54 protein-coding genes (1 of these 54 running past the window's edge) are annotated in these 57671 nt (G+C 61.0%); 32 read left to right on the top strand and 22 right to left on the bottom strand.

Translation table 11 applies throughout. From position 1 onward, the window contains the following. The 6 genes from etfB to AC07T0_RS26785 form a co-directional block, all read right to left on the bottom strand. On the bottom strand, window positions 1-548 hold the 5' portion of the coding sequence (etfB, locus tag AC07T0_RS26810; RefSeq protein WP_495004023.1) for an electron transfer flavoprotein subunit beta. It extends 223 nt beyond the left edge of the window; only the first 548 of its 771 coding nucleotides appear in the window; the start codon lies at window positions 546-548; the stop codon falls past the left edge of the window. Window positions 549-563: 15 nt separating this feature from the next. Beyond that, on the bottom strand, window positions 564-1784 hold the full coding sequence (gene etfA, locus AC07T0_RS26805) for an electron transfer flavoprotein subunit alpha (protein WP_495004022.1): 1221 nt from the start codon (window positions 1782-1784) through the stop codon (window positions 564-566). Continuing rightward, window positions 1784-3727, bottom strand: a complete 1944-nt coding sequence (gene dgcB, locus AC07T0_RS26800; RefSeq protein WP_495004021.1) for a dimethylglycine demethylation protein DgcB — start codon at window positions 3725-3727, stop codon at window positions 1784-1786. The genes etfA and dgcB overlap by 1 nt, the downstream gene beginning before the upstream one ends. 275 nt (window positions 3728-4002) lie before the next feature. Further along, window positions 4003-6063, bottom strand: coding sequence for a dimethylglycine demethylation protein DgcA (gene dgcA / locus AC07T0_RS26795; protein WP_495004020.1), 2061 nt, complete (start codon window positions 6061-6063; stop codon window positions 4003-4005). Between the two features lie 15 nt (window positions 6064-6078). Further along, complete coding sequence (locus tag AC07T0_RS26790; RefSeq protein ID WP_100942520.1) at window positions 6079-6609, bottom strand: DUF5943 domain-containing protein; 531 nt, start codon at window positions 6607-6609, stop codon at window positions 6079-6081. Window positions 6610-6705: 96 nt separating this feature from the next. Continuing rightward, a complete protein-coding gene (locus AC07T0_RS26785) occupies window positions 6706-7683 on the bottom strand; it encodes a dipeptidase (protein ID WP_495004019.1) in 978 nt (325 codons plus the stop codon). Between the two features lie 269 nt (window positions 7684-7952). On the opposite strand from AC07T0_RS26785, the gene AC07T0_RS26780 reads away from it, so the two are divergent. The 6 genes from AC07T0_RS26780 (at window position 7953) to AC07T0_RS26755 (ending at window position 10893) form a co-directional block, all read left to right on the top strand. After that, window positions 7953-8354 carry a lysozyme inhibitor LprI family protein gene (locus AC07T0_RS26780; protein ID WP_495004018.1) on the top strand — a complete coding sequence of 134 codons (402 nt, stop codon included), beginning with the start codon at window positions 7953-7955 and terminating at the stop codon, window positions 8352-8354. Between the two features lie 86 nt (window positions 8355-8440). Continuing rightward, a complete protein-coding gene (locus tag AC07T0_RS26775; protein WP_495004017.1) occupies window positions 8441-9217 on the top strand; it encodes a bestrophin-like domain in 777 nt (258 codons plus the stop codon). Between the two features lie 69 nt (window positions 9218-9286). Then, on the top strand, window positions 9287-9772 hold the full coding sequence (locus AC07T0_RS26770; protein ID WP_495004016.1) for a hypothetical protein: 486 nt from the start codon (window positions 9287-9289) through the stop codon (window positions 9770-9772). 115 nt (window positions 9773-9887) lie between these two features. Next, complete coding sequence (locus AC07T0_RS26765) at window positions 9888-10142, top strand: type II toxin-antitoxin system RelE family toxin (RefSeq protein ID WP_495004015.1); 255 nt, start codon at window positions 9888-9890, stop codon at window positions 10140-10142. After that, complete coding sequence (locus AC07T0_RS26760; RefSeq protein WP_495004014.1) at window positions 10126-10449, top strand: helix-turn-helix domain-containing protein; 324 nt, start codon at window positions 10126-10128, stop codon at window positions 10447-10449. Before AC07T0_RS26765 ends, AC07T0_RS26760 begins: the two co-directional genes overlap by 17 nt. Window positions 10450-10476: 27 nt before the next feature. Further along, window positions 10477-10893, top strand: coding sequence for a DUF3010 family protein (locus AC07T0_RS26755; RefSeq protein ID WP_495004013.1), 417 nt, complete (start codon window positions 10477-10479; stop codon window positions 10891-10893). A 185-nt stretch (window positions 10894-11078) separates the two neighbouring features. Here the strand turns inward: AC07T0_RS26755 and AC07T0_RS26750 are convergent, their stop codons facing one another. Next, window positions 11079-12023, bottom strand: a complete 945-nt coding sequence (locus AC07T0_RS26750) for a GlxA family transcriptional regulator (RefSeq protein ID WP_495004012.1) — start codon at window positions 12021-12023, stop codon at window positions 11079-11081. Between the two features lie 196 nt (window positions 12024-12219). Here AC07T0_RS26750 and choX point away from each other — a divergent pair, with 196 nt between their 5' ends. The 5 genes from choX to AC07T0_RS26725 all read left to right on the top strand — a co-directional run bounded on the left by choX (window position 12220) and on the right by AC07T0_RS26725 (window position 17088). Continuing rightward, the gene (choX, locus tag AC07T0_RS26745; protein ID WP_495004011.1) at window positions 12220-13164 is read left to right on the top strand and encodes a choline ABC transporter substrate-binding protein; all 945 of its coding nucleotides are present in this window, start codon (window positions 12220-12222) and stop codon (window positions 13162-13164) included. Between the two features lie 72 nt (window positions 13165-13236). Beyond that, a complete protein-coding gene (gene cdhC, locus AC07T0_RS26740; RefSeq protein WP_248795226.1) occupies window positions 13237-14124 on the top strand; it encodes a 3-dehydrocarnitine:acetyl-CoA trimethylamine transferase CdhC in 888 nt (295 codons plus the stop codon). Between the two features lie 162 nt (window positions 14125-14286). Continuing rightward, complete coding sequence (locus AC07T0_RS26735; RefSeq protein ID WP_121135222.1) at window positions 14287-15252, top strand: L-carnitine dehydrogenase; 966 nt, start codon at window positions 14287-14289, stop codon at window positions 15250-15252. Window positions 15253-15423: 171 nt separating this feature from the next. Then, window positions 15424-15900, top strand: coding sequence for a thioesterase family protein (locus AC07T0_RS26730; RefSeq protein ID WP_495004010.1), 477 nt, complete (start codon window positions 15424-15426; stop codon window positions 15898-15900). Window positions 15901-15924: 24 nt separating this feature from the next. Next, complete coding sequence (locus AC07T0_RS26725; RefSeq protein WP_495004009.1) at window positions 15925-17088, top strand: gamma-butyrobetaine dioxygenase; 1164 nt, start codon at window positions 15925-15927, stop codon at window positions 17086-17088. Between the two features lie 472 nt (window positions 17089-17560). Here AC07T0_RS26725 and AC07T0_RS26720 read toward each other — a convergent pair whose 3' ends face one another. Next, window positions 17561-17839: a hypothetical protein gene (locus AC07T0_RS26720; RefSeq protein ID WP_495004008.1), complete on the bottom strand. Its 279-nt coding sequence runs from the start codon at window positions 17837-17839 to the stop codon at window positions 17561-17563. Between the two features lie 349 nt (window positions 17840-18188). Here AC07T0_RS26720 and AC07T0_RS26715 point away from each other — a divergent pair, with 349 nt between their 5' ends. Further along, window positions 18189-18704, top strand: a complete 516-nt coding sequence (locus tag AC07T0_RS26715; protein ID WP_495004007.1) for a hypothetical protein — start codon at window positions 18189-18191, stop codon at window positions 18702-18704. 526 nt (window positions 18705-19230) lie between these two features. After that, window positions 19231-19494 carry a hypothetical protein gene (locus tag AC07T0_RS26710; RefSeq protein WP_495004006.1) on the top strand — a complete coding sequence of 88 codons (264 nt, stop codon included), beginning with the start codon at window positions 19231-19233 and terminating at the stop codon, window positions 19492-19494. Window positions 19495-19723: 229 nt separating this feature from the next. On the opposite strand, the gene gbdR is transcribed toward AC07T0_RS26710, so the two are convergent. After that, entirely contained in the window at window positions 19724-20827 is a 1104-nt protein-coding gene (gene gbdR, locus AC07T0_RS26705; RefSeq protein WP_103499851.1) for a choline metabolism transcriptional regulator GbdR, read from the bottom strand. 564 nt (window positions 20828-21391) lie between these two features. Then, entirely contained in the window at window positions 21392-22774 is a 1383-nt protein-coding gene (locus tag AC07T0_RS26700; RefSeq protein WP_495004005.1) for an L-serine ammonia-lyase, read from the bottom strand. A 441-nt stretch (window positions 22775-23215) separates the two neighbouring features. Here AC07T0_RS26700 and AC07T0_RS26695 point away from each other — a divergent pair, with 441 nt between their 5' ends. The 14 genes from AC07T0_RS26695 to yccS all read left to right on the top strand — a co-directional run bounded on the left by AC07T0_RS26695 (window position 23216) and on the right by yccS (window position 43178). Beyond that, window positions 23216-24163, top strand: coding sequence for a choline ABC transporter substrate-binding protein (locus tag AC07T0_RS26695; RefSeq protein ID WP_121135228.1), 948 nt, complete (start codon window positions 23216-23218; stop codon window positions 24161-24163). A gap of 69 nt (window positions 24164-24232) precedes the next feature. Further along, window positions 24233-25078 (top strand): choline ABC transporter permease subunit, encoded by an 846-nt coding sequence (gene choW / locus AC07T0_RS26690; RefSeq protein ID WP_100942575.1) that lies wholly within the window; start codon window positions 24233-24235, stop codon window positions 25076-25078. Then, on the top strand, window positions 25075-26253 hold the full coding sequence (gene choV, locus AC07T0_RS26685; protein WP_495004004.1) for a choline ABC transporter ATP-binding protein: 1179 nt from the start codon (window positions 25075-25077) through the stop codon (window positions 26251-26253). The genes choW and choV overlap by 4 nt, the downstream gene beginning before the upstream one ends. 213 nt (window positions 26254-26466) lie before the next feature. After that, a complete protein-coding gene (gene betI / locus AC07T0_RS26680) occupies window positions 26467-27087 on the top strand; it encodes a transcriptional regulator BetI (RefSeq protein WP_495004003.1) in 621 nt (206 codons plus the stop codon). 81 nt (window positions 27088-27168) lie between these two features. Further along, a complete protein-coding gene (gene betB, locus AC07T0_RS26675; protein ID WP_495004002.1) occupies window positions 27169-28641 on the top strand; it encodes a betaine-aldehyde dehydrogenase in 1473 nt (490 codons plus the stop codon). A 183-nt stretch (window positions 28642-28824) separates the two neighbouring features. Further along, entirely contained in the window at window positions 28825-30528 is a 1704-nt protein-coding gene (gene betA, locus AC07T0_RS26670) for a choline dehydrogenase (protein WP_495004001.1), read from the top strand. A gap of 323 nt (window positions 30529-30851) precedes the next feature. Next, window positions 30852-31547, top strand: a complete 696-nt coding sequence (locus tag AC07T0_RS26665) for an RraA family protein (RefSeq protein WP_495004000.1) — start codon at window positions 30852-30854, stop codon at window positions 31545-31547. A 269-nt stretch (window positions 31548-31816) separates the two neighbouring features. After that, the gene (locus AC07T0_RS26660) at window positions 31817-33259 is read left to right on the top strand and encodes a TldD/PmbA family protein (protein WP_495003999.1); all 1443 of its coding nucleotides are present in this window, start codon (window positions 31817-31819) and stop codon (window positions 33257-33259) included. Then, window positions 33259-34596: a TldD/PmbA family protein gene (locus AC07T0_RS26655; RefSeq protein WP_495003998.1), complete on the top strand. Its 1338-nt coding sequence runs from the start codon at window positions 33259-33261 to the stop codon at window positions 34594-34596. Before AC07T0_RS26660 ends, AC07T0_RS26655 begins: the two co-directional genes overlap by 1 nt. A 363-nt stretch (window positions 34597-34959) precedes the next feature. Further along, window positions 34960-35799 carry an alpha/beta fold hydrolase gene (locus AC07T0_RS26650; RefSeq protein ID WP_495003997.1) on the top strand — a complete coding sequence of 280 codons (840 nt, stop codon included), beginning with the start codon at window positions 34960-34962 and terminating at the stop codon, window positions 35797-35799. 306 nt (window positions 35800-36105) lie between these two features. After that, complete coding sequence (mdtD, locus tag AC07T0_RS26645; protein ID WP_495003996.1) at window positions 36106-37536, top strand: multidrug transporter subunit MdtD; 1431 nt, start codon at window positions 36106-36108, stop codon at window positions 37534-37536. A gap of 333 nt (window positions 37537-37869) precedes the next feature. Then, on the top strand, window positions 37870-39207 hold the full coding sequence (dbpA, locus tag AC07T0_RS26640) for an ATP-dependent RNA helicase DbpA (protein WP_495004038.1): 1338 nt from the start codon (window positions 37870-37872) through the stop codon (window positions 39205-39207). Between the two features lie 279 nt (window positions 39208-39486). Beyond that, window positions 39487-40665 (top strand): BaiN/RdsA family NAD(P)/FAD-dependent oxidoreductase, encoded by a 1179-nt coding sequence (locus AC07T0_RS26635; RefSeq protein WP_495003995.1) that lies wholly within the window; start codon window positions 39487-39489, stop codon window positions 40663-40665. Between the two features lie 320 nt (window positions 40666-40985). Beyond that, window positions 40986-43178: a YccS family putative transporter gene (gene yccS / locus AC07T0_RS26630; protein ID WP_495003994.1), complete on the top strand. Its 2193-nt coding sequence runs from the start codon at window positions 40986-40988 to the stop codon at window positions 43176-43178. A 116-nt stretch (window positions 43179-43294) separates the two neighbouring features. Here the strand turns inward: yccS and AC07T0_RS26625 are convergent, their stop codons facing one another. Then, window positions 43295-44032: a substrate-binding periplasmic protein gene (locus AC07T0_RS26625; protein ID WP_495003993.1), complete on the bottom strand. Its 738-nt coding sequence runs from the start codon at window positions 44030-44032 to the stop codon at window positions 43295-43297. Between the two features lie 324 nt (window positions 44033-44356). Here AC07T0_RS26625 and AC07T0_RS26620 point away from each other — a divergent pair, with 324 nt between their 5' ends. Beyond that, window positions 44357-44809 carry a GNAT family N-acetyltransferase gene (locus tag AC07T0_RS26620; RefSeq protein ID WP_495003992.1) on the top strand — a complete coding sequence of 151 codons (453 nt, stop codon included), beginning with the start codon at window positions 44357-44359 and terminating at the stop codon, window positions 44807-44809. A 142-nt stretch (window positions 44810-44951) separates the two neighbouring features. On the opposite strand, the gene AC07T0_RS26615 is transcribed toward AC07T0_RS26620, so the two are convergent. The 4 genes from AC07T0_RS26615 to AC07T0_RS26600 form a co-directional block, all read right to left on the bottom strand. Next, a complete protein-coding gene (locus AC07T0_RS26615; protein WP_218224335.1) occupies window positions 44952-45248 on the bottom strand; it encodes a winged helix-turn-helix domain-containing protein in 297 nt (98 codons plus the stop codon). A gap of 56 nt (window positions 45249-45304) precedes the next feature. Further along, window positions 45305-45814: a YgjP-like metallopeptidase domain-containing protein gene (locus AC07T0_RS26610; RefSeq protein WP_495003991.1), complete on the bottom strand. Its 510-nt coding sequence runs from the start codon at window positions 45812-45814 to the stop codon at window positions 45305-45307. Between the two features lie 42 nt (window positions 45815-45856). After that, window positions 45857-47980 (bottom strand): putative bifunctional diguanylate cyclase/phosphodiesterase, encoded by a 2124-nt coding sequence (locus AC07T0_RS26605; RefSeq protein ID WP_495003990.1) that lies wholly within the window; start codon window positions 47978-47980, stop codon window positions 45857-45859. Window positions 47981-48216: 236 nt separating this feature from the next. Next, window positions 48217-48456, bottom strand: coding sequence for a hypothetical protein (locus AC07T0_RS26600; protein WP_495003989.1), 240 nt, complete (start codon window positions 48454-48456; stop codon window positions 48217-48219). Window positions 48457-48762: 306 nt separating this feature from the next. Between AC07T0_RS26600 and AC07T0_RS26595 the strand changes: the two genes are divergently transcribed. Further along, a complete protein-coding gene (locus AC07T0_RS26595) occupies window positions 48763-49434 on the top strand; it encodes a polysaccharide lyase family 7 protein (RefSeq protein WP_495003988.1) in 672 nt (223 codons plus the stop codon). A 463-nt stretch (window positions 49435-49897) separates the two neighbouring features. After that, complete coding sequence (locus AC07T0_RS26590) at window positions 49898-50284, top strand: DUF3077 domain-containing protein (RefSeq protein WP_495003987.1); 387 nt, start codon at window positions 49898-49900, stop codon at window positions 50282-50284. A 55-nt stretch (window positions 50285-50339) separates the two neighbouring features. Here the strand turns inward: AC07T0_RS26590 and AC07T0_RS26585 are convergent, their stop codons facing one another. Then, the gene (locus AC07T0_RS26585) at window positions 50340-50624 is read right to left on the bottom strand and encodes a hypothetical protein (RefSeq protein WP_495003986.1); all 285 of its coding nucleotides are present in this window, start codon (window positions 50622-50624) and stop codon (window positions 50340-50342) included. Window positions 50625-51329: 705 nt separating this feature from the next. Here AC07T0_RS26585 and AC07T0_RS26580 point away from each other — a divergent pair. Beyond that, window positions 51330-52034, top strand: a complete 705-nt coding sequence (locus AC07T0_RS26580) for a terpene synthase family protein (RefSeq protein ID WP_495004037.1) — start codon at window positions 51330-51332, stop codon at window positions 52032-52034. A 107-nt stretch (window positions 52035-52141) separates the two neighbouring features. Further along, window positions 52142-52843, top strand: a complete 702-nt coding sequence (locus tag AC07T0_RS26575; RefSeq protein ID WP_495004036.1) for an AAA family ATPase — start codon at window positions 52142-52144, stop codon at window positions 52841-52843. Window positions 52844-52974: 131 nt separating this feature from the next. On the opposite strand, the gene fba is transcribed toward AC07T0_RS26575, so the two are convergent. The 6 genes from fba to AC07T0_RS26545 all read right to left on the bottom strand — a co-directional run. Beyond that, window positions 52975-54039: a class II fructose-bisphosphate aldolase gene (fba, locus tag AC07T0_RS26570; RefSeq protein ID WP_495003985.1), complete on the bottom strand. Its 1065-nt coding sequence runs from the start codon at window positions 54037-54039 to the stop codon at window positions 52975-52977. Between the two features lie 221 nt (window positions 54040-54260). Then, complete coding sequence (locus AC07T0_RS26565) at window positions 54261-54605, bottom strand: MliC family protein (RefSeq protein ID WP_495003984.1); 345 nt, start codon at window positions 54603-54605, stop codon at window positions 54261-54263. A gap of 59 nt (window positions 54606-54664) precedes the next feature. After that, window positions 54665-54889 carry a hypothetical protein gene (locus tag AC07T0_RS26560; RefSeq protein WP_495003983.1) on the bottom strand — a complete coding sequence of 75 codons (225 nt, stop codon included), beginning with the start codon at window positions 54887-54889 and terminating at the stop codon, window positions 54665-54667. Window positions 54890-54919: 30 nt separating this feature from the next. Then, window positions 54920-56083, bottom strand: a complete 1164-nt coding sequence (locus AC07T0_RS26555) for a phosphoglycerate kinase (RefSeq protein ID WP_495003982.1) — start codon at window positions 56081-56083, stop codon at window positions 54920-54922. A gap of 150 nt (window positions 56084-56233) precedes the next feature. Then, window positions 56234-57286, bottom strand: coding sequence for an erythrose-4-phosphate dehydrogenase (gene epd, locus AC07T0_RS26550; RefSeq protein ID WP_495003981.1), 1053 nt, complete (start codon window positions 57284-57286; stop codon window positions 56234-56236). Between the two features lie 229 nt (window positions 57287-57515). Beyond that, window positions 57516-57671 (bottom strand): transketolase-like TK C-terminal-containing protein (locus tag AC07T0_RS26545; protein ID WP_495004035.1); only part of this gene is annotated, 156 nt, incomplete at its 5' end.

Below are 57671 nucleotides of genomic sequence, written 5' to 3'. Positions count from 1 at the left end.
ACTTCCTCGGCCTGCAGCACGCCACGCTGCGCCGGGCCATAGGCGCTCTGCCGAGGCTTGGGCGCGGCGTTATCCACAGTCGCGAGAAACGGCAAACGAACTTTCAAGCGGCGCCGCTGCCCGCGTGGCAAGGCTTGCAGCACATGGGCCACGCCGTTTTCGATGGACTCGACCTGGGCCAGGCCCACCACCAGTGGCCAGCCGAGGTTTTCCGCCAGCAGGAACGGCAGCATGCCCGAGCCTTCGCCGGTTTCCGCCTGGCTCCCCGTGAGTACCAACTGAGCCCCGGTATCGCGCAGATAATCGGTCAGGGCCGGCAGCGCATCGGCCCCGGCCGGTTGTTCCAGCACCCGCAACTCGTCCAGGCCCATGCCCAGGTAGGCGCGCAGCGCCGGCTCCGAGACATCGCCGGCATGCACCACCTGCAAGTTATCCCCAGCCAGTTGCAAACCCAGTTCCACCGCGCGGGCATCCTGTTCGGCGCGACGGGCACGACCGGAAGTCGGGTGGGCGCCGATGGAGACCAGGCTGATTACATTCGTACTCATGACGTCATCCCTACCTTAAGCCGCATCGCGCTTGGCGCCGTTGCGGTATGCCGTCACCGCCGCGATCAGGGCGCGGAAGATCTCGCTGCTTTCGCCGATCACCGACAGGTCGGCGCGCTTGATCATGTCGCAACCCGGATCGAGGTTGATCGCCACCACCTTGTCGCAGGCACCGATGCCTTGCAGGTGCTGGATCGCCCCAGAGATCCCCACGGCCACATAGACCCGCGCGGTGACCCAGGTGCCGCTGGCGCCGACCTGACGGTCGCGGGACATGAAGCCATCGTCCACCGCCACCCGTGAAGCGCCTTCGGTGGCGCCCAGGGCCGCGGCCGTTTCGTGGAACAGCTTCCAGTCCTTGACCCCGTTGCCGCCGGAGAAAATAAATTCGGCTTCGGCCATGGGAATCGCCCCCGGGTCCACCGCCACCGCGCCGAGATCCTCGATCCGCGACAAGCTGCGCACCAGGCTTGTGGATAACTCCACGGGCAAGGCTTCATGACGGGTTTCGCTGACCGGCTCGGCGCATTCGGCGGCGGCCAGGATCAAGCGCGCCAATGGTCGTGCCAGGTCCTGCAAGCCAGCACCGGCACGGCCGATGCACTCGTCGCCCTTGACCTGCCAGACCCGCGTGGCCGGGCGTTCGCCCAGGCTCGCGGCCAGGCGCCGGCCCAGTTCGCCACCGCCGCTGCGGCTGTCCGGCAGCAACCAGTGACGGGGATTGAACTGGTTATCCACAGCCCGCAGGCCCTGGACCCGCTGTTCCGGGGAATAGCCGCTGAACTCATTGCCGTCGAGCACCAGCAGGCGGTCGACGCCGGCGGTTTCGAAGGCCGATTCCTTGTGCTCGCCGAAGACCACGGCCAATACCGCACCGTCCTTGCCGGCCATCTGATGGGCCAGACCGAGCAAGTCGCGGTCGTGGCTGCTCAAGCGACCGCCGACCATATCCGGCACCACGCTGATATAGAACGCCGGTTGCGGCACCTGGTGCAGCGGCAGTTGCACTTCGACACTGGCCGAACGCTTGCTCGCGCCGCCCTGCTGGGCGCCGCTGCGGTCGATGCGCTTGATGCCGTTGGGGCCGATAAAACCGACACCATGGACATTCTTGCGGATAAGGCCGTTAGGGCCCATCCAGCTCTGTTGCTGCGGTTGCATGGCCGCGTGCAACGGATGCAGACGGTTACGGGCGATCCACTCGGCGCGAGGGTCGCGGCGGATAATGTCGCTCATCAGTGCACCTCCGCGGGTTCACGCTTGGGGGCTGGTTTGCTGGGTGGCGCTTCTTCAAGCAGGGCGTCGGCCACCAACTCGGCCAGGTCCTTGATCAGGGGACGTGGTTCGACCACGCCTTCGAGCATCGCCGTGCATTGCGGGCAACCGACTGCCACCAGTTCGGCGCCGGTTTCGCGAATGTCATCCATACGCATGTCGGGAATCCGCTGCTTGCCGGGGATATCGGTGATCGGTGCACCGCCACCGCCGCCGCAGCAACGGGAACGGAAACCGGAACGCTGCATTTCCTTGACCTCGATCCCCAGGGCGCGCAGCACGTCACGCGGCGCTTCATACTCGCCGTTGTAGCGGCCGAGGTAGCACGGATCGTGGTAGGTCACGCTGTTGCCTTTGTGCTGCCCGAGGTTCAAGGCACCGGCACCGATCAGCTCAGCCATATAAGTGCTGTGATGCTGCACCTGATAGTTGCCGTCGAAGGCACCGTACTCGTTTTTCAGTACATGGAAACTGTGCGGATCGCAGGTAACGATGCGCTTGAAGCTGTACTTGGCCAGGGTCTGGATATTGCGTTTGGCCAACAGCTGGAAGGTCGCCTCATCGCCCAGGCGCCGGGCCACGTCACCGCTGTCACGCTCTTCCAGGCCGAGTACCGCGAAGTCGACCTTGGCCGCCTTCAGTACTTTGACGAAAGCACGCAGGGTGCGCTGGTTGCGCATGTCGAAGGCACCGTCACCGACCCAGAACAGCACGTCGGTGGTTTTCTTCTCGCTGAGCAGGCTGAGGTTCAGGTCCGCCGCCCAGTTCATCCGCCCGCCCGGGGCGAAACCGCCCGGGTTGTCGGTGGCGATCAGGTTTTCCAGGACTTCGGCGCCCTTGTTCGGGGTCGCGCCTTTTTCCAGGGTCAGGTGACGGCGCATATCGACGATGGCATCGACGTGCTCGATCATCATCGGGCATTCCTCGACGCAGGCCCGGCAGGTGGTGCAAGACCACAGGGTCTCGGCGTCCACCAGGCCATTGACGATCGGTTGGTGCGGATTGCCTGAATGTTCGCCGATGGCTTTTCCAGGGTATGGACTGCCGGCGAAATTCGCGTCGGTGCCGCCGGCCAGGCCGACCACCATGTCCTGGATCAGTTTTTTCGGGTTCAACGGCTGGCCGGCGGCGAATGCCGGGCAGGCGGCTTCACATTTACCGCACTGCACGCAGGCGTCGAAGCCCAACAGTTGGTTCCAGGTGAAGTCCGTGGGTTTCTCCACGCCCAACGGCGCTTTCGGGTCGCTCAGGTCCAGCGGCTTGAGGCCGGTGGAACGGCCGCCGCCGAAGCGTTCGGCGCGACGGTGCCAGGCCAGGTGCAGGGCACCGGCGAAGGCATGCTTCATCGGGCCGCCCCAGGTCATGCCGAAGAGCAGCTCCGACACGCCCCACAGCACACCGATGCCGAGGATCACGGCCATGACCCAGCCACCGAAGTCCTCCGGAAGGATACCGGCCACCGGCAGGGTCACCAGGAAGAACGACGCCGAGAACGCCAGCAGGCTTTTCGGCAGGCGCATCCACGGGCCTTTCGACAAGCGGCTCGGCGGGTTGCGGCGACGCAGGTAGACAAAGATCGCACCGACAAACATCAGCGCCGACATCAGCAGCAAGGCATAGCCGAGGATACGGTTATGCAGGCCGAAGCCGTGCACCAGGATCGCCAGCACGATCGACGCCACCGCGCCGCCGGCCGTGGCGACGTGAGTGTTGGCGATGTATTTGTCCCGCGCCACCACGTGGTGCAGGTCGACCATGTAGCGTTTGGGCATGGCGAAAAGGCCGCCGAGCAGATCGACTTTTGACGCTCGACCGCGACGCCACATGGCTACCCGCCGCAATGCGCCAAGGACAGCAAGGCCCAGGGCGGCGAACAGCAGGATGGGAAGAAGGGTGTTCAACATGGTGCAGCTCCCAAAGACCTCGGGTCTTGCAAGGGTTCATATGCATGCCGGTGAAAGCGATGCACCTACTTGTGACTAAGGGGATCTCCCTGATACCGCTCAGTTAAGGCCAAACGCCTTCCCTGTAGGAGCCTGGCTTGCCAGCGAAGGGGCCCTTGAGACCGCTAAAAGCTTCGCGGGCAAGCCCGGCTCCTACAGGTTATGTGGCGTTTTCGATATCCCATTTCCTTAACTGATGGATCTGCCCCCTCACCACAGGTGATGGTGTGATGCCGTTAGAAATCCTTGCACAGACGCAGCGCGTCATAGATCGCCGCGTGCGTGTTGCGCTGGGCCACACAGTCGCCGATGCGGAACAGCAGGTAGCCATCGCCCGCCTCGCTCAGCGAAGGCTGCGGCTTGATCGCAAACAGGGCTTCGACATCGATCTGGCCCTTGTTGCGCGAACCTTCCTTGAGCCCGTAGTAGATTTCCTCGTCCGGACGCACGCCGTTCTCCACCACGACCTGGTCGACTACCCGCTCTTCCTTGGCGCCGGTGTATTCGTTCTCCAGCACCGCCACCAGCTTGTCGCCCTCGCGATAGACCTTTTCCAGCATCATATCGCCGGTCATGATCACTTCTTTCGGGTACATGCTGCGGTAGTAAGTCGGGAACGACGTACCGCCAATCGCCACGCCCGGCTTGATATCGTCAGTGACGATTTCCACCTGGCTGCCTTTGTCGGCGAGGAAGTCGGCCACCGACATCCCGGTGAACTCGCAGATGGTGTCGTAGACCAGTACGTTCTTGCCCGGTGCGACCTTGCCATCGAGCACGTCCCAGCTGCTGACCACCAGCCCTTCGGCGGCGCCCCAGTGTTCGTTCTGTTCCAGGTTCGGATGCCCGCCGACGGCCAGCACGACGATATCCGGACGCAGGTCGAGGATAGTCGCCGCGTCAGCAGCGATCCCCAGGCGCAGGTCGACTTTCAGGCGTGCCAGCTCCAGCTGGAACCAGCGGGTGATACCGGCGATCTGGTCACGCTGCGGCGCTTTCGAAGCCGTGGTGATCTGCCCGCCGATGGCGTCCTTCTTCTCGAACAGGGTCACATCGTGCCCGCGTTCGGCGGCCACGCGCGCGGCCTCCATCCCGGCAGGACCGGCACCGACGATCACCACCTTGCGCTTGACCCCGGTGGATTTCTCGATGATGTGCGGCACGCCCATGTATTCACGGGAGGTCGCGGCGTTCTGGATGCAGAGTACGTCCAGGCCCTGGTACTGGCGGTCGATGCAGTAGTTGGCACCGACGCATTGCTTGATCTGGTCGATCTGGCCCATCTTGATCTTGGCGATCAGGTGCGGGTCGGCGATATGCGCACGGGTCATGCCGACCATGTCGACATAACCACCCTCAAGGATGCGGGTAGCCTGGTTCGGGTCCTTGATGTTCTGCGCGTGCAGCACCGGGACCTTGACCACTTCCTTGATCCCGGCCGCCAGGTGCAGGAACGGCTCCGGCGGGAAGCTCATGTTCGGAATCACGTTGGCCAGGGTGTTGTGGGTGTCGCAACCGGAACCGACCACGCCGAGGAAGTCGAGCATACCGGTGTCGTCGTAATACTTGGCGATCTGCTTCATGTCCTCGTGGGACAGGCCGTCCGGGTGGAACTCGTCACCGCAGATACGCATGCCGACGCAGAAGTCGTCGCCGACTTCCTTGCGCACGGCCTTGAGCACTTCCAGGCCGAACTTCATCCGGCCTTCGAAGGTACCGCCCCATTCGTCGGTCCGTTTGTTGACCCGCGGGCTCCAGAACTGGTCGATCATATGCTGGTGCACGGCGGACAGTTCGACGCCGTCCAGGCCGCCTTCCTTGGCCCGGCGCGCGGCCTGGGCGTAGTTGCCGATCACCCGCCAGATTTCTTCCGGCTCGATGGTCTTGCAGGTGGCACGGTGCACCGGCTCGCGCACGCCCGACGGCGACATCAGGGTCGGCCAGTTGAAACCGTCCCAACGCGAGCGACGACCCATGTGGGTAATCTGGATCATGATCTTGGCGCCATGCTTGTGCATGGCGTCGGCCAGGTTCTGGAAGTGCGGAATGATGCGGTCGGTGGACAGGTTCACCGAGCTCCACCATTCCTGCGGGCTGTCGATCGCCACCACGGACGAACCGCCGCAGATCGCCAGGCCGATCCCGCCCTTGGCCTTCTCTTCGTAATAACGGATATAACGTTCGGTGGTCATCCCGCCGTCGGTGGCATACACCTCGGCGTGGGCGGTACTGAGCACGCGGTTGCGGATGGTCAGTTTGCCGATCTGGATCGGCTGGAACATTGCTTCAAAAGCCATGGTGCGATCCTCGACTTACAACGGCTTGACGGTGAACAGGCCATCGTCGTGACCTTCTTCGGAGCCACCGTAGACCTGCTCGGCAACGGTGCGGATCGCGCTGCCGCGAGCGGCCAGGATCTGGTCCATGGCGCCGGCGAACCAGCCGGTGAACATATAGTCGACCTTGCGCCCGACCTTGCCGTAGACGTAGACGAACGCCGAGTGTTCGAGCTTGACGCTGGCGGTGCCTTTGTCGAGGTCGATGTCCTGGATCTTGAACAGGCCCCAGCCGCGTTGCGACAGGCGCTTCATGTAGTGCTCGAACACCGCGACGCCTTCCAGGCCATGGCATTCGGCTTCTTTTTCACACCAGTGCCAGGCGGACTTGTAGCCGGCCTTGTAGAGGATCTCGGCGTAGGCGTCGGCCCCCAGGACTTCTTCGATACCCATGTGGTTGTTGACGAAGAAGTGCCGCGGCACGTAGAGCATCGGCAGGGCATCGGAAGTCCAGACACCGGTTTCGCTGTCGACTTCGATAGGCAGTTGCGGGGCGATTTTAGCCATGGGTAACACTCCAGAATTCATTGATCGCGGCTGGCCGCTTACACCCTGCGCGACCGGCGCGCAGGGTGTGTTGTCAGGTGGGAAAAGACCGCGGCTTTATTCGCCCCAGACGTCCTTGAGGACGGTAACCCAGTTTTCGCCCATGATCTTGCGCACCACGCGCTCAGGGTGACCGCGCTTGAGCAGGGTCTCGGTGAGGTTGGGGAACTCGCCCACGGTGCGGATGCCCAGCGGGTTGATGATCTTGCCGAAACTGGTCAGGCGACGGGCGTAGCCCTTGTCGTGGGTCAGGTATTCGAAAAAGTCCTGGCCATGGCCCTGGGTGAAATCGGTGCCGATGCCGATGGCGTCTTCGCCGACGATGTTCATGGTGTATTCAATGGCTTCGGCGTAGTCGTCGATGGTCGAGTCGATGCCCTTGGCGAGGAACGGCGCGAACATGGTCACGCCGACAAAACCGCCGTGGTCGGCAATGAACTTCAATTCCGCATCCGACTTGTTGCGCGGGTGCTCCTTGAGCCCCGACGGCAGGCAGTGGGAATAGCAAACCGGCTTTTTCGATTCGAGGATGACTTCCTCGGAAGTCTTGGAGCCGACGTGGGACAGGTCGCACATCACCCCGACCCGGTTCATTTCGGCGACGATCTCGCGACCGAAGCCCGACAGGCCACCATCACGCTCGTAGCAACCGGTGCCCACCAGGTTCTGGGTGTTGTAGCACATCTGCACAATGCCGACGCCCAGTTGCTTGAAGATCTCGACATAGCCGATCTGGTCTTCGAAGGCGTGGGCATTCTGGAAGCCGAAGAGGATACCGGTCTTGCCCAGCTCCTTGGCCTTGCGAATGTCCGCAGTGGTGCGTACCGGCATCACCAGGTCGCTGTTCTCGCGGATCAGCTTCTGGCTCGAGGCGATGCTGTTGATGGTGGCCTGGAAGCCCTCCCACACCGACACGGTGCAGTTGGCGGCGGTCAGCCCACCTTTGCGCATGTCCTCGAACAGTTCGCGGCTCCACTTGGCAATGATCAGCCCGTCGATAACGATGCTGTCGGCGTGCAGTTCGGCTGGGCTCATCAGGCGGTCCCCTATTAGCGATTCACGCGCCGAATCGTCTGCCGGCGCTTTGGGATCAGCATATGCCCCGGGGGCGGGAGAGCCGGGTGCAAAAACGACAGGGGAATTGCCGAAAGCGTCAATCCGCGACAAAGGGGCGTTGCCGTGCGGATTTCAGGGTCGTAGGTTTAAGTACTTGTCCATGTACGACTATTCTTTGACACGGGCTTAAGACAGAATTGCCCTCCATCGCTCTGCCACCTCTTTTGATCAAGAATCGGGACGCCGCAATGAAATCGATTTTCCTGGCTTTGGCGCTTGTCAGCCTGGGGGCCCACGCGGCCGAAGACGCGGACAACTCGCCCTGCGACGCGGTCGAAAACGACCAGCAGACCCTGGAGTGCGCCACCTATAGCAAGAACACCGCCGAGCAATTGCTCAAGGAAAACTTCGAGGCGCTGCTGGAGCGAGTCAAGTCGCAATTTGCCAATGACAAGGCGCAAGTGGCCGACATCACCGGCAAACTGCAGACTGCCCAGCAGCTCTGGACCAAGTCGCGGGATGCCGATTGCGCCATCGCGCCGCTGCCGGCCAAGCCCGGGACCAAGGCCTTCACCATCGACCAGTACGACTGCATCGCGAGCAAGAGCGACGAACGGTCGGAGTTTCTCGAGTCAATTGCCCAGGAATAAGCTGGAACGCCTGTCTACACTGCATCAAGTCCCGTCCTGAATTGGCTGTACAGGCGAGTCGTCGACGATCATCACAGGATTTTCGCATGCGCTCACTTTCAGCCATTCCGTGGTATGCCTTGGCGATTTTCGTCGCCATTGTGCTGTTTATCGAAATAGGCCGGCGGATCGGCGCCCGCCACCTGGCCGTCGATCCCGAGGGTGCGCGAACCGGCATCGGCGCCATCGAAGGCGCGGTCTTCGGCCTGCTGGCACTGTTGATCGCCTTTACCTTTTCCGGCGCGGCCACCCGGCTGGACATCCGCCGCAACCTGATCGTCGAAGAAACCAACGCCATGGGCACCGCCTGGTTGCGCCTCGACCTGATGCCGCCGGCCAGCCAACCGGCCTTGCGCCAGGTATTTCGCGACTATGTCGACGCGCGCATCGCCTACTATCGCGACCTCAATGAAATCGAGCTTTCCAGCCACGACAACCAGCGGGCCAACGCCTTGCAACTGGAGCTCTGGAAACAGACGGTCGCCGCGCTGCCGCAGATGTCGACACCGACGCTGGGCGCCAATCTGCTGCAAGCGCTCAACCAGATGATCGACATCACCACCACCCGCGCCGTGGCGTCGCAAACCCACCCGCCGCTGGTCATCTACCTGATGTTGATCGCCCTGACCCAGATCAGCGCCTTGTTCATCGGTTATGGCATGGCCGGCACGGCCACGCGCAACTGGCTGCACAGCCTGGGTTATGCGCTGGTGATGGTCTGCGTGCTGTATGTGATCCTGGACTTCGAGTTTCCGCGGCTGGGCATTATCCGTGTCGACTACATCGACCAGATCATGCTCGATCTGCGTAAAACCATGGACTGACACACCCTGCACGGGCCGCAGACTGCGACTAGACTGGGGAGTGAACTCACTCATTCAAAAGGAACTTGAATGTACTCTCCTCGAGAAACCGAACGGGACTACCTCTTTACCCGAGGTGCCCTGCTGCTTTTCCTGATTTTCCTGGCCTTTGGCATGGCGGCGTTGTCCAAGAGCGGCGGGCTGCTGTATGCCGCCATCAAGGCCGCGCCACGGGAAGTGACTGGCACCATCACCCAGGTCATCAATACCCGCAAACCGGCCTCTGCGGCGGATATCTACTACGCCTTCGACTACGAACTGGGCCACCGCGGCCAGGGCATTCTCTCGCTGAACACCATGCTGCAGAACCCGACGTACCAGATCGGCGATCCGGTGCAGATCGTCTATTCGGACTGGTTTCCGAGCTTTCACAGCCTGAAGACCGAATTCAGTTTCAAGCGCGCGGACTTCTACATCTTCAGCGCCAGTGTCAGCCTGATCGTGCTGTGTCTCTGCTTGTTGGGCTGGAATTACCGGCAGATGGCCAGGTTTCGTGAGGAGGGTGTCTACTACTGATTGGCTCCTGAATAGCTTGGCCCGCCGACGTAACGTCAGGACAACGTTAATGCGTTGTTCTACGGGAACATATAAGTAAGCATTCGCAATTCTTATAAAAGACTTATATCATCCCATGAATACGATTTTCTGGACCCGAAAGGCGGCCAAGCAGCTTCTGAGATTGCATTCCCGGGATCAGGTCCACATTCGCGACGCGGTGACCGTCCTCAGCGGTCTGCCTGACGTCAGCAACGTCAAGGCGCTGAGTCAGCATGACTATGGCTACCGTATGCGCGTCGGTCGCTACAGGATTCTGTTCGATTGGGAAGGGACGATCAAAGTAGTCAGTATTCAAGAGGTCCAGAAACGCGATGAACGTACCTACTGAAATCCAGATTATCAACGGTGCCGACGGGCGGCCGGCGTTCGTCGTCATCCCCTATGCGCAATACGTGGCGCAGCAGACAGAAACCGATTTGATTCCCCACGAAGTCGTCAGCCGCATCGTCGACGGCGCCACCCCCATTCGCGCGTGGCGTGAATATCTGGACCTGACGCAGGGCGAAGTGGCCAAGCGCCTGGGTATTTCCCAACCGGCTTACGCCCAGCAGGAGTCCGTGAACAAACCTCGCAAGACGACCCGCGAGAAGATTGCCGCGGCCTTCGGCATTAAAGCCCAGCAACTGGAACTCTAAGCCTTCCACTTTTTCCCAAGGACTCCAATGACCCTCTGCGGCATCGAAATCAAAGGCAGCGAAGCCATCTTCGCCATCGCCACCTTGCAGGGCAGCGCCCTTGCGCACGTGGCCGTCGCCATCAAGAAAATCGCCCTGGACGAGGATGACGAAGCCGCCAACGTCAAAGCCTTCGCCGCCCAGGTCAAAGCGTTTATCCAGGACGCGGGCATCGAGCGCATTGCTATCAAGAAGCGCAGCAAGAAAGGCGAATTTGCCGGTGGGCCGACCACTTTCAAGATCGAAGGGATTTTCCAGTTGCTGGAAAACTGTGAGGTGACGCTGCTGTCGCCACAAACCATCAACGCGCAGAACAAGAAGTTCGACTTCGCCCTGCCGGCCACGCTGAACAAGTATCAGCATGAGGCCTACAAGGCGGCCTGTGCGGCGCTAATGAAGAAGTAAGCAGACTTGAACCCATTTCCAAGGCACCGCGAACACTGTGGAAGCTGGCTTGCCGGCGATAGCGGTGGTGAATGTAACATCGCAATCGCCGGCAAGCCGGCTCCCACAAGGACAGCGTTCAGCCTTCCTATCCTGTTTCGCCGAAGCGCCACCCAGGCCGTACACGCCAATGCAACACCCAGCTCCTACGCCTTGATCCCGCGCCGATCCTCCCGCGGACACTGGGCAAACCGCGCCCGGTAGCTGCGGGTGAAATACGACGGTGACTCGAACCCGCTGGCGATGCTCACCTCCAGCACACTCATGTCCGTCTGGCGCAACAACTGTCGCGCCTTCTCCAGCCGCAAGCCCAGATAGAAATTGCTCGGTGTGTCCTTGAGATACAGCCGAAACAATCGCTCCAACTGGCGCCGCGTGACCTTGATCGATTCCGCCAACTCCAGCGTGCTCAACGGCGGCTCCATGTGCTGCTCCATCTCGCCAACCACATGCACCAGCTTCTTGTTGCTGATGCCGTAGCGCGTCGCGATCTGCATGCGCTGGTGGTCCTTGCGCGGGCGGATGCGCCCCAGCACGAACTGCTCGGACACCTGGATCGCCAGTTCCGGGCCGTGGGCCTGGCCGATCAGGTCGAGCATCATGTCGATGGACGCCGTGCCGCCGGCGCAGGTGATCCTCCGGCGGTCGATCTCGAACAGCTCCTGGGTCACTTCCAGCTGTGGATAAGATTCCTTGAAGGCCTCCAGCGCTTCCCAGTGCAGGGTCACCCGGTGCCCTTCCAGCAGGCCGGCCTCGGCCAGCACCACGCTGCCGGTGTCGATGCCACCCAGCGTCACGCCTTCATGATCCAGGCGCCGCAGCCAGTGCGCCAACGTTGGGGTGACGAACTTCAGCGGCTCGAAACCGGCCACCACCAACAGCGTCGTACCCTTCTTCAACGGTTCCAGCGCTGCATCGGCGTTGACCGACATGCCGTTGCTCGCCAGCACCGCTCCACCGTCCGCACTCAATACGTGCCAACGATACAACTCGCCGCGAAAGCGATTAGCCACCCGCAGGGGCTCGATCGCCGAGATAAAGCCCATCGCCGAAAAACCCGGCATCAACAAGAAATAGAAATCCTGGGACATGAAGCGCGCTCGCAAGACGGGTAGCGTTCCTGACGTGATACGCCAGTTGCACGAAGGCCACAAGAGCACAGGTCGCTGCTGTGCAAGAGTCAGTCGCCGCTGTGCGTTTTCAGCAACGCCCGGCTGCGTAACGTGGCATCACCGGCGCACGAAAGACACCGGAACCGACAATAATCGACCTGCCGAGGAAACCATCATGAAACGACTGATCAGCCGCTGTGCGCTTGCACTCACCGGTACCGCGCTCCTGAGCACAGGGGTCATGGCCGCGGAGCAAGCCTCCTGCCAGAACGTTCGCCTCGGTGTGGTCAACTGGACCGATGTCATGGCCACCAGCGCCATGACCCAGGTACTGCTCGATGGCCTGGGCTATCAGGTCAAGCAGACCAGCGCGTCCCAGCAGATCATCTTCGCCGGCATCCGCGACCAGCGCCTGGACATGTTCCTCGGCTACTGGAACCCGCTGATGACCCAGACCATCACCCCGTTCGTCGACGCCAAGCAGGTCAAGGTCCTGGCCGAACCAAGCCTCAAGGATGCCCGCGCGACCCTGGCCGTGCCCACCTACCTGGCCGACAAGGGCCTGAAGACCTTCGCCGACATCGCCAAGTTCGAGAAAGAACTGGGCGGCAAGATCTACGGCATTGAGCCCGGCTCAGGCGCCAACACCCAGATCAAGGAAATGATCGCCAAGAACCAGTTCGGCCTGGGCAAGTTCCAACTGGTGGAATCCAGTGAGGCCGCCATGCTCTCGGCGGTGGATCGCGCCGTGCGCCGCAAGGAAGCCGTGGTGTTCTTCGGCTGGGCGCCGCACCCAATGAACGTCAACGTGCAGATGACCTACCTCACCGGTAGCGAAAACGCCCTGGGCCCGAACGAAGGCATGGCCACCGTCTGGACCGTTACCGCGCCGAGCTACGCCGAACAATGCCCGAACGTGAACAAGCTGCTGAGCAACCTGACCTTCAGCGCCGCCGACGAGAGCCGCATGATGCAACCGCTGCTCGACCACAAGGACGCGCTCGAGTCGGCCAAGCAGTGGCTCAAGGATCACCCACAAGACAAGGCCCGCTGGCTGGAAGGGGTGACCACCTTCGATGGCAAGCCAGCCGCCGACAACCTGCAATTGACCAGCCAATAAACCACCGAAAATCGCACCCGCAGCCCTCGATGGCTGCGGTGTGAACCACCACGCCTGTAAGGAACCCGCACCATGAACCACGACGTCATCATCACCTGCGCACTCACCGGTGCTGGCGACACGACCGGCAGAAGCCCCCACGTTCCGGTCACGCCCAAACAGATCGCGGCCGCCGCCGTGGAAGCGGCCAAGGCCGGTGCCACCGTGGTTCATTGCCACGTACGCAATCCCGAAACCGGCAAGTTCAGTCGCGACGTAGCGCTGTATCGCGAAGTGATGGAGCGTATCCGCGAAGCCGACGTGGACATCATCGTCAACCTCACCGCCGGCATGGGCGGCGACCTGGAAATCGGTGCCGGCGAGAACCCCATGGAGTTCGGCCCGAACACCGACCTGGTCGGTCCGCTGACCCGTCTGGCCCATGTCGAGGCATTGCTGCCGGAAATCTGCACCCTGGACTGCGGCACCCTGAATTTCGGCGACGGCGACACCATCTACGTCTCCACCCCAGCGCAACTGCGCGCTGGCGCCAAACGTATTCAAGAGCTGGGCGTGAAAGCCGAGCTGGAAATCTTCGACACCGGTCACCTGTGGTTCGCCAAACAGCTGATCAAGGAAGGCCTGCTGGACGATCCGTTGTTCCAGCTGTGCCTGGGTATCCCATGGGGCGCTCCGGCGGACACCACCACCATGAAGGCCATGGTCGACAACCTGCCGGCGGGCGCGGTCTGGGCCGGTTTCGGTATCGGCCGCATGCAAATGCCGATGGCCGCGCAAGCGGTGCTGCTGGGCGGTAACGTGCGGGTCGGCCTGGAAGACAACCTGTGGCTGGACAAGGGCGTGCTGGCGACCAACGGTCAGTTGGTCGAGCGCGCCGCGGAAATCCTCAGCCGCCTCGGTGCCCGCGTCCTGACCCCGGCCGAAGGGCGAGTGAAGATGGGCCTGACCAAGCGCGGTTGATCCCCCGTACAACCCTCAACTGTAGGAGCGAGCTTGCTCGCGATGGGCGTCAACGATGACACGGGGTGCCTGATACCCCGCATTGCCTGAGCCACCCCCGCGAGCAATCGAGCGTCGACCGGCTGCGCCTACAGGAATTGCGAACCTCTTTAGGACATCACCATGAGCTTTATCACCGAAATCAAAACCTTCGCCGCCCTGGGCAGCGGTGTCATCGGCAGCGGCTGGGTCTCCCGCGCCCTCGCCCACGGCCTCGATGTGATCGCCTGGGACCCGGCGCCCGGCGCCGAAGCGGCCCTGCGCAAGCGCGTCGCCAATGCCTGGGGCGCCCTGGAAAAACAAGGCCTGGCCCCGGGTGCTTCGCAAGACCGCCTGCGCTTTGTCGCGACTATCGAAGAGTGCGTGAAAGACGCCGACTTTATCCAGGAAAGCGCCCCGGAGCGCCTGGAGCTGAAACTCGAACTGCACGGCAAGATCAGCGCCGCGGCCAAGCCCAACGCCCTGATCGGCTCCAGTACCTCGGGCCTGTTGCCCAGCGAATTCTACGAAGGCGCCACCCACCCGGAGCGCTGCGTGGTCGGTCACCCATTCAACCCGGTGTACCTGCTGCCGCTGGTGGAAGTGGTCGGCGGCAAGAACACCGCCCCTGAAGCCGTGCAAGCCGCGATGAAAGTCTATGAATCCCTTGGCATGCGCCCACTGCACGTGCGCAAGGAAGTCCCGGGCTTTATCGCCGATCGCCTGCTCGAAGCGCTGTGGCGCGAGGCGCTGCACCTGGTCAACGACGGCGTCGCCACCACTGGCGAAATCGACGATGCGATCCGCTTTGGCGCCGGCCTGCGCTGGTCGTTCATGGGCACCTTCCTGACCTATACCCTGGCGGGCGGCGATGCGGGTATGCGGCACTTCATGGCCCAGTTCGGCCCGGCACTGCAATTGCCGTGGACCTACCTGCCGGCACCGGAGCTGACCGACAAGCTGATCGACGATGTGGTCGACGGGACCAGCGATCAGTTGGGCAAACACAGCATCTCGGCCCTGGAACGCTATCGCGACGATTGCCTGCTGGCGGTGCTGGAGGCGGTGAAAACCACCAAGGCCAAGCACGGTATGAGTTTCAGCGAGTAAGTTTACTGGTGTCTGGGCGGGCCCCTTCGCGGGCAAGCTCCGCTCCCACAAGGTCCGAGTCGTTCGCACATTTTGTGTACGGTGAAAAACTGTGGGAGCGGAGCTTGCCCGCGAAGGCGGTCTGACAGACACCCCTCATTCGTGATCTGTTCACCTCTTCGGACATCCACCATGCCCACCCTCACCACCTACACCAGCGAAGTCATCCCCGACTGGGTCGACTACAACGGTCACCTGCGCGACGCCTTCTACCTGCTGATCTTCAGCTACGCCACCGACGCCCTGATGCTGCGCCTGGGCATGGACAGCGACAACCGCGAAGCCACCGGCAGCTCGTTGTTTACCCTCGAACTGCACCTCAACTACCTGCACGAAGTCAAACTCGGCGCCCAGGTCGAAGTGCGCACCCAGATCATCGGCCACGACGCCAAACGCCTGCACCTCTACCACAGCCTGCATCTGGTGGGCGGCGACAAGGAACTGGCCGGCAACGAGCAAATGCTGCTGCACGTCGACCTCGCCGGCCCGCGCTCGGCACCTTTCAGCGACGCCGTGCTGGAAAAACTGCAAGCCATCCTCGAAGACCAGAGCGACCTGCCGCCCCCGGAATACATTGGCCGCGTGATTGGATTGCCTGCGAAAAAATAAGAATCCACCGAAAAGGAGCTCACCGTGAACACCGCCGCCGCGTTTGCCGATTTCCGCAGTTACCCGCTGATCAGTGCCCTGACCGCCGCGCATCCGCTGGCGGATCGCATCGAGGTGTATTGGGCGGATGCTCGTATCAGTCCGTACCATCACGTGTGGCTACGGGACAACTGCCCGTGCCCGCAATGCGTGTACACGGTAACCCGTGAGCAAGTGCTGGAAATCGTCGATGTGCCTGAGGACCTGGCACCCGCCGCCATCCGTATCGACGACGGCGGCTGCCTGTGCATCGACTGGCGGGACGGTCACGCCAGCCGCTTCGACCCGGGCTGGCTGCGGACGCATGCCTATGACGACGAGTCGCGCATCGAACGCCAGGCCGGCAAACCGAAAAGCCGGCTGTGGACCAGTAGCCTGGAGTTGCCGGTATTCGAGTTCGCCGCCCTCAAGGAAGACCCGAAAACCTTGCTGCACTGGTTATTGGCCTTGCGCGACACCGGCCTGACCCAAGTCCGCGGCGTACCGACCGAGCCTGGCTCGCTGGCCGAAGTGGCCAAGCTGATCTCGTTTATCCGCCAGACCAATTTCGGCGTGCTGTTCAACGTGCAATCCAAGGCCGATGCCGACAGCAACGCCTACACCGCCTTCAATCTGCCGTTGCACAGCGACCTGCCGACCCGCGAGCTGCAACCGGGCCTGCAATTCCTGCATTGCCTGGTGAATGATGCCGAGGGTGGCGAGAGCATTTTCGTCGATGGCTTTGCCATTGCCGATGCACTGCGCCGGGAAGACCCGGCGGCGTTCCGCGCCCTGAGCGAGATCCCCGTGGAGTTTCGCAACAAGGACCGACACAGCGACTATCGCTGCCTGGCACCGGTCATCGCGCTGGACAGTACCGGGCAGGTCAGCGAGATCCGCATGGCCAACTTCCTGCGGGGCCCGTTCGAGGCGTCGGTGGAACAGATGCCGGTGCTGTACGGCGCCTATCGACGCTTTATCGCCATGACCCGCGAAGCGCGCTTCCGGATCATGCAGCGGCTCAACCCGGGCGAACTCTGGTGCTTCGATAACCGCCGTACCCTGCACGCGCGCAATGCCTTCGACCCGGCCACCGGGGCACGGCATTTCCAAGGGTGCTATATCGATAGGGATGAGTTGTTGTCGCGGATATTGGTGTTGCAGCGTTGAAGACTTATTGTTCGAACACACTGTCTTGAGCAACTAGGCATTTAGCCACGATTGCTACTTTTTGGTCAGAACGCTAACGTCTTCCCGTCGACACTGACCGTAACCTTGGAAGCAAGGGGTGTTGATTTCAGTCATGCAAATCCCCCCTAGCCAGTGAGCGGGATAAGCGGAAACGCGAAAGAACAGGCCGATAAAGTGACTCACACCCCCCCCGATGCGAAAGCATCGGGGGTTTTTATTTGCGAAATCTGACAACACCGCCAGCGCTACTATGCGGCTAAGGCATTCGCTGCGATCAGAGAATCCCTCTGCAAACCATTGGTCGGGAACACAGTTGGATACGGTCTCTTCGCGGCGGTGCGGCGATACGACAAGCTCCGCTCCCAAAGGTTTTGTGTCGTACGCCAATGCTGTGCACACCACAGAACTGTGGGAGCGGAGCTTGCCCGCGAAGAACGATAACGCGGTCCGCCTATTGAACCCGACCCGGCTGTTTCATTACCCGTTGCTCCACCACTTCCAGCACCTCGCAACCATCATCGAGCAACGTGTACATCACCTCCAGCACGTGCCGGAAATCCTGCTCATCCAGATTGTTGATCGTGGCACAGGTCAAGGTTTGCGAAAGGTCGCGGGCGCCACGCAGCCGGCGACTGGCGAATGCACACAGGTCACGCAAGGGTGCATCAGGATTGAAGAACAGGACGGGGGTTTCTGTGGTGTTGGATTGAAACGCAATGTAGTTCGTCATGACTGGCTCCATTTCAAGGCTAACAAACCACCCTCAATGCGAGGTTGATTGTATGGCTCCGTAAATGGACCGCGACGTCCAGTCATTGAAGTGGCAATGACAAGGAGGACTATAGAAACGTTGCACAGCTATATGCAAGCAAGTACGGGGTGGAATGTTTGAGCAAATACGTCGGGGCCAGAGACGAAATAGCACGCAACACAACCGTAGCCCAAACCGTCTCGTGGCAAGTACACCGACATGAGAGTATCGACCGCTCGCTCCTAGCGTACCGGCTTCAAGTCCATGACACGCTCGGCACCGTCATCTCTCGCCCCTCTGGGCGATACCTATTGCCTCAACAGCAAACATGACAAGTAAAAACACCCCGCCAGGGGACATCGCCTTGGCCACCGCCTTTCGGGAGCTGATGCACGTAGTGCTGAACGTTCGGAGCACTGGCGTCTCGCTTAAGCAGGTCCAACATGCACCGGTCTTCACCTATCTGATGACGCCAAAACAATTCGACAGAATCAAAAAGATTTGCAGGCAGCAAGGTTGGCCTGTGCCGAATCGCCGTGGAATCCTGATTGATCTTCCGGCCATTGCCCACCCCTTGGAATCACGGGAGACCAAGGACCACTGCAGCCCTGAACAGGCGCTGGAAATTTTGACGAACGCCTACTCTCCCTATAGCCAGATCGGGCTCAACAAGCCCAAAAGCGCACAAGGAATCATCTTCAATACGGGTCGAAAAGTAAGAGTAGGCGCCGCAAACTACTACGCCCTGGCGGTCGTAAAAGTCTATCAGGAGGGTGCCGAAAAATACTTGGCCCCGGTCACCGCTTATCATGCGACCGAGGCCAAGATTCGAAACATTAGTTGACTACGAGGAAGGACGGCCTTGTAGACAAGTCTCCCGCACCGAAGCAGAACAACCCAAATGCCTACAATTTCCCTTCATATGACCCTGGCTTACCTGGGCCTTCGCAGCTCCGCCGACAAATTTTCTGCTGTCTGCATAGTCGTGGCCAATGCTAAGCAACTACTGGTCAAATCGCAACCACCTTCGGCTGAGCGGATGTAACACACGGTAACCTCCAATGCGCTTGGCTACTTCACAGTCCCGGCAAACACAACATCCCGCCCCACCTCTTCCACAGGCAAAAAAAACCCCGATCAAGCCGTGACAGGATCGGGGTGAGAGAGTGTGTCCGCAGAGATCCGGGCCGAGGGTGACCAAACCGTCGACAGGTCTACTGGTACTCAGTGTGCTCGCTTGCCCGGCCCGCGAGTTAGCCGAAAACGACCTGTTCATAGGTATCAGAGCCACTCGGGCAATCGGCTCTTGCCGACACCGCGAAGGGCTACCAGAATCGAAGCACGATCACATCGGAACAAGGACCAGCGCCATGATGTACGCGGATTTGATTGACCAGGAAGACCTGTTGGGCCAGCTCAAATCCCTCGGCCTGCAAGTGCCGAGCGGTGCCACCGCTGAGCAAGCCTGCGAATGTGCGGTGCGCGGCCTGGACGATGCCCGGGCCTATGAGCTACGCAAGATGGTCAAGGATATGTACACCAGCAGCGCGACGATTCTGCCGGCCGTGCGCCAGGCGATAGACAAGCAGTTGTTGCCGGCGTTGGCGCAGTATCAGCAGAGCCGCCCGGCCTGATTCAGGAACGGCGGCTGGCCAATTGAAAACACAACGAAACCTGTAGGAGCCGGCTTGCTGGCGATAGCGGTGATGAATGTCACATCGCAATCGCCAGCAAGCTAGCTCCTACAGGTACGGTGTTTCACCGCAAAATACCGTCAAGCCCAGGTGCCCACAGGTACGGTGTTTCACCGAAAAATATCGTCAAGCCCAGGCCCCTGCGAGCCCCTGTTGCCAAGTGGCTCGATCAGAGCCTCACACTGGCAAACGTCGATTCATTACGCGCTTGGCTCAACGCCGACATCGGCCCGGACAACGGCGCCAATACCAACGCCTGCGGAATCGGCATCATTGCCACCTGCTGCGTAGTATTAGAACCAACACGCTCGTCACGCGGCGGAATACCGAAGTACTCGCGGTAGCATTTGGAGAAGTGCGGCGTCGAAACAAACCCGCACACCGATGCCACTTCGATAATCGACATCGGCGTCTGCTTGAGCAACTGCCGCGCCCGAATCAAGCGCAGCTTCAGGTAGTAACGCGACGGCGAACAATGCAGGTACTTCTGGAACAACCGCTCCAGCTGTCGACGGGACACGGCGACATAAACCGCTAGCTCGTCCAGGTCGATCGGCTCTTCCAGGTTGGCTTCCATCAGCGCCACGATTTCCTGCAACTTCGGCTGGTTGGTGCCGAGCATGTGCTTGAGCGGCACACGCTGGTGATCCTGTTCATTACGGATACGCTCGTAGACGAACATTTCCGAAATCGCCGCCGACAACTCACGGCCATGGTCACGGCTGATCAGGTGCAACATCATGTCCAACGGCGCGGTGCCGCCAGAGCTGGTGAAGCGGTTACGGTCGAGGGTGAACAGGCGAGTACTCATGGCCACGCGCGGGAAAGCTTCCTGCATCGAAGCCAGACACTCCCAGTGCACGCTGCAATCAAAACCGTCGAGCAACCCGGCGCAGGCCAGAGCCCAACTGCCGGTGCACACGGCGCCGAGGCGGCGCGACTGGCGGGCCTGGCTCTGCAACCAGGAGACGTGTTCACGGGTTACGGTGCGCTGAATGCCGATACCACCGCAGACAATCACGGTGTCCATGGCCGGCGCTTTGTGCATGGAGGCGTCAGGCGTGATCTGCAGACCGTCGCTGGCCCAGACCTGTCCGCCGTCGACGCTCAGGGTCGTCCAGCGATACAGCTCGCGACCGGACAATTGGTTGGCCATCCGTAGGGGTTCTACGGCGGAAGCCAGGGAAATGAGCGTGAAATTGTCCAGCAGCAGGAAGCCGATGGATTGAGGCGCACGGTTCTGGGGTTGAGCCCCGGGCTGGAACGACGTCATCGCGATATCTCCTCACACAAAGCGGGTGATGGCCTCAGGCGGAGGCTCTTGTTATGGCCCTCATTCTCTCGCGGAGCGGGGCTTTGCAATGACAGAGCAATTGCCATGCCGAAAGTTGAATGGGTATTCAATAACTCCTGAAAACGACATCGCGATGTGTCTATATAGCCCCCGCCATGGGTGCGGGTTATAAGGCCCGGGAAAGCTCTGTAAGCGCCCTGGCAAGGTGCCTTGAGCACTTCGGTAGCACTTGTGTGCTGGGCGCTGAGCAGCGCCAGGAAGGAGTGTCACCGCAAGCACAGTCGACAGACGGTAATCGGGTAAAAACAGGTCGTTGCGAAGGGTTGCCAGTTATCTGTTTGCGACGCGCCAAAAGGTGGCGCGTCATGGGGTGAATGGGCGATTTGTGCACAGGTTTCATTCTGTGCTGTCTGGGCTGACGTCTTCGCGGGCAAGCTCCGCTGCCACAAGGTCCGAGTCGTTCGCGGATTTTGTGTACGGCGAAAAACTGTGGGAGCGGAGCTTGCCCGCGAAAAAGCCGGCACAATCACTACATTTTCCGGATCAACACTCCACCGCGCTGACCGCCAAACCGCCGCGCGAAGTCTCTTTATATTTGTCATGCATATCGGCGCCGGTATCGCGCATGGTGCGAATCACCCGGTCCAGCGAAATGAAGTGCTGGCCGTCGCCGCGCAAGGCCATCTGCGCCGCGTTGATCGCCTTGACCGCGGCAATCGCGTTACGCTCGATACACGGTACCTGCACCAGCCCACCGACCGGATCGCAGGTCAGCCCCAGGTTGTGTTCCAGGCCGATCTCCGCCGCGTTGCACAACTGCTCCGGCGTCGCCCCGAGCACCTGCGCCAAGCCCGCCGCCGCCATGGCGCAAGCCGAACCCACTTCGCCCTGGCAACCGACCTCGGCCCCCGAGATCGAGGCGTTCTTCTTGCACAGGATGCCCACCGCCGCCGCCGCGAGAAAATAGTCGACGACATTGGCGTCGGTCACCACCTCGCTGAACTTCATAAAGTAGTGCAGCACCGCCGGGATAATCCCCGCCGCGCCGTTGGTCGGCGCCGTGACCATGCGCCCACCCGCCGCGTTCTCTTCGTTGACCGCCAGGGCGAACAGGTTCACCCACTCCATGGCGCTCAAGGTCGAGCCGATGACATTGGGCTTGTTCAGCTCCTGCAGGCTGCGGTGCAGCTTGGCCGCGCGCCGGCGCACATTCAGGCCGCCAGGCAAGATGCCCTCGTGCTTGAGGCCCTGCTCCACACAATCCTGCATCGCGCGCCAAAGCTTCATCAGGCCGCTGCGGATCTCGTCTTCGGCCCGCCAGACCTTTTCATTGGCCAACATCAACTCGGCAACGCTCAGGCCATGTCGCTGACACAACTCAAGCAATTGCGCGGCGCTGGAAAAATCATACGGCAGCACCGTGCGGTCCATGTCCGCCACGCCGCTTTCCGCCTGGGCCTGGTCGACGACAAAACCACCGCCCACCGAATAGTAGGTATCGCGATGCAGCTCTTTATCTTTATCTTCGCCAAAAGCAACCAGGGTCATGGCATTGGGATGGAACGCCAGGTTCTCATCGATCAGGCGCATGTCCCGCGCCCAGACAAACGGAATCGCCAGGCGGTTATCCAGCAGCAGCGTATCGGTTTCCCGCAAGGTGGCGATACGCAGGCCGATTTGCGACGGATCGATCGCGTCCGGCCACTCGCCCATCAGGCCCATGATCACCGCGTTGTCGCTGCCGTGGCCGATGCCGGTAGCCGACAGCGAACCATAGAGCTGCACTTCGACCCGCGTCACCCGTTCCAGCTCGCCGCGCTCACGCAGCCCCTGGACGAACAATGCCGCGGCACGCATGGGGCCCACGGTGTGGGAGCTGGAAGGGCCGATGCCGATCTTGAACAGGTCAAACACGCTGATTGCCATTGTTGCGAAGTCCTCTGAGTGCCTGTTCCAGACGCCTGAGCGTCCGGTGGCGGAGCTGCTACGCTCAAGGATCGCAATCCGCCGGGATAAAACATCATCAGCCTTTTGACAGCCCGCACGACGTCCCACACCGACGCACCCATGTCCAGCAACGCCAGTGTCCGCGCACAGGTAATTTCCAGCGTTTTTTTGCGGCGCAGAGGGGAAAAAAGGCCCGAAAAAAGCTGTAAACGACCTCACCGACACTGGAAGCGACCCTCCCTGTACTGGATACGACGCACCCTGTAGGCGACAGATTTAGGCTGGTACATGATCAGTCTCGACTCGATTGCAAGGCACCGGGGTAGAGCCGTCCTCGGCGCCTACAACCGCAACACAAAATAACTAAGCGCGATCGTCCAGTCGGACCACTGCCAAAAATAAACATCCAGGAGTCCACCCATGAAAGGTTCCCCGTCGTTGTTGTTGGCCGCCATGCTGAGTCTGCCAATGCTGGCCCAGGCTGCAGAGCCGGCACAGTGCAGTACCGTTAACTTCTCTGATGTCGGTTGGACCGACATCACCGCCACCACGGCAACCACCAGCGTGGTACTCGACGCTCTGGGCTACAAGACCAAGACCACCATGATTTCCGTGCCGGTGACCTACAAGTCCCTGGCCGACGGCAAGAACATGGACGTGTTCCTCGGCAACTGGATGCCAACCATGGAAAACGACATCAAGGCCTACCGTGATGCCGGCACCGTGGAAACCGTGCGCACCAACCTCAAGGGCGCCAAGTACACCCTCGCCGTCCCTCAGGCGCTGTATGACAAGGGCCTGCATGACTTCGCCGATATCGCCAAGTTCAAGAAGGAACTGGACGGCAAGATCTACGGCATCGAACCGGGTAACGATGGCAACCGCCTGATCCAGAGCATGATCGACAAGAACGCCTTCGGTCTCAAAGACGCTGGCTTCAAAGTCGTCGAGTCCAGCGAAGCCGGCATGCTCTCGCAGGTCGACCGTGCGCAGAAACGCGACACCGCCGTGGTCTTCCTGGGCTGGGCACCGCACCCGATGAACAAGCGCTTCAAGATCGAATACCTCACCGGTGGTGACGAGTACTTCGGCCCTGACTTCGGCGCCGCGACCGTCCTGACCAACACCCGCAAGGGTTACACCCAGGAATGCAGCAACGTCGGCCAACTGCTGAAGAACCTCGAGTTCACCGTCGACATGGAAAGCTCGCTGATGGGCAACATCCTCGACGACAAGATGAAGCCTGAAGCCGCTGCCAAGGCGTGGCTGAAGAAGAACCCACAGGTGCTGACCACCTGGCTGGCGGGCGTGACCACCATTGACGGTAAACCAGGCCTGGACGCCGTGAAAGCCAAGCTCGCGCAATAACCGCCACGTCCGGGCGGGTTCGCCCGCCTGGACCGGCATTTATTTCCCCGCATGTGGACGTTCAATACCATGCTGACTGAACATAAAATCCCCCTGGGCCAGTACATCGCGGCGTTCGTCGAATGGTTGACGAAGCACGGTGCCAACTACTTCGATTTCATCGCCTCGACGCTGGAAGCGATGATCCACGGCGTGACCTTCGCGCTGGCCTGGTTCAATCCGCTGGCATTGATTGCGCTGATCGCGGCGATCGCCCACCTGATCCAGCGCAAATGGGGGCTGACCGCCTTCGTGATCGCTTCCTTCCTGCTGATCCTCAACCTGGGATACTGGCAGGAAACCATGGAAACCCTGGCCCAGGTGATGTTCGCCACCCTGGTTTGCGTGGTCATCGGCGTGCCGCTGGGCATTGTTGCCGCGCATAAGCCGATGTTCTACACCCTCATGCGTCCGGTCCTCGACCTGATGCAGACCGTACCGACCTTCGTGTACCTCATTCCAACCCTGACCCTGTTCGGTCTGGGTGTTGTCCCCGGTCTGATCTCCACGGTGGTGTTCGCGATTGCCGCGCCCATCCGCCTGACCTACCTGGGCATCCAGGATGTACCGCAAGAACTGATGGACGCCGGCAAGGCCTTCGGCTGCTCGCGCCGTCAACTGCTCGCCCGCATTGAACTGCCCCACGCCATGCCGAGCATCGCCGCCGGTGTCACCCAGTGCATCATGCTGTCGTTGTCGATGGTGGTGATCGCCGCACTGGTGGGTGCCGATGGCTTGGGCAAACCCGTGGTCAACGCACTGAACACCGCTGATATCGCCCTGGGCTTCGAAGCCGGCCTGGCGATCGTATTGCTGGCAATCATGCTCGACCGTATCTGCAAACAACCCGACGCACAGGTAAGGGGTGACGCATGAGCATCATTCGCTTCGACAAGGTAGACGTCATCTTCTCCAAGAACCCGCGAGAGGCCCTCGCGTTGTTGGACAAAGGCCTCAAGCGTGAAGAGATCCTGAAAAAGACCGGGCAGATCGTCGGCGTGGAAAACGCCAGCCTGGAAATCGAGAAAGGCGAGATCTGCGTACTGATGGGCCTGTCCGGCTCCGGCAAGTCCAGCTTGCTGCGCTGCATCAACGGTTTGAACACGGTCAGCCGTGGCCACTTGTTCGTCGAACATGAAGGTCGGCAGATCGACATCGCCAACTGCACCGACGCCGAACTGAAGATGATGCGCACCCAGCGCATCGCCATGGTGTTCCAGAAGTTCGCCCTGATGCCCTGGTTGACGGTGCGCGAGAACATCAGCTTCGGCCTGGAAATGCAGGGTCGTCCCGAGAAGGAACGCCGCCAGCTGGTGGACGAGAAGCTGCAACTGGTGGGTCTGGAGCAATGGCGTAACAAGAAGCCCGACGAACTGTCCGGCGGTATGCAACAACGCGTGGGCCTGGCCCGCGCCCTGGCGATGGACGCCGACATTCTGTTGATGGACGAACCCTTTTCGGCCCTCGATCCACTGATCCGCCAAGGCTTGCAGGATGAACTGCTCGACCTGCAACGCAAGCTGCACAAGACGATCGTGTTCGTCAGCCACGACCTGGATGAGGCCCTGAAGCTGGGCAGCCGCATCGCCATCATGAAAGACGGCCGGATCATCCAGTACAGCAAGCCCGAAGACATCGTGCTCAACCCGGCGGACGAATACGTGCGCACCTTTGTGGCCCACACCAATCCGCTCAATGTGCTCTGCGGGCGCAGCCTGATGCGCACCCTGGACAACTGCAAGCGGGTCAACGGTTCGGTGTGCATCGACCCGGGCGGCGATTCGTGGATCGACCTGGCCGAAGGCAACACCATCAAGGGTGCGCGCCAGAACGGTGCCAGCCTGAACCTGCAAAGCTGGGTGCAGGGCCAATCGGTGGAAGCCCTGGGGCGTACGCCGACACTGGTGGACTCGAACATTGGTATGCGCGATGCGCTGCAGATCCGCTACCAGACCGGCAACAAGCTGGTGCTGCACGATAACAACAAGGTGGTGGGGATTCTCGGCGACAGCGAGTTGTATCACGCGCTGCTGGGCAAGAACCTGGGTTGAGAGACCGGCAAGGACGCCGCGAGCGCATCGCGGCGTCGTTGTTTTCGGGATGCCGTTTTACCGCTGATGGCAGGCGGGAAGAAGCGCCGGGCAACGGCGATTTGTCGTAACCCTGCTTTTTTGTTAATTGAACGTTCAATCAAAACAAAATAGACTGGTCCCCATACCGGTAGCCGTTTCCTGGCCGCCAACAGGTCTGAGGAGAGGTGCACGATGCCCAAGGTCGGTATGCAACCCATACGCCGCCAGCAATTGATTGCCGCCACGTTGACGGCGGTCGATCAGGTCGGGATGGCGGATGCCAGCATTGCGCTAATCGCCCGCTTGGCCGGGGTTTCGAATGGCATCATCAGCCACTACTTTCGGGACAAGAATGGCCTGATCGCCGCCACGATGCGCTACCTGATGAATGTCCTGATCGAGAACGTCGCCGCGCGCCGCCTGGCGCTGACAGACGACAGCCCCAGGGCGCATCTACAGGTGATTATCGAAGGCAACTTCGATGCCAGCCAGGTCAATGGCCCGGCCATGAAAACCTGGTTGGCCTTCTGGGCCACCAGCATGCACCACCCGTCTTTGCACAGGTTGCAGCGGATCAACGATCACCGTCTGTATTCCAACCTGTGTTGCCAGTTCCGCCGCGTCCTGCCGTTGTCCGCGGCGCGCAGCGCGGCACGCGGACTGGCCGCGTTGATCGATGGTTTGTGGTTGCGCGGCGCGCTGTCGGGAGATGCTTTCGACACCGCGCAGGCACAACGGATCGCTTATGAATATATGGATTTCCAACTGGCAAAACAGGTGTGCATAAGCGGCCAAGAACGCTTCGGCACCTGAACGATCGCGGACTCGCGTTGCCCCGGCTACAGGGCTTCCGCTCCGAGGTCTGCCAACCCACACTGCACTTGCGAGGACACTATGGCCCGTTTCGAACTGCAAAAACTCTACATCGACGGCGGCTACAGCGACGCCAGCGGCGATGCCACTTTCGACGCCATCAACCCAGCTAATGGTGAAGTGCTAGCCACCGTGCAACGCGCGACCAAGGCAGACGTCGAGCGGGCCGTGGTCAGTGCCGAAAAAGGCCAGAAAATCTGGGCCGCGATGACCGCCATGGAGCGCTCGCGGATCCTCCGTCGCGCCGTGGATATCCTCCGTGAGCGCAACGACGAACTGGCCGCCCTGGAAACCCTGGATACCGGCAAGGCTTACTCGGAAACCCGTTATGTCGACATCGTCACCGGTGCCGACGTGCTGGAATACTACGCCGGCCTGGTGCCCGCCATCGAAGGCGAGCAGATCCCACTGCGCAGCACTTCGTTTGTCTACACCCGTCGCGAGCCGCTGGGCGTGGTCGCCGGGATCGGCGCGTGGAACTACCCGATCCAGATCGCCTTGTGGAAATCCGCACCGGCCCTGGCCGCCGGCAACGCGATGATCTTCAAACCGAGCGAAGTCACCTCGCTGACCACCCTGAAACTGGCCGAGATCTATACCGCGGCCGGCGTGCCGGCCGGTGTGTTCAACGTCCTCACCGGCAGCGGCCGTGAAGTCGGCACCTGGCTGACCGAACACCCGCGTATCGAGAAAGTCTCCTTCACCGGCGGCACCGACACCGGCAAGAAAGTCATGGCCAGTGCTTCCAGCTCGTCGCTCAAGGACGTGACCATGGAACTGGGCGGCAAGTCGCCGCTGATCATTTTCGACGACGCCGACCTCGACCGCGCCGCCGACACCGCGATGATGGCCAACTTCTACAGCTCCGGCCAGGTCTGCACCAACGGCACCCGCGTGTTCGTGCCGAGCCACCTGAAAGCCGCTTTCGAAGCCAAGATCGTCGAGCGTGTGGCGCGGATTCGCATCGGTAACCCGCAAGACGAGAACACCAACTTCGGCCCGCTGGTCAGCTTCGCTCATATGGAAAGCGTGCTGGGCTACATCGCCAAGGGCAAGGAAGAAGGCGCGCGCCTGCTGTGCGGCGGCGAACGCCTGAGCGCCGGCGAATTCGCCAAGGGGGCTTTTGTCGCGCCGACCGTGTTCACCGACTGCAGCGACGACATGAGCATCGTCCGTGAAGAAATCTTCGGCCCGGTGATGAGCATCCTCAGCTACGAAACCGAAGAAGAAGTGATCCGTCGCGCCAATGACACCGACTTCGGCCTGGCCGCCGGTGTGGTGACCAAGGATCTGAACCGCGCCCACCGCGTGATTCATCAGCTCGAAGCGGGTATCTGCTGGATCAACGCCTGGGGCGAGTCCGACGCCAAGATGCCGGTCGGCGGCTACAAGCAGTCGGGTGTCGGCCGTGAGAACGGCATCAGTTCGCTGAACAACTTCACCCGGATCAAATCGGTACAGGTTGAGTTGGGCGAATACAACTCGGTGTTCTAAGACCCGAGCCTTGTATTGCCCGTGAGGCCGTCTTCGCGAGCAAGCTCGGCTCCTACAGAGTTGGGGCGTTCACATAACCGATGTGCGACGCAAACCTTGTAGGAGCCAGCTTGCTGGCGATCGAGTGCGCAGCACTCGCCCTGAGACGCCCCGCTCGACCCACTTCAACGAGGGCTGCATTTCATGTCCCAAGAATTCGATTACATCATCATCGGTGCCGGCTCCGCCGGTAATACCCTGGCCACCCGCCTGACCGAAGACGCCGGCGTCACCGTGCTGCTGCTCGAAGCCGGCGGTCCCGACTACCGCTTCGACTTCCGTACCCAGATGCCCGCCGCCCTGGCCTTCCCCCTGCAAGGCCGACGCTACAACTGGGCCTACGAAACCGACCCGGAACCGCACATGGACGGGCGTCGTATGGAATGCGGCCGCGGCAAGGGCCTCGGCGGTTCTTCGCTGATCAACGGCATGTGCTACATCCGTGGCAACGCCATGGACTACGACGGCTGGGCCAAGCTGCCAGGCCTGGAAGACTGGGCCTACCTCGACTGCCTGCCGTATTTCCGCAAGGCGGAAACCCGTGACATCGGTCCCAACGACTACCACGGTGGCGAAGGCCCGGTCAGCGTGGCCACGCCCAAAGCTGGCAACAACCCGCTGTTCCACGCCATGGTCGAAGCCGGCGTACAGGCCGGTTACCCGCGTACCGTGGACCTCAACGGTTACCAGCAGGAAGGCTTCGGTCCGATGGACCGTACCGTGACGCCCAAGGGCCGCCGCGCCAGTACCGCCCGTGGTTACCTGGACACCGCCAAGCAGCGCTCGACCCTGACCATCGTCACCCACGCCTTGACCGACAAGATTTTATTCGAAGACAAGCGTGCGGTCGGCGTGCGTTACCTGCTGGGTTCGGCCGAAGAACCGGTCGAAGTCCGCGCGCGCAAGGAAGTCCTGCTGTGCAGCGGCGCCATCGCCTCGCCGCAGATACTCCAGCGCTCCGGCGTCGGTCCGGCCAAATTGCTGCAAAGCCTGGACATCCCGGTGGTCCACGACCTGCCGGGCGTCGGTGAAAACCTCCAGGACCACCTGGAGCTGTACCTGCAATACGCCTGCACCCAGCCGGTCTCGCTGTACCCCTCGCTGCTGTGGTGGAACCAACCGGCCATCGGTGCCGAATGGCTGTTCAACGGCACCGGTATCGGCGCCAGCAACCAGTTCGAAGCCGGCGGTTTCATCCGCACCCGCCCGGAATTCGAATGGCCGAATATCCAGTACCACTTCCTGCCGGTGGCGATTAACTACAACGGCAGCAACGGCGTGAAAGAGCACGGCTTCCAGGCGCACATGGGTTCCATGCGTTCGCCGAGCCGTGGTCGGGTGCAGGCCAAGTCCAAGGACCCGCGCCAGCACCCGAGCATCCTGTTCAACTACATGGCCACCGAGCAGGACTGGCAGGAATTCCGCGACGGCATCCGCCTGACCCGGGAAATCATGCAGCAGCCGGCACTGGATGTTTACCGTGGGCGCGAAATCAGCCCAGGGATCGAGGTGCAGACCGACGAGCAACTCGACCGGTTTGTCCGCGAGCACGCCGAGACCGCGTTCCATCCGTCCTGCTCGTGCAAGATGGGCAGCGACGAGATGGCGGTGGTCGACAGCCAGGGGCGCGTGCATGGCATGCAGGGCCTGCGGGTGGTCGATGCGTCGATCATGCCGATTATCACCACCGGCAACCTGAACGCGCCGACGATCATGATCGCCGAGAAAATCGCCGACAAGATCCGTGGCCGCCAACCCCTGCCGCGCAGCCAGGCCGACTACTACGTGGCCGGCGAAGCGCCGGTGCGCGGCAAGCCGCTGCGTGAAGTGAGCCGGACCGCGCAGTAACCCCCATGGAGCGACACAGATCCTTGTAGGAGCCGGCTTGCCGGCGATGAGGCCAGTCAGTCTTGCATCGACTGATCAGCCGCCATCGCCGGCAAGCCGGCTCCCACAGGTTCGTTGTCCTGCCCAAGATCTGTGCCAGACGAAAATTCCGCAAAGGAGCTCTCACGGCCGTACAAGCCTCCACCCTGCACACAACGTAAACAATCCCCACACCGCCCCGCCCTTGCTCCTCCCCCCCGCGCAGGCCTAATCTAATGGCGCGCAAACGTTTCACCCCGCCCCAATTCGACACACCGCCACATTGCTGGCCACGAGGCTTTCCCATGTTTGATGTCGTCTCTTCGAGCAAATGGCCCACCGGCTACCTGATCAATCCCAACCCAGAGCCCATGGACCCCAAGTGGCTGAAGGAATTCAGCAAGATCCCGGCCGCCGCGGTCAGCGACTGCCTCGGTCGTAACGTCGGCGGCCTGGGCCTGCGACCGTTCCACGGCAACACCCCGATGCTCGGCAATGCCCTGACCGTACGCGTACGTCCGGGCGACAACCTGATGATCCTCAAGGCCATGCAGATGGCCCGTCCGGGCGACGTGCTGGTGATCGACGGCAGCGCCGACCTGACCCGCGCCGTGTTCGGCGGCATCATGCGCGCCATGGCCCTCAAGGCCGGGATCGTCGGCGTGGTGATCAACGGCGCCCTGCGTGACCTCGACGAATGGCAGACCGGCGAGCTGCCAGCCTATGCCATTGGCGGCGTGCACCGTGGCCCGAGCACCGACGGCGGTGGCGAGATCAACGTAGCGATTTCCTGTGCTGGCATGCTGGTGACCCCGGGTGACCTGATGATCGGCGACGGTGACGGCGTTGTCGCCGCCGCCCGCTCCGAACTACCGGAGTTGCTGGTGCGCTGCCACGATCTGCTGGCGCGGGAAAAAGCCACGCTGGCGGCGATCGAAGCCGGCACCCTGGACCCGGACCGCTTCGACGCGATCCTGCGCGCCAAGGGCTGTCCGCTGTAACCCCTGGCTTCGCGCCCCCCCTGTAGGAGCCAGCTTGCTGGCGATGAACGTCGCCACACCGCGATCATTCTGATGCCCCGCGTTTTCGTTGACGACCATCGCCAGCAAGCTGGCGCCTACAGTGAGTGTTGCGCGCGGGCCTTGCAGGCGTCAGCGAGTCGGTTCCAGGCTCGTGTCGTTCGCAAAGTCGCCTTTTCCTGACAGACTGGTCATTGGGGCATCCTATACGGCCCCCCTCACGGCCACCGCCATTTCCAGGGAGGTTCCCCATGTTCGACTTCCACCCCCAGCTCAAGCAGCGTTTCGCCGGCTTGCGCACAGGCGCTGAATTTTTCTCGCTGCGTTACCTGCGCGAATCTGGCCAATACCTGTCGGTACGCAAGAACGTGGCGGACCCCCCCAGCCTGCGCCTCGACGAAGGTGCGATGCTGACCGTACGAGTCAACGGTGTCGAAGCCTACGCCGCCACCAACGACCTGTCCCAGGCCGGCCTGCAAAGCGCTCTCGAACGCGCCGAAAACTACGCCCGGTTGATGGCCCCCCACGCCCTGCTCGACCTGCGCCAACAGGCCGTGTCCAGCGACCGCGCCGATTATCGCTCGCCCCAGCTCGACCAGCCCTTCCCGTCCCTGAGCGACTGCTACGCCCTGCTCGGCGCCGAATCGGCCGCGGTGCCCAAGGACGAGCGGCTGGTCAACTGGGAAGTCAGCCTCGGCCTGACCCAGGTCGAGCAGATCTACCTGAACAACGCCGGCGCCGAGCTGCGCCAGGCGCTGCGCTTCGTCTACCCGGGCCTGAGCGTCACCGCCTACGACGGCGCGGACAGCCAGACCCGCACCTTGGGCCGGGAAAACTTCGGCCAGCAAGGCGGCGCCGATGTCATCGGCCGTTCCGGGCTGATCGGTTCCGGCATACGGATCGCCGACCAGGCCCTGCAGTTGCTGCTGGCGCCCAACACCCCGCAAGGTCCGCGCGACCTGCTGCTGACCCCGGACCAGATGATCCTGCAGATCCACGAATCCATCGGTCACCCGCTGGAGCTGGACCGCATCCTCGGCGACGAACGCAATTACGCCGGCACCAGCTTCGTCAAGACCAGCGACTTCGGCAGCCTGCAATATGGTTCGGCGCTGCTCAACGTGACCTTCGATCCAACCATCGCGCAACAACTGGCCAGCTACGCTCATGACGACGATGGCACACCAGCACGCAAGGAGTTCCTGATTCGTGAGGGCCGGCTGCTGCGCCCACTGGGCGGCGCGCTGTCGCAGTTCCGCTCCGGCCTCGACGGGGTCGCCAACAGCCGCGCCTGTAGCTGGAATCGCCCGCCCATCGACCGTATGGCCAACCTCAATATCGAACCTGGCGAGCAGTCCTTCGCCCAATTGGTCGGTGGTATCGAGAAGGGCATCCTGATGTCCACCAACCGTTCCTGGTCCATCGACGACGCCCGCAACAAATTCCAGTTCGGCTGCGAGTGGGGTCAACTGATCGAGAACGGTGAGCTCAAGGGTGTGGTGAAAAACCCCAACTACCGGGCGATTTCCGCGCAGTTCTGGCGCAACCTCAGCGCTGTCGGCAATGCCGAGACCTTCCAGGTGCTGGGCACGCCGAACTGCGGCAAGGGCGAGCCGAACCAGGTGATCCGGGTCGGGCATGCATCGCCCGCCTGTGTCTTCAGCAATGTCGATGTGTTTGGAGGAGATGCCTGATGAGTACTTCACTGAGTCAGGTCGAACACTTCCGCGCGCTGGTCGACGGCTTGCAGGAACAACTCCGCGCCCCGGAACGTTTCACCCTGGGATATGCCGCCGAAGCGTCGGACTTTATCCGTTTCAATCACGGCCGGGTGCGCCAGGCCGGGCAGGTGCAACAGGCCACATTGAGCTTCAAGCTGATCAACGACGGGCGCCACGCTGACTTGCAGATCACCCTCTCCGGCGAACCAGGGCCGGACCGTCAGCGCCTGGCGGACGGCCTGCAACAACTGCGCGAAATCCTTGCGCTGCTGCCGGCGGATCCGTACCTGCTGCTCAACCACAACGCCTGGCAAAGCCACAACGTGCAGAGCCACGCATTGCCGGAAACCGCCCAGGTACTGGAAGAAATCAGCCGGGCCGCGGTCGGTCTGGACCTGGTCGGGTTCTACGCCGCCGGGCCCATCAGCCGCGGCTTTGCCAGTTCCGACGGGGCTTTCGGCTGGCACCAGGCCAATAGTTTCAACTTCGACTGGAGCCTGTTCCACGAAAACGGCCAGGCGGTGAAAGCCAGTTTCGCCGGCCATGACTGGAACAGCGACAGCTTTGCCCGACGCTTCCAGCAGGCCCGTGAACAACTCGAGTTTCTCGGGCGCCCGCTGCGCACCCTGGCGCCGGGCGAATATCGCGCCTACCTGGCACCGGCGGCACTCGAAGAAGTCATGGGCATGCTCAGTTGGGGCGGTTTCTCGGCCCAGGCCATCGGTAGCAAGCACAGCCCCCTGCAGAAGCTCTACGCCGGCGAGGCCAGCTTCAGTCCCAGGGTCTGGCTCGGTGAGCAGATCAGCGGTTCGTTGAGCCCGGCGTTTTCCAGCGAAGGTTATCCGCGCGGCGATGTGTCGTTGGTCGCGGCGGGCGTGGCTGATCAACAATTGATCAACTCCCGCAGTGCCGCCGAATATGGCCTGACCACCAACGGCGCCAGCGGCGGCGAGTACCCCGGCGCCTTGCAGATGCGCGCCGGGGTGCTTGCCCAGGCCGATATCCTCAAGCAACTGGGCACCGGCTTGTACATCAGCAACCTGTGGTACCTGAACTATTCGGACCAACCGGCGGCGCGGATGACCGGCATGACCCGCTTCGCCACCTTCTGGGTGGAGAACGGCGAGATCCAGGCGCCGGTCAGCACCATGCGCTTCGATGACAGTGCCTACAGCCTGCTGGGCAGCCAGTTGGAAGCCCTGACCCAGGAGCGCGAACTGCTGCTGTCGGCCAGCACCTACGACCAGCGGCAGACCGCGTCGAACCTGCTGCCGGGGGCGCTGATCAGCAAACTGACCTTGACCCTGTAACCTCTTGCGGACACAGCAACACCTGTAGGAGCCAGCTTGCTGGCGATGAGTTCAAGAACGCCGCGTGGTTTCAGGAACCCCGCGTTATCGTTGACGACCATCGCCAGCAAGCTGGCTCCTACAAGATCCACAACAGCCAAAAAATCGCCCCCGGCGCCCTGACCGAAATACCCGCCCACCTATCCGTTCAGCCAGTTGCCCTGACGCCGCCCGGCGCGCTATACATTCCCTCTGCTTTTGTCGCACTATCAAAACGCCACCTTCGTCCAGAAACATTCAGAAAAACCAGGCTCGACCCGCGATTTCCTTACTCAACACCGCACCTCTTTCATCCCCCCCGAAAGTGCTTTGCTGGAGCTTGATATGAATCATGGAAGCTTTGTCATCAACAACCTGTACCGGCATTTCAACATCCACGTCGAGCGCATCGGCGACGATCCGCGGCGCAAGACGGTGCTGCTGGTCAATGGCGCCCTGGCCACCACCAGCTCCTTCACCCGCACCGGCAAATGCCTGGCCGAACACTTCAATGTGGTGCTGTTCGACCTGCCTTTCGCCGGGCGCTCACAACCCTACAACCCCGATCCGGGCCTGGTGACCAAGGATGACGAGGTGGAGATTCTCCTGGCCCTGGTGCGACGTTTCGAGGTCAATCACCTGGTGTCCGCCTCCTGGGGCGGCATTTCCGCCCTGCTGGCCCTGACCCGGCACCCGCCGACCATCGAAAGCTCGGTGGTGATGGCCCTGGCGCCCGACCTGAACCCGCCGATGCTGGCTTACGTGCGGCGGGTCCACGAGTTGATCGCGGTGGACGACAAATCCGCCATCGGCCATCTGCTCAACGACACCGTCGGCCACTACCTGCCGGCGCGCCTCAAGACCACCAACCACCAGCACCTGTCCTCGATGCCCAGCACCGAATACCGCCAGGCGCGCTTTCATATCGACCAGGTGCTGCAACTGGGCGACGGCAACTACCTGCGGGCACTGTCGGTGATCCAGGGCCCGGTGCATTTCATCAACGGTGCCAAGGACATCTACACCCCGGCCGAAGGGGCGCGGGTGTTTCAGCAATACATCCCCCACTGCAGCTTTAGCGTCGCCGAGGACACCGGCCATTTGCTCGACCTGGAATCTCGCCAGGCGGCCAACGCGGTGCATCAGGCATTGCTCGGTTTCCTGTTAACACCCAATGCCGGGTAACACCTCATCCTGTAGGAGCCGGCTTGCTGACGATCCAGGCGACGCGGTCTATCAGAAACACCGCGTCATCGTTCATCGCCAGCAAGCCGGCTCCCACCCAGGATGTGGGCGTACGCAAATCCTGTGTCCGACGCGATCCCCTGTAGGCGTTGGCTTGCCAGCAATGGCGCCCTCGAGAACAACGCAAGCCCATGGAATCTCTCACAGGACTTGCATCCGACAGCAACAATCAAACACGCGCCTACACCGTTCCTGACCGATCAGGCATACTGCAACTACGTAGCCAGCTAACAAATAGAGCCGCTCATGCCCGACCGTGCCCCTCTCGACGTAACGACCGCTCGCTGGCTACCGTGGGTGGTGGCCATTGCCTTCTTCATGCAGTCCCTCGACGGGACCATCCTCAACACCGCATTACCGGCCATGGCCCTGGACCTGGCGGAAAACCCCTTGCGCATGCAAGGCGTGGTGATCGCCTACATGCTTACCGTGGCTTTGCTGATCCCCGCCTCGGGCTGGATTTCCGACCGCTTCGGCACCAAGCGCATCTTCTTCAGCGCGATCCTGCTGTTCAGCATCGGCTCCCTGCTCTGTGCCCTGTCGAGTTCGCTGAACATGCTGATCGGCGCGCGGATCATCCAGGGCCTGGGCGGCTCGCTGATGTTGCCGGTCGGCCGGTTGGTGGTGCTACGCGCCTACCCACGCTCGGAGCTGGTGCGAATCATGGGCTTTATCACCATTCCCGGCCTGCTCGGTCCGTTGATCGGTCCGACCATGGGCGGCTGGATGGTGCAGTACCTGACCTGGCACTGGATCTTCCTGATCAACTTGCCGGTGGGCCTGCTCGGCTGCTACGCGGTGTGGAAGTTCATCCCCGACCTGCGCGGCAGCGAGCGCACGCGCTTCGACGGCATCGGTTTCCTGCTGTTCGGCGCCGCGATGCTGCTGATTACCATCGCCATGGAAGGCCTGGGCGAACTGCAATTGCCGCACCTGCGGGTGATGTTGCTGCTGTTCGCCGGCCTCGCCTGCCTGGCGGCGTACTGGTTGCGGGCCGGGCATATCGACAATCCGTTATTCGCCCCGTCGCTGTTCAAGACCCGGACCTTTGCCGTGGGCATCCTCGGCAACCTGTTCGCCCGCCTGGGCAGCGGCGCCCTGCCGTTCCTGGTGCCCCTGCTGCTGCAAGTGGCCCTGGGCTACTCGCCGTCCCAGGCCGGGATGAGCATGTTGCCGCTGGCGGCGGCGGCGATGTTCGCCAAGTCGATTGCCCGACCGCTGATCGAGCGCCTCGGTTATCGCATCGTGCTCACCGGCAACACCCTGGCGCTGGGCATCATGCTCGCGGTCATGGGTCTGGTCACCGAGCACACGCCTTACCCCTTGTTGCTGGTCATGCTGGCGATTGCCGGGGCGATCAACTCGCTGCAATTCACGGCGATGAACACCGTGACCTTGATCGACCTCGACGACAAGTCCGCCAGCAGCGGCAACAGCCTGCTGTCGGTGGTGGCGCAATTGTCCCTGAGCCTTGGCGTGGCGTGCGCCGGCGCCCTGCTCGGCGGCTTTACCGCCGCCGTCGGCAACGATGGGGTGGAGACGGTACTCGGCGCCTTCCAGCTGACCTTCCTCACCGTGGGCATCATGGCGATGCTGGCGGCGACGATTTTCCTCCAGCTTTCATCCCAGGATGGGCGGCGGGCCAAGGTGGTCCAGGAGCAGCATATCGAGCACTGAGTGCCAGGGATTTATTGGGTGCGCTCTGGGGCCTCTTCGCGGGCAAGCTCCACTCCCACAAGTTGCGCGGTGCCTGCAACACTTGCGCCTGGCTCCGATCTCAGTGTGGGAGCGGAGCTTGCCCGCGAAGAGGCCAGCAAAAACACCACAGTTCCAGGGTATGACCCAGCCCCTCACAATAATTGGCCTGCACTGCCAGTATTTGGCTACTTTTCGTCCAGAATTTGCGGCGCCGCCGGCCGGGACTGATACACTGCGCGACATTTTGTTTTGCAGGCCCGTCCCGTGACCACCATCGCCACCGCGTTTAACTCTTTGCCACTGTCCGCCGCCATGCTGGCTAACCTCGACTCCCTCGGTTATGCCCAGATGACGCCGATCCAGGCGCAAAGCTTGCCGGTGATCCTCAAGGGCATGGACCTGATCGCCCAGGCCAAGACCGGCAGCGGCAAGACCGCCGCCTTCGGCATCGGCCTGCTGAACCCGATCAACCCGCGCTTCTTCGGCTGCCAGGCGCTGGTGATCTGCCCCACCCGCGAACTGGCCGACCAGGTCGCCAAGGAAATCCGCCGCCTGGCCCGCGCCGAAGACAACATCAAGGTGCTGACCCTCTGCGGCGGCGTGTCCCTCGGTCCGCAGATCGCCTCCCTGGAACACGGCACGCACATCATCGTTGGCACCCCGGGGCGTATCCAACAGCACCTGCGCAAGGGCTCGCTGGTCCTGCACGGCCTCAACACCCTGGTCCTCGACGAAGCCGACCGCATGCTCGACATGGGCTTCTACGACGCCATCGAGGAAATCATTGCCCAGCTCCCGGAACGTCGGCAGACCCTGCTGTTCTCCGCCACCTACCCGGTGAGCATCAAGCAGCTGGCCGCCAAGTTCATGCGCAACCCGCAGCAGGTCAAGTCCGAGGCGATGCATGCCGACAGCCAGATCGAGCAGCGCTTCTACGAGATCTCTCCGGAAGAGCGCATGGAAGCGGTGCTCAAGGTGCTCAACCATTTCCGTCCGCAGTCCTGTGTGGCGTTCTGCTTCACCAAGCAGCAGGTCCAGGAAACCGTCGACACCCTGACCGCCAAGGGCGTGTCCGCCGTTGCGCTGCACGGCGATCTGGAACAGCGTGACCGCGACCAGGTCCTGGCGATGTTCGCCAACCGCAGTATTTCGGTGCTGGTGGCCACCGACGTGGCCGCGCGCGGCCTGGATATCGATGCGCTGGACATGGTGATCAACGTCGAGCTGGCCCGTGATTCGGAGATGCATATCCACCGTGTCGGCCGTACCGGCCGGGCGGGCGAGACCGGCCTGGCGATCAGCCTGGTGGCGCCGTCCGAAAGCCTGCGCGCGCGGGCCATCGAAGAAGTGCAGAAGTCGCCGTTGAACTGGGACCAGCTCGACAACCTCAAGTCCCAGGGTGGCAGCCCGCTGCTGCCGGCCATGAGCACCCTGTGCATCAGTGGCGGACGCAAGGACAAGGTCCGCCCGGGCGACATCCTCGGTGCCTTGACCGGCGATGCCGGGATTCCCGGTGCCCAGGTCGGCAAGATCGCGATTTTTGACTTCCAGGCCTATGTGGCGGTGGAGCGCGGCGTCGCCAAGCAGGCCTTGCAGCGCCTGAACGACGGCAAGATCAAGGGCCGCTCGCTGCGCGTGCGGATTCTCTGAAACTGATCTGCATCCCGGGATCACACTGATCACTGTGGGAATGCTGCGGGTCTAGCTGATGGCGCTTTTGTGGGGGGGGGGGGGGGGGGGGGGGGGGGGGGGGGGGGGGGGGGGGGGGGGGGGGGGGGGGAGGGAGGAGCTTGCCCGCGAAGCTTTTGGCGGCCTCAAGGGCCTCTTCGCGGGCAAGCTCCGCTCCCACATAGGTTCAGTGCCGCGCTAAAGATCTCTGTTGTGCTTGCAAGACCGCGTTCCCCTACCTGAACTCCCGAGGACATCGTTGTGCCCGTTACTGAAGTTGTGATCATCGGCGCCGGTGCCGCCGGATTGATGTGCGCCCTTACCACCGCCGCCCGCGGGCGCCAGGTGATGCTGATCGACCACGCCAACAAAGCCGGCAAGAAAATCCTGATGTCCGGCGGCGGTCGCTGCAATTTCACCAATATGTACAGCGAACCTGGCAACTTTCTCTCGCAGAACCCGCATTTCTGCAAGTCGGCCCTGGCCCGCTATACCCAGTGGGATTTCATCGCGATGGTGGCCAAGCACGGCGTGCCGTATCACGAGAAAAAACTCGGTCAGCTGTTCTGCGACAACAAGTCCAGCGACATCCTCGGCATGCTTCTCGACGAGTGCGACCAGGTCGGTGTCAGCCTGCACCTGGACACCGCCATCCAGCACATCGAAAAGCTGGAAAGCGGCTACCTGCTGCAAACCAGCCTCGGCCAGATCACCTGCCAATCGCTGGTCATCGCCACCGGCGGCCTGTCGATCCCAACCTTGGGCGCGACCGGTTTCGGCTATCAAGTGGCCAAACAGTTCGGTCACCAGGTGTTACCGACCCGCGCCGGGCTGGTGCCATTCACCATTACCGATCAACTCAAGGCGCTCTGCACCGAGCTGTCCGGAACCTCGGTGGATTGCCTGGTGAGCTGCAACGAGCAGAGCTTCCGGGAAAATATCCTGTTCACCCACCGCGGCCTCAGCGGCCCGGCGATCCTGCAGATTTCCTCGTTCTGGAATCCTGGCGATACGTTGCACATCAACCTGCTGCCGGACCACGACGCACTGGACTGGCTGCAACAGCAGCAGGCCGAACGGCCCAACAGTGAACTGAAAACCCTGCTCGGTGAGCTGTTCACCAAGAAGATGGCCAACCTGCTGGCCGAGCACTGGTTCGTCTCCAAACCGATGAAGCAGTACACCCCGGCGGAGTTGGCCGACGTCGCGCAGAAACTCGGCGACTGGCGCCTGGTGCCGGCCGGCACCGAAGGTTATCGCACCGCAGAAGTCACCCTGGGCGGCGTCGACACCCGGGAAGTGTCGTCGAAAACCATGGAATCGCTGAAAAGCCCGGGGCTGTATTTCATCGGTGAAGTGCTGGATGTCAGCGGCCACCTCGGCGGCTTCAACTTCCAGTGGGCCTGGGCCTCGGGGTACGCGGCGGCGCAATTCGCCTGACGTTTGCGCGCGTTTCAGGCAATGCGGCAGCGCAGGTAGACCGCGTTATCGTTCATCGCCGGCAAGCCGGCTCCCACAGGTCCGGCGTCGATTGCAGGTTGTGCGCACGACACGGACATTGTGGGAGCCGGCTTGCCGGCGATGGCGCTCGAACAGGCGATACAAGACGCAATTGCCCACCTCCATGCTGATAACAGGCCGCATCCAGGAACAATTGTCGATCACGGAACAAATTTTGCTGTAGACCGATGTGGCGTCATCACAATGCCGCCCGTCTACCCATCATTCAGATCAACCGCTTGGCAGGCTCTCTCACCTTCATGGCATCGACCTCGTTCAACCAGTCCCTGCGCCGTCTCTGGGCGCTGGACAAATTCAGCTATAGCGTTCGGGTGTTTATCGCCCTGACCGGCATCATGACCCTGTGCTGGTTGCAGAATGAGATGAAGCTGCTGATCCCGCTGTTCCTCGGGGTCATCGCCAGTGCCCTGGCCGAGACCGACGACAGTTGGCAGGGCCGCCTCAATGCCCTGGCGGTAACGCTGGTGTGCTTCAGTGTCGCGGCGTTCTCAGTCGAGCTGCTGTTCCCCTACCCGCTGATCTTCGTCTGCGCCATGGCCCTGGCGGCTTTTGCCCTGACCATGCTCGGTGCCTTGGGCGAACGCTATGGCGCGATTGCCTCGGCGACCCTGATCCTCTCGGTCTACACCATGATCGGCGTCGACCAGCGCGGCGGCGAAGTCGCCAACCTCTGGCACGAGCCGGTGCTGCTGGTCACTGGCGCGGCCTGGTATGGCGTGCTCTCGGTGCTCTGGCAGGCGCTGTTCTCCAACCAGCCGGTGCAACAGAGCCTGGCCCGGCTGTTCCGCGAACTGGGTTACTACCTCAAGCTCAAGTCCTCGCTGTTCGAACCGATCCGCCAACTGGACGTCGAAGCCCGGCGCCTGGAGCTGGCCCAACAGAACGGCAAGGTGGTGGCGGCGCTGAACAGCGCCAAGGAAATCATCCTGCACCGGGTCGGCAACGGTCGGCCGGGGTCGAAGGTCAGCCGCTACCTGAAGCTGTACTTCCTCGCCCAGGACATCCACGAGCGCGCCAGCTCCTCGCACTACCCCTACAACGCCCTGGCCGAAGCGTTCTTTCACAGCGACGTGCTGTTCCGCTGCCAACGCCTGCTGCGTGAGCAAGGCAAGGCCTGCCAGGCTCTCGCGGTGTCGATCCAGCTGCGCCAGCCGTTCATCTACAACGCCAGCTTCGCCGAAGCCCTTGGTGACCTGCACGCCTCCCTGGAGCACCTGCGCATCCAGAGCAACCCGGCCTGGCGCGGCCTGCTGCGTTCGCTGCGGGCCCTGGCCGCCAACCTCGGCACCCTCGACCGCCTGCTGAGCGACGCGAGTAACCCCGACAGCCTGGCCGACGTCACCGACAGCAGCCTGCTGGACCGTTCGCCGCGCAACCTCAAGGACGTCTGGACGCGCTTGCGCACCCAGTTGACCCCGACCTCGCTGCTGTTCCGCCACGCTCTGCGCCTGCCGCTGGCACTGAGCATCGGCTATGGCATGGTGCACCTGGTGCATCCATCCCAAGGCTACTGGATCATCCTCACCACCTTGTTCGTCTGCCAGCCGAGCTACGGCGCCACCCGGCGCAAACTGGGCCAGCGGATCCTCGGCACGGCCATTGGCCTGACCGCCGCCTGGGCGCTGTTCGACCTGTTCCCAAGCCCGCTGATCCAGGCCTTGTTCACCATCGCCGCCGGGGTGGTGTTCTTTATCAACCGCACCACCCGCTACACCCTGGCGACCGCCGCCATGACCCTGACGGTGCTGTTCTGCTTCAACCAGGTGGGCGACGGCTACGGCCTGTTCCTGCCGCGCCTGCTCGATACCCTGCTGGGTGCGTTGATCGCCGGCCTCGCGGTGTTCCTGTTCCTGCCGGACTGGCAAGGTCGACGCCTGAACAAGGTGCTGGCCAACACCCTGAGCTGCAACAGCCTGTACCTGCGCCAGATCATGCGCCAGTACGCCCAGGGCAAGAGCGACGACCTCGCCTATCGCCTGGCCCGACGCAACGCCCACAACGCCGACGCAGCGCTGTCGACCACCCTGGCGAATATGCTGATGGAGCCGGGGCACTTCCGTAAGGAAGCCGACGTGGGGTTCCGCTTCCTGGTGCTCTCGCACACCTTGCTCAGCTACCTCTCGGGGCTGGGCGCGCACCGCGACAACCAGTTGCCGGAAGAAGTCCGCGATCATCTGCTCGAAGGGGCTGCCGGCACCTTGGCGGCGAGTATCGAAGAGATTGCCATGGGCCTGGCGAACAAGACGCCCATTGCCATTCAAAGCGATGCCGAGGAAGCCCTGGCCACTGGGTTGGAACAGATGCCGGACGAGATCGACGAAATCCAGCGGTTGGTGCAGACCCAACTGGCCTTGATCTGCCGCCAGCTAGGACCGCTGCGCACCCTGGCGGCGCACCTGATCAAGGACCCGGAAGAAAACGCAGAATCTTGAAACACCACGCTCCCCTGTAGGAGCTGGCTTGCCGGCGATGAGGCCAGTCAGCCTTGCATCGCCTGATCGGCCGCCATCGCCAGCAAGCCAGCGCCCACAAGGTTTCGCGGGGGGGGTTACATCCCGTGCAGCTTGAGCAGGCGCTCATAGCTGCCGTCGGCCTTCATCGCCGCGATCTCACGGTCGAAGCCGGCGACAATCTGTTCATGCTGCGGATTCTTCAGACTGACCAGGATATGCAGGCTGTTTTCGCTGAGCGGCCTGGGCAGGAACTCCACGGCGTTGCGCACCCGTGGCGCCTCGCTCTTGAGGTAGTAGCGCGCCACATACTCATCTTCCAGCGTCAACTTCACGCGGTCCGCCGCGAGCATGCGCACGGCCATGGCGAAGTTGTGCACCGGGATCTTCTGCAACTGCGTGTCGCCGTCGAACTCGGCGCTATAGGCATAGTCGCGCACCACCGCAATCGGCAGGTTGTGCAGTTGGCCCAAGTTATCGAACTCGATGGCCGACTCCTTGCGCTTGAGAAACAGCACGCGGTTGACCAGGTACTCAGCCGAAAACTGCCCCAGCAGGGTGCGCTCGCGGCTGTACCAGGCACTGATCAGCACATCATAGCGCCCTTCGCCCACGCCCTTGAGCGCTCGCGCCCAGGGCACCTGCTCGAAGTCGCTGGCATAGCCGGCCCGCGCCAGCGCCGTGCTGACGATATCGGTGGCCAGGCCGCCGTTAACCAATGTCGCATCGGTAAACGGCGGCCAACCATCGGCCACCAAACGCAATTTATCCGCGGTGGCGCCCTGTGAAAGCAGCAGCAATCCAAGCAAAACAAAAGCTCGATGCAATCGCGGCATGCTTAAGATCCTTAGCGGGCACATAGCCCAGCACAGTTAGCCGAAGCCCGAGGAGACCGTCCCAAAGCAACCGGCCACATCCCTGGTCCTAACATTAGCTCATCCAAGCCATAGCAAAAGCATGGCTCAGCAGATTACACAAAGATGACGGCGCCAAGCAAAATGAATAACGGCAAGTAGCTACTACCGCACCGGAACACCGCTTCGAAATCCCTTGCAAGGAACCTTCCAGCCCCGGCCCTGGCGGGCAAAGAAAATCCGCGGTTGGCGCCCGCCGACAACCCGCCTAGTATCGATAGCGAGTGATTGAATCCCGAGGCGAGAATGACCATCGACTGGCTCTGCAAACATCACGGCGACCTGAGCAAGGAACAGTTGTACAGCATCCTGCAGCTACGCACCGAAGTCTTCGTGGTCGAGCAGAAATGCCCCTACCAGGAAGTCGACGGCCGCGATCTGGAGGGCGACACCTGCCATCTGATGGGCTGGCGCGATGATCGACTGGTGGCTTACCTGCGTCTGCTCGACCCGATTTCCCAGGGCGGCGACGTGGTGATCGGGCGGGTGGTGATCGCCCCCGAGGCCCGCGGCCTGGGGTTGGGACACGAGTTGATGGCCGAGGCCTTGCAACAGGCCGAGAAGCTCTGGCCGGGGCAACCAATCTACCTGTCGGCCCAGGCGCACCTGCAGAGTTATTACGGAAGCTATGGGTTCGAAGTGGTGGGCGCGGTGTATCTGGAAGACGATATCCCGCATATCGGGATGCGCAAGGCCTGAGGTTTTTCGGCGCCTTCCCAGACCTCTTCGCGGGCAAGCTCCGCTCCCACAATGTCCGGGGCTGACCGAGGGTTTGCGATGTGACTCGATCCTGTGGGAGCGGAGCTTGCCCGCGAAGAGGCCAGCACAGACACCACAAAACTCAGGGATAGCCCAGCACGTCCTTGATCTGTTGCACATGGCGACCGATCCAGCTTTTGTCGATCGCACCCCAACTGCGAATCCGGTACTGCCCGGCATGATTGCGGGCACCGTCTTCCTGTTCGAACTCACAGACAATGTCCAGGTCCGCCAGGGCCAGGATCGTGTCCTGCGCCGTGCGCCGGGGCATGCCAGTGGCTTCGGTCAGGGCCGGGACGCTGCTGGCAATCTCGCTGTCGATCAGCCACGCCACGTACAGACGGCGGTAGAAACTGCTCTTGGTCTTGCTGACGTCCATCCGGTAGTCCTTAAGGTTGACCTTCCAATGCTTCGACTCAAGCGCACACCCGGCGCCTACGGGGTTGCAGATTTGCCCTGCAGGTCGCGCCAGGTCAGGTACACCCGCAGGTCGAATTCCAGCTGGTGATAGCCGGGCTGCATGTATTCGCACAACTGGTAGAAGGCCTTGTTGTGATCGGACTCCTTGAGGTGCGCCAACTCGTGCACCACGATCATTTTCAGAAACTGCGGCGCCGCCTCCTTGAACAACGAGGCAATGCGGATTTCCTTCTTGGCCTTGAGCTTGCCGCCCTGAACCCGCGAAATCGCGGTGTGCAGACCGAGGGCGCGGTGGGTCAGGTCGAGGCGGTTATCGAAGAGCACCTTGTCGATGGACGGCGCATTGCGCAAATGCTCCTGCTTCAACGCCAGGGCATAGCTGTACAGCGCCTTGTCGCTCTGCACCGCATGCCGCTCCGGATAACGCTTGCTCAGGTAATCGCCCAGGGCGTCCCGGGCAATCATCTGGCGGACCTGTTCCTGCAAGGACGTGGGATAAGCCTGAAGGTATTTCAACACAGTCATGACAGGCCTTACGTACACCTAAAAGAGCTCAGTGTAGCGAATTCAGGCCGACAGCGCGCTCCAGTCAAACGCTGAGCCGAAGCCGGTGGCGTCCTTGGCCGTCAGCGGCCGGGCCACCAGGAAACCCTGGACCATCGGGCAACCGTTGGCTTTGAGCCACTGCCACTGCTCGATGGTTTCCACCCCTTCGGCGATTACCAGCAAACCGAATTGTTCGCAGAGGTCGATCACCGTGCGGGCCAAGGCCGCATCCCGGGGTGAGTTGAGGATCTTGGCGATCAATTGGCGGTCGAGCTTGAGCGTATCCAGCTCAAGGTCGCGCAGGTGGTTCAGCGAACAGTGCCCAGAACCGAAGTCGTCCAGGGCCACGCGCACCCCCTGGGCGCGGATCCGCCGCAGTTGCTTGCGCGAAGCCTCGAAGTCCTGCATCAAGGCCTCTTCCGTCACCTCCACTTCCAGCTGATGCGCCCGCAGGTCATGGCGCTCCAGCACCTCCTGCAGCTCGTCCGCCAGGTTCGGCATGCTGAACTGCGTGGCGCTCAGGCTGACGCTCAGCACCAGGTCCTCGGCGAACACGCCGCTCCAGGCATGTCGCTGGGTCGCCGCCTGGCGATAGATCCAACTGCCCAGCCGGCTGATCAGCCGCACCTCTTCCAGCAATGGCAGGAACAACCCCGGCGGCACATCGCCAACACTCGGATGGTGCCAGCGCAGCAAGGCCTCGAACCCGCGCAGGTGACCGTCCACGAGGGACACCTGGGGCTGGTAGACCATCTTGAATTCCTTGCCCTCGATTGCCGAGCGGACACTTTCCTCAAGCATCAGGCGCGAGCGCGCGCGGCCGTTCATCTCGTGATCGTAGTAGCGATACTGCTGGCGACCGGCGCGCTTGGCCTCGTACATGGCAATGTCCGCCGCCCGCAGCAAGCCATCGAGGTTGGAACCGCAATCCGGGTAAGTGGCAATGCCGATGCTGACCCCGAGCGTCATTTCCATGCCGTCGATCTGTTGGCGAATCGACACCCGCTCGATCAGCCGCTCGGCGATTTTCGCCGCCTGCTCGGGACGCTCCAGATTGAGCAAAGTGGTGAACTCATCACCGCCCATGCGCGCGAGGATATCGAAGGGATTGAGGCAGGACTTCAACTGCTCCGACACCCAGCGCAGCACCCGGTCGCCGGCTTCATGGCCAAGGGAATCGTTGACCCGCTTGAAGCCATCGAGGTCCAGGTACATCAGCACCAGGGACTTGTCCGCGCCGTCACTGCGGCGCAGGGTATTTTCCGCGGTCTGGTAGAAGCCGCGGCGATTGAGCAGGCCGGTCAGCGGATCGGTCACCGCCTGGAACTCCAACTGCTGGTGCAGATGCCGCACCACCGACATGTCCAGCACCGTCACCACCATGGCCTTCTGGTCGGAGGACAGCGGCGCGCAGGACAACGCCACCGGCAACATCTGGTCCTGGCTGGTGCGCAAATACGCATCATGCAGGCGATAGGTCTCGCCTTTAAGGTACTCCTCGTACAGCAATGAGCTCCGCCAGTCGGGAAAGTGCGGGTTTTGCAGAAAATCCAGGAATGGCTGGCCGGCCAGGGCTTCCAGCGACAGATTGAGCAAACGCGAAATCGCCGGGTTGGCGAAACGGATCGTGCCGTCGTCGTTGACCACCAGAATACCTTCGGCGGCATTCTCCAGCACCGAGGCATTGAATGCCCGGGCGGCCTCCAGGTCGCGGCTCAGGGATTGCAAGGCACGGCGGTTGCGCTGTTGTTCCAGCAATGCCTGGACCTTGGGCCGGAGAATATCCGGATTGAAGGGTTTGAACAGGTAATCCACCGCGCCGCTGGCATAACCCTTGATCACGGCGTCCTGGGACTGCTCGTTGGCGGTGAGGAAAATAATCGGGGTCAGGCGCGTGCGCTGGCTGCCGCGCATCAGGCGGGCCACTTCAAAACCGTCCATCCCGGGCATCTGTACATCCAGCAGCACCAGATCAATCTCATGCTCCAGCAGCAACGTCAGCGCCTCAATGCCTGAGGCGGCAGTAACCACCTGCCAATCCTGACGTTCCAGCAATGCACGCATGCTGATCAGATTTTCAGGGTAATCATCGACGACCAGAAGGACGGAACTACCATCACCGGGTATCTGTTGCACGCAATCCATGCTGCTTCTCTTGTTCGAGGAACTCCGCCGGAAATCAAAAAATCCGGGCTAAACCTAAGGACTACTCTAGACCGGGATTGTGCAAAGCGTAGTGAGCAATAGGCCATCATCCAGCCACTGCCACAATCTCCCGACTAACGGTCGTTCATCACCACTCGGACGCGGCTCGGAAAATACCTCAAGCCTACAAGCCCACGTCGTACCACGTTGACGACCGTCAATGCGCTCGGTCCAGGTTATGAGGTTCTATATTGCGCGATAGGTTCAATTTCATAGATTTCGTCGAAACGCACCGTGTTGTATAAACCGAATTCGCCATGATAAGTCAGCGTTCGGTGCGTCCAGTCGATACCACACAGCTCGCCGCGCTCGGACTCCACCGGCCCGCCATGCAGCCTGCCGCGCAGGTTGATCTTTTGTTTGCGCTTGAAGTACTTCAGATATTCAGGCTCGTTCCGTGCTTCCTCTTCGTCCATAGTGAGACCCTTGTTGTTAGCGATTGAACCTTTATCGTGGGAATTCGCCGGGTGAAAAACAACTGTCATAAATAACAGGTGTTTATATCGCTTCTTAATAAAAGCCCAACACGACTCTTCTATGGCTGGCCGCGAGGGTCGCTGCTCGTCGATGGATTGACGTCAACCGTTCGCCGGATCGGCGTTAACAAACTATTCTTCAACCGTTATAAAGGACGCCGAAAGCGCGAGCCAAAGCGGTTTGTCTGAATTTTCCCAGGCTGAATCGCGGCACGCGCGCAAGCGCTTTACACGGAAGGAACAGACATGATCGACCTGACAACCTGGAACCTCAGCGTTCCCGTCGGCACTCCGCCAGCGACGATCGATACACCCAAGCTGGTACAGGGCTTCAAGGATCAATACTTTCACTCCGACAGCGGCACCTTGTTCTTCTGGTCACCGGTCACCGGCTCCAAGACTGAAAACGCCATCTACCCGCGCAGCGAATTGCGCGAGACCTGGCCCGATGGCCGGCTGCGTAACTGGTTGTACAGCGAGGCCAACAACTACCTGCGCGCCACCCTGGCGGTAAACCAGGTGCCCTCGTCGGGCAAGATCGTCATCGGCCAGATCCATGCGTACAACAGCACCCAGCCGATGCTCAAGGTCGAGTACCAGTACAAGGACAGTCGCAAGACCGGGATTATCGTGGTGAAGATCCGCAACCACCCCGACGACAAGGAAAGCCGGGTGATCGAGATCGCCAACAATGTGCCGTTGGACAAGTCCTTCACCTACGTGATCCACCTGAGCCGCGGTGGCTACCTGAGCGTGCACGCCGCCAATGCGTCCTGGTACACCCAGATCAGCAGCACCTGGCGCAACAAGCCGCTGTATTTCAAGGCCGGGGTCTATGTGCAGGACAATACCGGCTATACCAGCGAGGGCGGGATGGTGACCTTCTATAAGCTGGATATTGATCATGTGAAGAGCTGAGGCTCGCCAATCTCCCGCTCATTTAAGCGCGAACGCCTACTTGTGGGAGCGGAGCTTGCCCGCGAAGCTTTTAGCGGTCTCAAGCTCCGCTCCCACACAAATTGAGCGTATTTAAGTAAATGACAGGGCTAACTTGTCAGAAGTTTGCACTGTCATTTGCAAGACATTTCCTAGAAAATCGTAATCGCCCCTGAGCGGCTTGCGCCTTTGAATTCTTCGCGTCTAGTCTTCGTTCACCACTGCTTATCAGTGGTCGGATGTGGAAGTCCGAAGCACAGAAAAATGCACAGACTCTCAAATACGAATATGGCTGTTCATTCGTGTCATGGCGGCTGTGCGCGGGGTACCTTCGGGTGCGCCGGGGTTTCTGTGGCCCGGTCTTCCACACCTGCGTACAGCTGCCACCTTCTTGCGTGGAAGTGAGAGCCGGCAGCTTCTTGTTATCCACAGGAAGTCACGAATCATGAAAAAGCTCGTCCCCGATCCCCCCATCAACTACACCCGCCAGCGCATCACCGCGATCCTCAAGGAAACCAACGAGGCTTTGCTGCAAGTGATGCGCGACAGCAAGCGTCCCCTCATGGACACCCTGCCCTCCACCGGCCTGAGCACCTTTGGTTGCCTCGACGGAAAAGACCATCCGCTGTTTGCCGTGCGCCCAGGAATCAGTGCCGAAGAAGCGTTGCGACATGTTTCGCTATTGCTGATTGGCGCGGAAGAAATATCCGATGAAATCACCGACGCCAGTGGCATTGAACGAGGCCTGATCGGCTCCATGGTCCGCTCCGTGGAAATGGCCCGGGCGGTAGTCGATGCGCTACTGGAAGGCTCGACCATACGACCGGCGTAAAGCGTCGAGATCGGGGCGGATAATCAATAACTCCGCCCCTTTTCATTACCAGAAATCAAGTCTGAGGTTTAAGCGTGACCTTGGCCGGGCCTTTGAATTCCGGTGTCCCCCCCTCCTGCGGCGTGAGCGTAGCTTCGGCCGCCCCCTTGAAAGTGGGTGTCGCGTCCTCTGCCGTCTGGAGTACTGTCTGAACCGCGCCCTTGAACTTTACTTCCGCGTCTTCCGCCCTTTGGAGCACGACCTGAACCGCCTCCCTGAGATCGGCCGTCGCATCCTCTACCGTCTTGAGCGTCGTCTGAAGCGCGCCCTTGAATTCGACATTTTTGTCTTCTGAACTCATGACCGTACACTCCCTTACAGTGAATGAGCCATGACGATGCCGGATCCAAAAACCTTCGGCCACTGTCAGAATTGACAGTCTTTTATATTATTTTCGAATTTTCATATTCCGCTGTCCTCCATAAAAACCATCCGCTTTAGCAGATAAACTGCTCAGTATCTTCCAAACAACCGACAGACAAACCCGCACTTAAAATATCGTTTTATTCCTTAAATCGCTATTCACTATGCATAAAGCATCTATAAACCTGTCATTATTGACAGTAGACCGATCTGCACTCCCCAGATAATATTTTTCCGTACTGACGATCAACAACATGTAGAGACGGATATGAAATGGGCCCTCATCATGGAATCCAGTGTTCACGGTTTTTACGTGAGCGAAATCCGGGAGTCGGAGCACAAGCCCGCGTATCACCCGACCCATCTTCGATCCTGGCGCTGGATCACCGTCAAGCCAGGTGAAGGGGCGCGCGCGGGAGATATCTGGCATGGTCAGTCCTTCCCCTCCCCCCCCCCCGGAGGTCGGACAGGAGAAGGATCACGGCAGCCTGAAATAAATTCGCCAGTGCAGTCAACGAACGGATTCACGCCCGAAGCGTGACCACACCGAGCTATGTTGTTCCGTCATCCGCTCGATATCCCATTGTTCCAGGGAGATCGGCTCGATCCTGGAGGCGTTGCCGGCAGTATCAAATAATTAAAGCTGTCCTGCTCCACATCGAACAAGAAATACCCTACATCAATTCGCCCAACAAACTCACAACGTCTAAAGAACAAGGAAATTTTTCAGGAATTCCTGGCATTTATACCCCAGTCGTCCATCGATCGTATTGCAGACAAAATAGATATTTATTTCGATGGTGTGGAAATAGAAACGATGTATAAAAGAGACAAGCGGTTCCCGACACCATCCAACCAACGAATGATCCGGGAAAAGACGTTGATGCTTCGCGCCTTTAATGAATCTATGGAAGTGGAAACAGGTGTAACGCTTCCTGATGAAATACACAGACACCCGATCATCCGGGAGTTATCCAGGGTTTCCGGTCGTATGCCCGGGTATTTTAACGATATACAATCCCTGCTTAAAGAGGAAGCTACGGGTGATTTTTATGTGAACCTGGTAAAAGTGCTGGAAAATTTCAAAGGCATAACAAGAGCAGAAGCAATAGAAGAAGTAATACGTATTAACAATGAAGACGTAAATGAGTTTTTATACCTGCAAAAAAACCTTCCTGATTTTGGGGCATGGCAGCGGGATGTAGAGTATTATGTGCATTGCCTGAGCATGCCTTTCAATGGCTGGAAATCTGCAACATTAATAGAATCGGACCGGTATTGGGAAGGTGGGCATAATGCCCCCGACGTGTTTGAAGCAGCCGCCAATATTGTTCCCGATGCAAATTGAATTTATTAAACGAATAAAGTTCAGTTATGAAAAAGAAGACTCCGAACGCATCGCCTCAAGCGTAATACAAATCGCGCTATCGTTGATCGGAACAAAAAACTCATTACATAGGGTTTTCAAATATACTCATAAATAATCTATTCGTTAAATCCATACGGCTCAAGGCTGACACGTTCCCGGCTAACCCATACGCGGGTATTTTTCCGCTGGATCTGAACCATCCCATCACCGTTATCGCTGGAGAGAACGGCGCAGGGAAATCCACACTCCTGGAGGCCATCGCCGTCAAATTGGGCTGCAACCCTGAAGGAGGAGGTAAAAACTTCAGATTCAATACAGAGTCCACCCACTCAGATCTGCACAAGCATATTATTATTTCCAAAGGCTATCGAAAAGAGAACGATCTTTTCTTTTATCGGGCGGAAACCTTTTATAACTTCAGCTCAGAAGTGAGACGATTGGACAGCGAGGGTAGCTTCGACCCTGAAATAAAATCCTATTACGGAGGGCGGGACCTGCATACCCTCTCACATGGCGAAGCGATGGAGTCACTTTACCAAAACAGATTCAAAGCCAATGGCATTTACATATTGGACGAGCCCGAAGCCTCCTTACACCCCTCTCGTCAACTCAGCCTGCTACTTAGAATCGTTGAATTATCCAAACAGGGTTCACAATTTATTATCGCCACTCATCCCCCTATCATGATGTCCATTCCGAACGGCGATCTCTTGCACTTACATGATGGAGTTTTGGCGTCGGCTAAAGCTGTGACATGGAGGTTTACCGTATTTATAAGGCCGTTATAAACTCCAACGGACAATATCTGGAGAAATTAATTTCTGATAACGAATAATTTTTGATCGAAATTTCCTGAAAAACCATTTGCCGCCTACAAAAAACCCGCATCGCTGCGGGTTTTTTCATGACGCTGTCGCTCTTAGTTGACCTTGGCGTTCAACTCACCTTTCAGGTAGCGCTGGAACATCGCTTCCAGGGAGATCGGCTTGATCTTGGAGGCGTTGCCGGCAGTACCGAAAGCTTCGTAACGGGCGATACACACATCACGCATGGCGGTCACGGTGGCGCCGAAGAACTTGCGCGGGTCGAACTCGCTCGGGTGGGTGGCCATCAGGCGACGCATGGCACCGGTGGACGCCAGGCGCAGGTCGGTGTCGATGTTGACCTTGCGCACGCCGTGCTTGATGCCTTCGACGATTTCTTCAACCGGTACGCCGTAGGTTTCCTTGATGTCGCCACCGTACTGGTTGATGATCGCCAGCCACTCTTGCGGCACCGAAGAGGAACCGTGCATCACCAGGTGGGTGTTGGGGATGCGCTTGTGGATTTCCTTGATGCGGTCGATCGCCAGCACGTCGCCGGTAGGCGGCTTGGTGAATTTGTAGGCGCCGTGGCTGGTGCCGATGGCGATGGCCAGGGCGTCGACCTGGGTCTTCTTGACGAAGTCCGCGGCTTCTTCCGGGTCGGTCAGCATCTGGCTGTGATCGAGCACGCCTTCGGCGCCGATGCCGTCTTCTTCACCGGCCATGCCGGTTTCCAGCGAACCCAGGCAACCCAACTCGCCTTCAACCGAAACACCGCAAGCGTGGGCCATGGCCACGGTCTGTTGGGTCACGCGGACGTTGTATTCGTAGTCGGTCGGGGTCTTGCCATCTTCACCCAGGGAACCGTCCATCATCACCGAGCTGAAGCCCAGTTGGATGGAGCGCTGGCAGACGTCCGGGCTGGTGCCGTGGTCCTGGTGCATGCACACCGGGATATGCGGAAACTCTTCGATGGCGGCCAGGATCAGGTGCCGCAGGAACGGCGCGCCGGCGTATTTGCGGGCGCCGGCCGAAGCCTGGACGATCACCGGGGAGTCAGTCTTGTCAGCGGCTTCCATGATGGCGCGCATCTGCTCAAGGTTGTTGACGTTGAAGGCTGGAACGCCGTAGCCGAATTCGGCTGCGTGGTCCAACATCTGGCGCATGCTGATAAGTGCCATTGTGTGTGTCTCTCCCGGTCGAGGGTCGTTAATCGTGCAAGCCTGCCGGAGCGGCGGCTGCTATTCAAGTCATTGCAGATCAGGGGTTACCCCGACCTGCGAATGTAGGAGCGAACTTGCTCGCGATGGGCGTCAACGATAACACGGGGAACCTGATACCCCGCGGTGCCTGGACCACCATCGCGAGCAAGCTCGCTCCTACAGGGAACCGCGCTCGGCCGTTAGTGCGCCTTGCAGGCCCGGCCGATCAAATCGTTGGTGGAGACCCAGTAAACCAGGCCTTCCTCACCTTTTTTGTGAAACGCCAAGACGTTGTCGCTGTACAGCACACCGCTATCGACGGCACCGGCCTCAGGCTTGAGGCGATAGACCTGGTCACCGCTGGCCAAACGCACGTCGACCGCCTGTTGCGTACTGTCGGCATAACGCCAAAACACTTCGGCCTGGCTGTCACAGGTCCAGCGCGTCCAGGTGTCCGCCGGGGCCGACGCCTGATTGAAGGTGGCATTGAAGGCTGCGCAGCCACCCAGTGCGACCAGTGAAACAAGGGCAATAAAGCCTTTCATGCCGGTTCCTCGACTGACGACCGCTGGCCGTCAGCACTGCCTGTAATGAATCTGACCCGTCAAGGACAACCCTGTTCCCGGGTCCCGGACGCTGTGTCGTATTTTTCCAACCCATCCGGGCCCAGGCGCTTGTTGATCACCGGCGCGGTTTCCGCCTGCCAGTCGGCCTGGTAGCAACCTTTAGCGGCCGCCGGGGCGACCTCCGCCGCTGGCCCGGCGCTGTGTTTGTCGGCACAACCGACCAGCACACCCGCCAGGACCAGCAGCACTAACGGCTTGACCATATGAGACTCCTGTCAAAGGCCAACGCCGGCTCAGGCCTTGGCGCGTGCTTCCAGTACTTCCACGGCGGGCAGTACCTTGCCCTCGACGAATTCCAGGAAAGCGCCACCTCCGGTGGAAATGTAGGAGATATCCTTGGCAACGCCATACTTGTCGATGGCCGCCAGGGTGTCGCCACCGCCGGCAATGGAAAATGCCGAGCTGTCGGCGATGGCCTGGGCCAGGACCTGGGTGCCATTGCCGAACTGGTCGAATTCGAACACGCCGACCGGACCGTTCCACAGGATGGTCTTCGACGACTTCAGCAGTTCGGCGAAGTGCGCGGCGGTTTGCGGGCCGATGTCGAGAATCATGTCGTCAGCGGCAACGTCGGCGATCAGTTTCACGGTCGCCACGGCACTCTCGGCGAACTCCTTGGCCACCACCACGTCCACTGGCAGCGGCACGCTGACCTTGGCCGCGATGGCGCGGGCGGTGTCCAGCAGGTCCGGCTCGTAGAGGGACTTGCCCACCGGGTGACCGGCCGCCGCGAGGAAGGTGTTGGCGATGCCGCCACCGACGATCAACTGGTTGCAGATCTGGCTCAGGCTATTGAGCACGTCGAGCTTGGTCGACACCTTGGAACCGGCGACGATGGCGGCCATCGGCTGGGCCGGAGCGCCCAGGGCCTTGCCCAGTGCGTCCAGTTCGGCGGCCAGCAGCGGGCCAGCGGCGGCGATCTTGGCGAACTTGGCCACGCCGTGGGTCGACCCCTCGGCACGGTGCGCGGTGCCGAAGGCGTCCATCACGAACACGTCGCACAGCGCGGCGTATTGCTGGGCCAGCTCGTCGGCGTTCTTTTTCTCGCCCTTGTTGAAGCGCACGTTTTCGAACAGCACGATGTCGCCGGCCTTGACCTCGACACCGTTCAGGTAATCGGCCACCAGCGGCACTTCGCGGCCCAGGGCCTGGCTCAGGTAGTCGGCGACCGGCTTGAGGCTGTTCTCGGCCGAGAACTCGCCTTCGGTCGGACGGCCCAGGTGCGAGCAGATCATGACTGCCGCGCCTTTTTCCAGGGCCAGCTTGATGGTCGGCAGCGAAGCCAGGATACGCGCGTCGCTGGTGACAACACCGTCCTTGACGGGGACGTTGAGGTCTTCGCGAATCAGTACGCGCTTCCCTTGCAGATCGAGGTCGGTCATCTTCAACACGGTCATGGGTCGCAATCTCTCTTAGTTAAAGGCGTTGTAAAAACGTAGCGAGCGAAGGCAAGACAAGGCAAAAACAGGCGAGGAAGCGGAGTTTACTGGTTGTAAATGAGCATTCCGAGCCTGTTTTTAACGCGGGATTGTCGAGCGCAGTAGTTTTTACACCGCCTTTTGGTGAATGGTGTGCAGGTAGTGCTCTGCAACATCCAGCATTCGGTTGGCAAAACCCCATTCGTTGTCGAACCAGGCCAGCACGTTCACCAGCCTTGGGCCGGAAACGCGGGTCTGACTCGCATCGACAATCGCCGAATGAGGGTCATGGTTGAAATCGCAGCTGGCGTGGGGCAGCTCGGTATAGGCCAGCAAGCCCTTGAGCGGACCGCTGGTGGCGGCCTCGCGCAGGATCCGGTTGACCTCCACGGCATCGGTGTCGCTGACGGTTTGCATCGTAATGTCGAGGCAGGACACATTGACCGTCGGCACCCGTACGGCTTTGGCCTGGATTCGCCCGGCAAGTTCCGGCAGCAGGCGTTCGATGCCCCGGGCCAGACCGGTGGACACCGGGATCACCGACTGGAACGCCGAGCGCGTGCGGCGCAGGTCTTCGGCGTGGTAAGCGTCGATCACCGGTTGGTCGTTCATCGCCGAGTGGATGGTGGTGATGGACACGTATTCCAGGCCGATGGCCTGGTCCAGCAGGCGCAACAGCGGCACGCCGCAGTTGGTGGTACAGGAGGCGTTGGAGACCAGAAGCTCGTCGCCGCTCAGGCAGTCCTGGTTGACGCCGTAGACGATGGTGGCGTCGACATCGGTCTCGCTGGCCATCGGCTGGGAGAACAGCACCCGGGGCGCGCCGGCGGCGAGGAAGCGCTCGCCGTCCGCGCGGGTGTGGTAGGCGCCGGAGCACTCCAGCACCAGGTCGACGTCCAGCGCGGCCCAGTCGATTTGTTCGGGGGTGGCACAGCGGAAGACTTTCACGCAGTGGCCATTGATATGCAGACAATCGTCCTCGACCCGCACTTCGCCAGGAAAACGGCCGTGGGTGGAGTCGAAACGTGTCAGGTATTCGAGGCTGGCCATATCGGCCAGATCGTTGAGGGCAACGATTTCAAAAGCGGCCCGATCCCCTCGCTCGAACAGCGCACGCAGGACGCAACGACCGATACGGCCGTAGCCGTTGAGTGCAACTCTGTAAGGACGCGGTTGGGGCATGGGGATCTCGCCGAAGCTTGAATATCAAGCACCCACGCAAATGCATGGATTGTATGGAAACGGGCCTGCCTGTGAGTCTGGGAGTGAAGTGGCGTCTGCGGGGTCGTCTTCGCGGGCAAGCTGCGCTCCCACAGTGTCCGTGTCTGGCCAAAGTTCTGGCACGACATCGAACCTGTGGGAGCGCAGCTTGCCCGCGAAGAGGCCGGAGCAGGCGCCGCTGCTCCTGAACTTAGTCTTCCAGCAGCTCTTCAGCCTGACCCAGGATGTTTTCCAGGGTGAAGCCAAAGTGTTCGAACAAGGCTGGCGCAGGCGCCGACTCGCCGTAGGTGGTCATACCGATCACACGACCTTCCAGGCCCACGTACTTGTACCAGTAGTCCGCGTG

The organism is Pseudomonas sp. GW821-FHT04D07, from assembly GCF_059420225.1.
Note: the sequence above shows the minus strand (reverse complement) of the source record. Positions and strands in the feature narration are given on the sequence as shown.

What these genes read in the sequence shown, in the direction of transcription:
- etfA (WP_495004022.1), bottom strand. Translation starts at nt 1,784, where the DNA reads ATGAGCGACATTATCCGCCGCGACCCTCGCGCCGAGTGGATCGCCCGT.
- dgcB (WP_495004021.1), bottom strand. Translation starts at nt 3,727, where the DNA reads ATGTTGAACACCCTTCTTCCCATCCTGCTGTTCGCCGCCCTGGGCCTT.
- dgcA (WP_495004020.1), bottom strand. Translation starts at nt 6,063, where the DNA reads ATGGCTTTTGAAGCAATGTTCCAGCCGATCCAGATCGGCAAACTGACC.
- AC07T0_RS26790 (WP_100942520.1), bottom strand. Translation starts at nt 6,609, where the DNA reads ATGGCTAAAATCGCCCCGCAACTGCCTATCGAAGTCGACAGCGAAACC.
- AC07T0_RS26785 (WP_495004019.1), bottom strand. Translation starts at nt 7,683, where the DNA reads ATGAGCCCAGCCGAACTGCACGCCGACAGCATCGTTATCGACGGGCTG.
- AC07T0_RS26780 (WP_495004018.1), top strand. Translation starts at nt 7,953, where the DNA reads ATGAAATCGATTTTCCTGGCTTTGGCGCTTGTCAGCCTGGGGGCCCAC.
- AC07T0_RS26775 (WP_495004017.1), top strand. Translation starts at nt 8,441, where the DNA reads ATGCGCTCACTTTCAGCCATTCCGTGGTATGCCTTGGCGATTTTCGTC.
- AC07T0_RS26770 (WP_495004016.1), top strand. Translation starts at nt 9,287, where the DNA reads ATGTACTCTCCTCGAGAAACCGAACGGGACTACCTCTTTACCCGAGGT.
- AC07T0_RS26765 (WP_495004015.1), top strand. Translation starts at nt 9,888, where the DNA reads ATGAATACGATTTTCTGGACCCGAAAGGCGGCCAAGCAGCTTCTGAGA.
- AC07T0_RS26760 (WP_495004014.1), top strand. Translation starts at nt 10,126, where the DNA reads ATGAACGTACCTACTGAAATCCAGATTATCAACGGTGCCGACGGGCGG.
- AC07T0_RS26755 (WP_495004013.1), top strand. Translation starts at nt 10,477, where the DNA reads ATGACCCTCTGCGGCATCGAAATCAAAGGCAGCGAAGCCATCTTCGCC.
- AC07T0_RS26750 (WP_495004012.1), bottom strand. Translation starts at nt 12,023, where the DNA reads ATGTCCCAGGATTTCTATTTCTTGTTGATGCCGGGTTTTTCGGCGATG.
- choX (WP_495004011.1), top strand. Translation starts at nt 12,220, where the DNA reads ATGAAACGACTGATCAGCCGCTGTGCGCTTGCACTCACCGGTACCGCG.
- cdhC (WP_248795226.1), top strand. Translation starts at nt 13,237, where the DNA reads ATGAACCACGACGTCATCATCACCTGCGCACTCACCGGTGCTGGCGAC.
- AC07T0_RS26735 (WP_121135222.1), top strand. Translation starts at nt 14,287, where the DNA reads ATGAGCTTTATCACCGAAATCAAAACCTTCGCCGCCCTGGGCAGCGGT.
- AC07T0_RS26730 (WP_495004010.1), top strand. Translation starts at nt 15,424, where the DNA reads ATGCCCACCCTCACCACCTACACCAGCGAAGTCATCCCCGACTGGGTC.
- AC07T0_RS26720 (WP_495004008.1), bottom strand. Translation starts at nt 17,839, where the DNA reads ATGACGAACTACATTGCGTTTCAATCCAACACCACAGAAACCCCCGTC.
- AC07T0_RS26715 (WP_495004007.1), top strand. Translation starts at nt 18,189, where the DNA reads ATGACAAGTAAAAACACCCCGCCAGGGGACATCGCCTTGGCCACCGCC.
- AC07T0_RS26710 (WP_495004006.1), top strand. Translation starts at nt 19,231, where the DNA reads ATGATGTACGCGGATTTGATTGACCAGGAAGACCTGTTGGGCCAGCTC.
- gbdR (WP_103499851.1), bottom strand. Translation starts at nt 20,827, where the DNA reads ATGACGTCGTTCCAGCCCGGGGCTCAACCCCAGAACCGTGCGCCTCAA.
- AC07T0_RS26700 (WP_495004005.1), bottom strand. Translation starts at nt 22,774, where the DNA reads ATGGCAATCAGCGTGTTTGACCTGTTCAAGATCGGCATCGGCCCTTCC.
- AC07T0_RS26695 (WP_121135228.1), top strand. Translation starts at nt 23,216, where the DNA reads ATGAAAGGTTCCCCGTCGTTGTTGTTGGCCGCCATGCTGAGTCTGCCA.
- choW (WP_100942575.1), top strand. Translation starts at nt 24,233, where the DNA reads ATGCTGACTGAACATAAAATCCCCCTGGGCCAGTACATCGCGGCGTTC.
- choV (WP_495004004.1), top strand. Translation starts at nt 25,075, where the DNA reads ATGAGCATCATTCGCTTCGACAAGGTAGACGTCATCTTCTCCAAGAAC.
- betI (WP_495004003.1), top strand. Translation starts at nt 26,467, where the DNA reads ATGCCCAAGGTCGGTATGCAACCCATACGCCGCCAGCAATTGATTGCC.
- betB (WP_495004002.1), top strand. Translation starts at nt 27,169, where the DNA reads ATGGCCCGTTTCGAACTGCAAAAACTCTACATCGACGGCGGCTACAGC.
- betA (WP_495004001.1), top strand. Translation starts at nt 28,825, where the DNA reads ATGTCCCAAGAATTCGATTACATCATCATCGGTGCCGGCTCCGCCGGT.
- AC07T0_RS26665 (WP_495004000.1), top strand. Translation starts at nt 30,852, where the DNA reads ATGTTTGATGTCGTCTCTTCGAGCAAATGGCCCACCGGCTACCTGATC.
- AC07T0_RS26660 (WP_495003999.1), top strand. Translation starts at nt 31,817, where the DNA reads ATGTTCGACTTCCACCCCCAGCTCAAGCAGCGTTTCGCCGGCTTGCGC.
- AC07T0_RS26655 (WP_495003998.1), top strand. Translation starts at nt 33,259, where the DNA reads ATGAGTACTTCACTGAGTCAGGTCGAACACTTCCGCGCGCTGGTCGAC.
- AC07T0_RS26650 (WP_495003997.1), top strand. Translation starts at nt 34,960, where the DNA reads ATGAATCATGGAAGCTTTGTCATCAACAACCTGTACCGGCATTTCAAC.
- mdtD (WP_495003996.1), top strand. Translation starts at nt 36,106, where the DNA reads ATGCCCGACCGTGCCCCTCTCGACGTAACGACCGCTCGCTGGCTACCG.
- dbpA (WP_495004038.1), top strand. Translation starts at nt 37,870, where the DNA reads ATGCTGGCTAACCTCGACTCCCTCGGTTATGCCCAGATGACGCCGATC.
- yccS (WP_495003994.1), top strand. Translation starts at nt 40,986, where the DNA reads ATGGCATCGACCTCGTTCAACCAGTCCCTGCGCCGTCTCTGGGCGCTG.
- AC07T0_RS26625 (WP_495003993.1), bottom strand. Translation starts at nt 44,032, where the DNA reads ATGCCGCGATTGCATCGAGCTTTTGTTTTGCTTGGATTGCTGCTGCTT.
- AC07T0_RS26620 (WP_495003992.1), top strand. Translation starts at nt 44,357, where the DNA reads ATGACCATCGACTGGCTCTGCAAACATCACGGCGACCTGAGCAAGGAA.
- AC07T0_RS26615 (WP_218224335.1), bottom strand. Translation starts at nt 45,248, where the DNA reads ATGGACGTCAGCAAGACCAAGAGCAGTTTCTACCGCCGTCTGTACGTG.
- AC07T0_RS26610 (WP_495003991.1), bottom strand. Translation starts at nt 45,814, where the DNA reads ATGACTGTGTTGAAATACCTTCAGGCTTATCCCACGTCCTTGCAGGAA.
- AC07T0_RS26605 (WP_495003990.1), bottom strand. Translation starts at nt 47,980, where the DNA reads ATGGATTGCGTGCAACAGATACCCGGTGATGGTAGTTCCGTCCTTCTG.
- AC07T0_RS26600 (WP_495003989.1), bottom strand. Translation starts at nt 48,456, where the DNA reads ATGGACGAAGAGGAAGCACGGAACGAGCCTGAATATCTGAAGTACTTC.
- AC07T0_RS26595 (WP_495003988.1), top strand. Translation starts at nt 48,763, where the DNA reads ATGATCGACCTGACAACCTGGAACCTCAGCGTTCCCGTCGGCACTCCG.
- AC07T0_RS26590 (WP_495003987.1), top strand. Translation starts at nt 49,898, where the DNA reads ATGAAAAAGCTCGTCCCCGATCCCCCCATCAACTACACCCGCCAGCGC.
- AC07T0_RS26585 (WP_495003986.1), bottom strand. Translation starts at nt 50,624, where the DNA reads ATGAGTTCAGAAGACAAAAATGTCGAATTCAAGGGCGCGCTTCAGACG.
- fba (WP_495003985.1), bottom strand. Translation starts at nt 54,039, where the DNA reads ATGGCACTTATCAGCATGCGCCAGATGTTGGACCACGCAGCCGAATTC.
- AC07T0_RS26565 (WP_495003984.1), bottom strand. Translation starts at nt 54,605, where the DNA reads ATGAAAGGCTTTATTGCCCTTGTTTCACTGGTCGCACTGGGTGGCTGC.
- AC07T0_RS26560 (WP_495003983.1), bottom strand. Translation starts at nt 54,889, where the DNA reads ATGGTCAAGCCGTTAGTGCTGCTGGTCCTGGCGGGTGTGCTGGTCGGT.
- AC07T0_RS26555 (WP_495003982.1), bottom strand. Translation starts at nt 56,083, where the DNA reads ATGACCGTGTTGAAGATGACCGACCTCGATCTGCAAGGGAAGCGCGTA.
- epd (WP_495003981.1), bottom strand. Translation starts at nt 57,286, where the DNA reads ATGCCCCAACCGCGTCCTTACAGAGTTGCACTCAACGGCTACGGCCGT.